Origin of the sequence: Streptomyces sp. IMTB 2501 (genome assembly GCF_001953885.1) — a bacterium.
GTDB lineage: Bacteria > Actinomycetota > Actinomycetes > Streptomycetales > Streptomycetaceae > Streptomyces.
Genome location: NZ_MQUS01000030.1, coordinates 1 through 57671, shown reverse-complemented (window position 1 = coordinate 57671; position 57671 = coordinate 1). Strand labels below are relative to the sequence as shown.

Genomic DNA, 57671 nt, shown 5'->3' with positions numbered 1-57671 from the left:
TCTGCGGGGTATGCCTGGGCGAAGGAGCTGTGCGGCAGGCGGCCCGAGCCCAGTGCGGGCTGGAGGGCGTTGTGGACGACCACCGGGCCGCGGCGGGTCTCCTTCTCCTCGGGTGTGTAGCAGCCCAGGAGAGGGTGGATACGGCCGTCCCACGCCTCTGCGTGCTGGACGGGGTGGACGCGAGTGGCCAGGGCCCACAGCAGATCGTCGTCGTCGGCCGGGTCGATGTCGTCGTCCAGGACGAAGACGTTCGAGGTCACGCGGCCCGCGCGGGAGGCGGCCAGTACCTCGCCGATCCGGTGGACGAACGCGTCCGCGTCCGTGCCCGGCAGCCGGTCGCGCCAGTCGGCGGGCACGGTCACCACGGACCAGTGGGCCGCTGCGCGCAGCGGCAGCCACACGGTGCTGACGGGCAGACCGGCGGTACGCAGGTCGGCGAGCATCTCGGCGGCCTCGCCGACGCCGGTGACGGTGTGGTACTCGTCCACCGGGCGGCCTTCGGCGACCAGGGGCCAGATGGGGTCGTCGCGGTAGGTGATGGCGTCGATGCTGTAGACGGGCTGCATCGAGGTCTCGTCGGAGGCGTATCCGGCGAACTCGCCGAACGGGCCCTCCAGTGCGTCACGGCCCACGGACAGGTGTCCCTCGATGACGATCTCGGCGCCGGCGGGGACGTCGAGGTCGTTGGTCTCGCACCGGACCACGGGCAGCGGTTCGCCGTGCAGGGCGCCGATGTAGCCGGCCTCGTCCATGCCCTTGGGCAGTGGGATGCCGCCGACGAACGGGACGGCCGGGGCGCCGCCCTGGACCAGGGCGTAGGGCATGGGCTTGCCGATCTTCGCCCATTCCCTCCAGATCAGGCCGATGTGCTGCGGCGGGACCACGAGACCGGTCATGTGCCGGCCGTCGAGCATCATGATCCGGGCGATGGACCAGTTGGTCCACCGGCCGTCGGGCGTGCGGGCGACGATGATGCCCCAGGTGTTGGTGTACCGCTCGCCGTCGGCCTGGTGCACGCGCGGTACGGGGAAGCGGTCGAGGGTGGCGGCGTCGCCGAGCAGCACGTTCTGCTTGACGGGCGCCTCCTCGCGCGAGACGCGCTTGGGGGGTACGGGGGTGGCGTGCCGGGTGCGGGCCAGGTGCTCGACCAGTTCGGCGGCCGTGGTGTCGGCGGGCAGACCGGCGGAGAGCGCCACGCGGGCCAGCGGCTTGTCCGGAAGCGAACTGAGCCCGGCGGGGGCGCCCAGCAGGCGGAAGCCGGGCTCGACACCGGCGACGTTCTCGAACAGCGGAGCCGGGGAACGGCGTTCGTAGGAGAGCCGGGTGATGGCGGCGGCCTCCAGGTCGGCGCTCACCTCCCGGTCGATGCGCCTGAGGTCGCCCAGGGCGTCCAGCGCGTCGAGGTACTCACGCAGGTCGGAGAGATGGGTCATGGTTCAACTCCCTTGCGTTGCTTACGGAAAGGGCTTCGTCGACCGGGACGAGGTCTGAACATGCGCCGTCGACGGGCGGGCCGGTGGGCCGGGTGGCGGCGGCGTGCCGCATGCCCTGCCAGCGCCGGGCCGCGCCGGATTCGATGCGGAACTGGTCCAGCACCCGGGCCACGATGTGGTCGACGATGTCGTCCACCGTGGCGGGGTGGTTGTAGAAGGCGGGCATGGGCGGGACGATCGAGGCACCCATGCGGGCCAGCGCGAGCATGTTCTCCAGGTGGATCTCGTTCAGCGGCGTTTCCCGGGGTACGAGGACGAGCCTGCGCCGTTCCTTGAGTGTGACGTCGGCGGCGCGGGCCACCAGGCCCTCGGCGTACCCGGCGCGGATCCCGGCCAGGGTCTTCATGCTGCACGGGATGATCACCATGCCGTCTGCGCGGAACGAGCCGGAGGAGATCGCGGCACCCTGGTCTTCGGGGGCGTACGTGACGTCGGCGAGCGCAGCCACTTCGCGGGCGGCGAGCCCGGTCTCCGTCTCCAGCGTGGCGCGCGCCCACCGGCTGAGCACCAGGTGGGTCTCCACGTCATCGTGGTGGCGCAGCTCGGTGAGCAGTCGTACACCGAGCACCGCGCCCGTAGCTCCGGTCATCCCCACGATCAGCCGCATGTCGACACCATCCACATTCAGTACCCTGAATATCAGGGTACTGAATATACTCTTCCTCGTGACGAACGCAAACTCCCGCAACTGGCTGCAGCTCGACGAGTCACTGCCCCATCAGCTGCGCCGGGCCACCCAGGCATGGACGATCAACTGGCAACACCGCGTACCGGACCTGACCTCCCCGCAGTTCGCGGTACTGCTGGTGCTGCGAGACCACGGCAGCATGGACCAGACAGCCCTGGGCACCCTGACCGCCGTCGACCGCACAACGATCACTCAGCTGCTCGACCGCCTGGAGGCCCGCGAGCTGGTGACCAAGGAGGCGGACCCGGCCAACCGCAGGCGCCGCATCATCACCCTCACCGAGGCGGGCCGCCGACACCTTGAGACAGCCGTTGCCGAGGCCGCGCGACTGCACGAACGACTGCAATCGATGTTCGGCGAGGAGGAACTGCAGCGGCTGGTGGACATGCTGCGCACGCTCGGCGACATGCCGCTGGAAGCCGTGGACGAGTCCTGACGGATGCTGTCGCGAGGGGGATCCAGGCGCGGGCGCCCTTCAGATCGTAGAACGATCTCCCTGTCCTCACCCGGCGGTGAGTCACCTGACGACTGCTTCGGCCACTGCCCTCGCGCTGAACGGGTTCTGGCCTGTGATCAGGCGCCCGTCCTCGACGACATACGGGGCGAACGGCTGGGCGACCGTGCTGTAGTCGGCGCCGAGCTTCTTCAGCTCTTCCTGGACGTTGCAGGGGACCGCCTCCGCCCGGTTCGCCAGTTCCTCTTCGGGCCACGAGAACCCAGTGACCCGCTTGCCCTTGACCAGAGGATCACCGTTGCTCAGGGTCACGTCGAGCAGGCCGGCCGCACCGTGGCAGACGGTCGACACCACACGGCCGGTTTCGTAGAACCGGGCGATCAGGGTTTCCAGGTCCTTGCTCTGCGGAAAGTCGAACATGACCCCGTGGCCGCCGGTGAGGTGGATGGCGTCGTAGTCGTCGATGTGCGCGTCGGAGACCTTCATGGTGTCCTTCAGGCGGTCCATGAAGGCCCGGTCCAGGTATCGCTTGCCGGTGCCCTGGTCATCCAGTATCTGCCGCGTCAGGCTCTCCGGGTCGAGCGGGATCTTGCCGAGGATCTTGTTCGTGGCTACGGGCATGCCATCCCTCTGACCGTTGATTGCCCCTGTCTGGGGAGTTTCGACGGACAACCTCGCGTCGGCGGGTACACATCACTGCGGGCCCGCCATCCGCTGGCGCGGAGCACCGGCCCGGCGCCCGTCACCGCAGGCGATGTCAGACGGTCAGGACGATCTTTCCTCGGGTGTGGCCCGCCTGGCTCAGGCGCCACGCCTGGGCCGCCTCGGCCAGCGGCAGTGCGTGCTCCACGGGCACCGTGAGCTTGCCCGCGTCGGCGAAGTCGGCGAGAGCCGCAAGGTCGGCCGCGTCCGGGCGGACCCACACATAGTGGCCGCCCTTCGCCGCTGCCTCGCCATCGGTGATGGAGGCGACCCGGTCACGCTTCTTGAGCAGCTGTTGCGACACATCCACCGCGCCGTCGCCGACGAAGTCGAGGGCCGCGTCCACGCCGTCGGGCGCCAGTTCCCGTACGCGCTCGACGAGCCCGTCCCCGTAGGTGACCGGCTCCGCGCCGAGCTCGCGGAGGAAGCCGTGGTTGCGCTCGCTCGCGGTACCGATCACCCGGGCGCCGAGGGCGACGGCGATCTGGACGCCGAGCGAGCCGACACCGCCTGCCGCGGCGTGGATCAGCACGGTCTCGCCCTTGCCAAGGCCGACCCGCTTGATGCTCTGATAGGCGGTGAGCCCCGCGAGAGGTACCCCCGCGGCCTGCTCCCAGGTGAGCGCGGCAGGCTTCCTGGCCAGGGTGCGGACGGGGGCGGAGACCAGCTCGGCGTACGCGCCGTTCTGCGCCCAGTCCTTACGGACGTAGCCGAAGACCTCGTCCCCCACGGCGAACTCGCCGGCATCGAACCCCACCCGTTCCACGACGCCCGCGACGTCCCAACCGGAGATCAGCGGAAACCGGACCTCCATGATCGGATCCAGGTACCCGGCGGCGAGTTTCCAGTCGACCGGATTGACCCCCGCCGCCTTCACCCGGACGAGGACCTCACCGGGCGCCACCTTGGGATCCGGCAGCTCGATCAGCCGCAGGTCATCGGCCGAACCGTACTGTTCAAGTGCAATCGCCTTCATGATTCACGGTCACTTTCCGAACGGTCGGCACATCCCGGCCGAGTGGGGGCTGGCGCGTGCGAGGTCGGGTGGCTGGGTGCTTTGTGCCTCGAATCTAAAACCGCCGGCGTATCCGCACCAATGGAAACAGCGGTATCAGGTATCGATGAACCGATGCCTGATGCGGGGACGGACGGCCGCTCGCTGCCACACGGATCTCGTAGTCTCGACACCACGAGCGATCAGGACTCCCATGGGTCCGGTCCGCTGAACCTCAACCTGCTGCGCACCTTCCTCGCAGTGCACCGCCTGGGCTCCTTCACCGCCGCGGCACGCCGGCTGGGACTGTCGCAGTCCACCGTCACCACGCAGATCCGGGCACTGGAGAACCGCCTGGGCCATGAACTGTTCGAAACGCCGGGCGCGGGGTGTCACCCCGCAGCCTCAGGCGGACGAGCTCGCGACGCAGCTGTCGGTTCCCATGGACCAGCTGGCCGGCATCACCGGCGCGGGGCCGAGCGACCACCCGGCACCGGTGCTCCCGATCGGATCCGCACCCCAACCGCACCAGGTCGAGCCGGGCACAAGCTGAGGGTGCTGGGCGGTGACCATGCTGATTACTCGGAGGCATCTTCAAGGTCATCGGCGCAGGCCGTGCCGTGTCTGGCGCTCTCATCAACGAAGGCGCAGAGCCGGGCGACGAACTCACGGTGGCTGTCGGGGGTGCCGTAGTCCTTGCTGGGTGGTCCGTCGATCCATTGCTGCCACAGGCCGCCCGGGGTGAGGAACCGGGCCGCCGCACGGCCGGCACCGAGCCTGGCGTCGAGCAAGAGGAGCGTGCCGAGGGCGGCTGTCTGGTCGTAGCAGAGGTCGGGGCGGAGCAGGTAGCGATCGAGGTAAGCGACCAGGAGGTCGGCGTCGGAGGGGGTACCGAAGGTGGCCAGAGCAACGCAGTACGCCTGCCCTGCGTAGGGTCCTTCGCTGGCGAGCAGGAGTTCGCCGAGCCGTTTACGGAACTCGGTTCTTCCCGCAACCGCGATGAGCCAGGCTGCCGTCTTTCGCTCGCGCCATCCCCCGTCGAGCAGAATGCCCAGTTCACGAGGGCTGATTTCACTGGCGGCCTCGCCCAACTTACGTGTGAAGTGGGCGCGTTCGTGCTCACTCATTCGGAGGAGGCTGCCACCGAGTTTGAGGTAGCGCCGGTCGGGCGTGACGTAGCGGCTGATCAACTTGAGCAGTTCGGACTCTTCGTCGGCCTGTCGCATGGCGGCATCCTGTCGGGGATGAAGCTGGTCGACCAGCGATTTGCCGGTCCGGCGACTCGCGCGGTCGGTTTGTCGCGGGATTCGCTGAGGCCTTCGACGAGGCTGGTGATGTGGTCGATCAGGCGTTGGTCCATCGGCGTGTGGGAAGCCCACGCCCCGGGGGGGCAGACGGCGCCGTGTCGACGGGCCGGTGGGCACTGCCGGCCGGGAACCACGGGCAGACCGCCTCACAGAGCCGGTCGCACCGACCGTGGCTCTCCTGCTCGACGCGGCAGGTGTGCGCTGTCAGTCGTCGCAGTCCGCCTGCGGGACGGCGCCCTCGGGAAAGCCAGGGGCTATGGTTGCTGACCATGCCGTTAGGACAGCCGCCCGGGGGCGAGCAGAACCCTCACAGCCAGAACCCCTACCAGCAGCCGAGGAGGCCGCAGCCGTCGAGTGGCGGGGGCGGCGGGAACCGGGCAAAGGTCGTCGCGATCGCTGCCGTCACGACCGTGGTCGTGGCCGTCGGCGTCACCGGCTCCCTGCTCCTGGGCGGCGGCAAGGACGACAGCGCGGACGGCCGCGGCGGGAACGCGAAGGCGTCGGCGAGTGCCTCGCCGAGCGCGTCGGCCTCGGCGTCGGCGTCCGGTCACCCGCAGGCCGGGGGGACCGAGAGGCCGGCCGTCCCGGGCTGGAAAGTCGTCGTCAACCCCGAGTGGGGCACGGCTTTCGACGTGCCGCCGGACTGGGACGTCAAGAAGCCGAGCATGCTGATCGGCTTCGACGACAGCAAGGTTGACTACAACGACCCCCACAACTGGGGCAAGGCCGTCATCGTCATGAGCGGATCGGCGATCCTCCAGGAGAACTGGTGCGTGTCCGTCGACGACAGGGACGGTCTCGCGTCCAGCACCTGGCTGGCGGGGGCGGGTACCAAGGGCGCCAAGGGGGCCAGGAGCACCGGCGATGCCGCCTTGAGCCAGGTGGAGCGGTGGGTGTACGGCGGTTACACGCAGCCGGACGAGAAGAGCATCGTCTCCGACAGGACGGCGACGCCGTACACGACCAAGTCCGGCATCAGGGGCAGCATCGCCTGGGCCCGGTCCAGGAACACACCCCAGAAGGGCAAATGCGCGAGCGACGGCAAGGCCATCACGTTCGGCTTCAAGAACTCCGCGGGTGGCCTGGTCGCATGGACCCTCTTCTGCGCCACGGGCGTGCGGGACGAGCTGCCGGACTCGACGATCATGAAGATTCTCAGCACGGTACGCCTCCACGGGAAGCCGAAGACATCCTGAGCCGGACGCCGGTAAGTACAGTGGGAGGGGCGACGACGGGGGCGGACGTACATGGCGAGGCAGACGGGCTCCGACGGCCGGCCGCACAGCACCAACATCGCGGTCGACTGCACAGCCGAGTACCTGATCCAGATCGGGATCCTGGAAGGCGATCTCAATCTGACCCTGCGTGTGGAGCCCCCGCCGCCCGATGACGACGCTCCGCTGGCCGCGGCCGAGCGGAGACTGGCACGCAGTCTCCTGTACCGGTGGCGCACCGAGGCCGACGCCTGGGACATGACCGACCCCGAACCGCTGCCCGTGCGCTGGACGCCCAGCCGGCAAGTGCGGTCAGCCGGTGAGCACGTGCCCGCGGGCTCCGGGGCCGACACCATCGCCGGGACGTTCCTCGGGCTCCCGCCCCGACGGCGGCTGGTCGTGCTGGGCACCGCCGGGTCCGGCAAGACCGTGCTCTCCGTCCTGCTCACCCTCGAACTCCTGGCCCGTCGGCTCACGCAGGGTGAGGACGGCGTGCCGGTGCCGCTCGTGCTGTCGCTGGAGTCCTGGGACACCCGGCGGCAGTCGCTCACCGAGTGGCTGGTGGACCGGCTGCGCCAGGACCACCCCGGTCTGCCGCCCGTGGACGGCGTCCACCCGGCCCGCCGGCTCGTCCTGGAGCGGCGGGTGCTGCCCGTCCTCGACGGCCTCGACGAACTGCCCGAGCACCGCCGCGCCGAGGTCCTCGACGCGCTCAACGCGGGCCTCGGCGGCGAAGGGGACGCGGTGCTGGTCTCCCGCACGGACGAATACGCCCGTCTCGACCAGGAGGGCAAGGGGCTGCGGCACGCCACGGTGATCGAGTCGCTGCCGCTGCGCCCTGACGAGGTGGCGAACTACCTTCGCAGGGCCCGGCCTCCGGCCCGGGCCGCCGCTTGGGCACGCCTGCTGGAGACGCTCCAGAAGGAGCCCTCAGCGCCGGTCGCCCGGGCCCTGAGCAGTCCGCTGATGGTGTGGCTGGTACGCCGGTCGTACGAGCGACATCCGGCCGATCCAAGGGAGTTGGTGGACCGCGAGCGGTTCCCGACCCGGGATGCCGTCGAGGCGCACCTGCTCGACAGGATCGTGCCCGCCGCGTTTCCGCCGCTGCCCGCGAACCCCGGTCGGCTGCACCCGCCCCGCACCTGGGACGCCGAACGGGCCGGCGCCTGGCTTTCGTACCTGGCTCTGCTGCTGAGCCGTCGCGAGGAGTCCGAACTGGCCTGGTGGCGGCTGCACATGGCGCCACTGCCCCGGCTGCTCGCCCTGCCCGCGCTGCTCACGACCGGCATCCTGCTCTCGTTTGTCATCAAGGCGGGCATGTCCGGCTATGCGGATGCCTCACCGTTGGGCGACATCAGCGTCACGTACGCGGTGACGGGCGGGGTCGTCTTCGCGGCCGTCGCGCGGTCCGTGACCGCCTCCTGGTTCGGTCAGCGGCTGGCCGAGCCTCGGCGCAGTGCGAATCCGCTGCTCTTCATCCAGGCCCTGCGCTCTCTCGACCGGCACGCGCGAGTGGGTCCGCAGGTCCGTCTCGCGGCGCTCACGGGCGGTCCCGTCCTTGTCGTCCTCCTCCTCGCCCTGTACGTCTTCGTGGGGCGGGACCCCGCCCTGGTGTGGTTCTCCGTCGGCGGCGTACTGCCCGTCCTGCTGATGATCGTGTACGCGGCTCCCGCCGACACCGTGGACGCCGCCACCCCCGACGAACTCCTGCGCGGCGAGCAGAGTGCGCTCATCACGACGGTGACTCTGGTGGCCCCGCTGATCGGGGCGGGCGCGGGTGCGTTCTTCTGGCTGAACGGCGGGAGCGGCGGCTGGGAGGCGGCGGTCGGCTCCTGGGCGGGTGCCTCGGCCATGCTGGTGCTGCTCAGTCCGTGGAGTCGCTGGACGCTGGCCAGGTGCTCGCTCGCGGCGACGGGCCGGGCGCCCTGGCCGCTGATGGCGTTCCTCAGGGACGCCCGCACGGCGGGCCTGCTGCAGGTGTCGGGCGGCACCTACCGCTTCCGTAACCGCAGGCTCCAGGAGCATCTGGCGGGGCAGCGGGCTGAGGAACGGGGAACGGCTGCGTCCAGCGAGCCGGCCCCCCTGCCCGCGCTCGCGGACTCCCGCCGGTTCACGGTGGAACGCACAGCGGACCACTACCGCCTGCGCGGCCGGTCGCGGCGGCTTCCGCTGGCCCACTGGACCGCGTTGGGCACGATCATGGGCTTCTTCGTCGTTCGGTTCAGCGTGTCCGGACAGTGGCAGGACCCGGCCACGTGGCTGGTTCTGCTCTTCTGGCCCTTCGTCGGCGCCCTGATCACCGTGGCCGGGTTCCTCATGCCGCGGCGACGGATGGAGCTGGAGCTGACCCGGGACGGCGTCACCTCCGTGATCGGGCGCGGCCGACGCTCCTACGAGTGGCGGCACGTCGAGGAGATCACCGTGCGCCGTGCGATCGTCCGCGGCCGGGACGCACGCTTCTACGCGCTCCAGGTCCGGCTGCTCGCCGATGCCCCGCGCCCGCCGCGCCGCTCCCGCATGGGCGAGGGCTGGTTCTTCGTCCTGCCGCTCGGCCTCTCGTCGCGCGTGGATCCCCAACTCGCAGCGGCTCTGGCCGACTTCGCCGGGCCCCGGTGGACATCGTCGTCCGGTGGCCGCTGAGGTTTCAGCAGAGCGGCTCGGCTGCCCCGGAGGCCGTGAGGAGAGCCAGGCAGCGTGCCGTCACGGTGTGGTCGTCCTCGGTGATGTCGACGGCGTAGGCGACAGGGGCGCGGCCCGTGGTTCCCTTCGGAGCCGTGATCCGCCAGCGCGCCTCGTACGTGTCGTGCGCCCCCAGTATCCGGGGCGGGCGTCCGACAGGGGTGGCGTGCCAGCCCGCGGGCAGCAGGGGCGGACGTACGGTGATGGCGAGGTCGCGTGCGGTGGCGTTCTCCACGGTGAGCCCTCCGCCCCCCGTCGGGTGCAGGCGCAGGGCGTCGGAGCTGGACCAGCGGATGTTGAACTCACGCAGGCGGAGCCGCTGTTCCTCGCGGTTGTCCTTGTCGAACACGGAGCCCAGGCCGATGCGGACGGAGTCGACGGCCTCCGGCACGGGATCGTCGAAGCCGTACTCCTTTGTGAGGTAGGTGCCCTGCTGCTTCTCGTGAGGGTGCCCGGACGGAAACGTGACGGTACGGGTGCCGACCTGGCCCTCCACATCGGCGCCCGGTGAGAAGATCGACGTGACGCTGTCCGGGTCGAAGTCCACCGACACCTCGCTCAGCGGCAGCGGCATCCCGAAGTCCACCCTCAGCCAGTTGTCCTTCCGCGGGGAACCCTTGACCGACCAGTAGCCCCCGTGGCCCGGCAGAGCGGCGGACGGCGGATGTCCCGGTGCCGAGTAACTGGCGCTGAGCTGCGGCCAGTCCCGGGTGGCGGCCGCGGTGAGGTCGACCTGGTGGACCGAACTGGTCAGCGGATGCTGCCACTTGTCGTACGCCGCCGGCAGGCCGAAGAACGCGGACGGCGGTAGCGCACCCGTCTGAAGGAGAACCAGGGCGAACGGTATGACCACGTACCCGGCGAGGTGGGCGAGCAGAAGGGTGTGGCGGGCGATGCGGTGCCGGGGAAAGCGGAACGTGGTGTTCTCCGGTGGGCCCACGGGCGGAGGCGCCATGCTCTCGCCGGAGCCCGCGGTACCGGCCGTACCGGCGAGCCACCGCACCGTCCCCGCGAGAGCCGCGGCCGGAACGCAGCGCACCGGGATGCGCGTGGCATCGAGCGCGCGCAGCAGATGGCCGCCGCCGGCCTCGTCCAGCTGCGCGCGCACGGCGGTGGCGTCGTCCCGTACGGCTTGGGTGTACAGCAGCGCGAGACGGTGCGGACGAAGGCGCGGGGGCAGGGCGGTGAGGACGTGCAGGACTCGGATGACGGCGTGCACGGCATCGCTGTGCGCGGCGGGGTCGTCCACCACCAGCAGCAATCCGTGGGCCCGGCGCAGTACGTCCAGCGCGGCCGCCGACTCCTGACTGCCGTACGCGTCACCGGGCGGGTCGTACCACAGGACGGGCGTTCCGGCCGTGCGCACGAGCGGCGGCTCGATCCCGGGCGTGGCGCCCAGCTCGGCCAGTCCCTGCCGGTGCACCCCTGCGCGCTGCGTGGCCGAGCCCCCGACGAGCACCACGACGCGCGCCTGTTCGCATCCGGCAGGCAGTGCCTTTCCGCAGTGCGGACAGCACGCGTCCAGGCGGCGCCCGCCGAGGACGGCGGGCAGGCGGGTGCCGCAGCGGCAGCGGTGGTGGAAGACGCCGTACCGGCCCGGCACCAGCTGCCGGTGCCGGGCTCGGCATGTCGGGCACAGCCTGACCGGGCGGTCGATGGTGCGCCCGCAGTCCGTGTACGGGCACGGCGCCGGCCAGCCGCGCAGCGCGCGCCCCGTCCGCGCGACCGCCGCCCCCACCGCCCACCACAGGCTCCACAGCGCACAGCTCAACGCCCATACCAGCAGTGCGAACAGCAGCGGAAGGATGCTGAGCGCCGTCGCGGTCAGCACGACGGCGACGGCGGTGAGCAGGAAAGCCGGGCGCAGGAAGACCATCAGGCAGCCCTGGCCCCTGGTCCCGCCCCGCTGCGAGCTGCGGAACGCGTCGCTCACCCGGCCCACCACGAACCGCTCGGCGTCGCCCATCAGCCGTTCGTGCTGCTCAAGTCCGTCCCACCAGGTCGCGCGCAGGTCGCGCGGGCCGGTGACGCGAAGGTAGGCGGGGATGGCCGGCTCGCCCTGCGGGTCGGGTGGGGTCTGTGCCGCCCGCCCGAAAGTCCGCCAGACGGTGTGCAGTTGGGCCCAGACCAGCCTGGGCAGGGTGACGAGGACGCCGTGGCCGACGACGAGGACGACCAGCAGTGTGATCGCCAGGAGCAGGATCACGGGGTTCGCCACGGCTCACTCCTTCTCACGGGCCGGTCCGCGTCGTCGCAGCAGCCATGGCGCCCGATCCGGCTGTCGCTTGTCGGCCGCCACCAGTTCGCGCAGGGCCTCGTAGGTCTCCGTCTCCTCCCACAGTCCCTGCCGGAACAGCCGCAGGATCCGCAGGGCGGCCGGCCGCGGCTCCCCGGGTGCCCGGCGCAGTGCGTACAGCGCGGTGGCCGGGCCGGCGGCGAGCAGGTCCGGTGCTTCCTCCACGAGGGTGGCGAGGGAGGCGCACGCCTGCGCGTCCAGGGCGGCGGTCCGCAGTTCGGCGGAGGTTTCGAGGGCGCCCAGCAGCCCGGCGAGGACGGCCCGCCGGTACGGCTCGGGCAGCGGAGCGGTCGCGGCTCGTACGTCGCCGAGCGGTGCCGTCCCGTCGGCGAGATGACGCGCTACGGCGTCCCTGAGGCGCTCGGGTGCCAGTCCCGCCTCCTGCGGCCGCAGCTCCGCCACGCCTCGCACGAAGCCCACGAGCGAGGAGCCCTCCCCGCCGAAGGCACCCGCATCGCTGTCCCCCGCGAGCAGGGCACACCCGGCCCGCAGCCGCCGTACGCCCGCCTCGACGTCGTCCGCGGGGCCCGCGTCCCACAGTTCGGCGACGGCGTCCAGGGCGTCGAGGCGCCCGCTCCCCAGCGCCCCCGCGAGGAAGCGTGCCGCCGGGCCGGGCTCCGGGCACCCGGTCACGGTCAACCGGCCGAGGTCGAACACCGGACCCGTCACCCGATCCCCGGTCTCCGGCCGCGTCCCGGTCAGATGGTGATGGTCGTCCTCCGGCCTCGCGGTGTACGTCGTGAACGTCAGCCGGGCGGCCAGGCCGGCGGGCAGGGTGTAGGAGGCGGCAGCTATCCAATCGACGACACGGTCCGGATCCGCGGAGACCAGGGTGGCAGCGGGACCCTCGCCGCCCAGCGCCCGCAGGGCGGCGGTGAGCAGCCGCTCCAGGAGGCGGACGCCGGGAACGCCGTGGCCCGCCAGCAAGCGGGCCGCACGGTCGGGTCCGACGGCGCTGCCGGGAACGAGCTGGGTGAGATCGGGCAGGCCGCCGTCGTCGCACGCCGGCGCCGGGGCCCAGTCAGGGCTGTCCCAGAGCTCGACGGGGCGCAGACCGGCCAGTTCGTCGGGGGTGGCGTACCAGGCGTGGCAGAAGTGGTTGCCCCAACGGCCGCTGTAGTCGTGGCCGGTGAAGACCGTGCGGGTCAGCACGGCCGCGTCGTCGTCCGGCCGGTCGTAGGCGAAGGCCACGGGGAAGTGGTGATGCCGGTCCGTGCGAGGAGGCCGCGCGTATCCCGTCAGCGGACGCAGGACGTCGAGTACGGGGCGTGCCGTCGGGGAGACCGCGGTGAAGCGGAAGCCCCCGTGGGGTGCGCCGGCCGAGGGCGGGGCGGAGGTGTAGTGCGCCTGTCCTGCCATACGCGTCATCCCCGTCTCCGGTCGAGGGCACCGAAGCGGTGCAGCAGCCACATCAGGGGGTCCTCGGCCCGGTGCGGGCGGACCACGCCGCCGAGTCCGAGACCGCCGCCCTGCCGTGGCGCGGTACCGAGCATGGACAGGGCGAACAGCTGGTAGTCGGTGCAGAACTGCATGAGTCGCGCGTCGAGTTGGTGTTCCTGCCAGCGCCGCAGCAGAGCCCGCAGCTCGGCGTGGACGACGGCCCGGTCGTCGGCGTCGAAGACAGGGCCGGGACGGCGGGTGCGGTGCAGCGCGGAGTTGTCCGGCAGGTGCGGCCACAGGAGGTCGGCCTTGGTGAGGGCGACCGCGACCGGCACGGTCACCTTCCCGCCACCGCCCAGGTGGCCCAGCACCCGGGCGAGTACGTCCCCTGACCGGCCCGGCACCCCGTCGCCGTCCTTCACAGGCGCTCCGGGCAGGTCCTGCGGGTCGACGAGGACGACGACGGCGTCGGCCGCGCCGAAGTAGCGCAGCTGGGTCTCCATGCGGTCCCGCGAGGCGAAGTGCTCGCCTGCGGTGTCGAGGAAGACCAGGGTCAGCACCTGCTCGCGGGTGTGTCCGAAGCGGCCCCGACGGGTGCGGCTGAGGCGGTGCACGAGGGGCCGGCCGGCGTCGTGCTCGGCGGTTTTGGGAACGGTGTGCCGGTCCTCGTAGAGGTGCCGTTCGTACTGTTCGTGGTAGTCGGCCATCGTGTCGTCGTCGCAGGGCAGCAGCGCGGCGTCGAGTTCGGCACCAAGGCGATGCAGCAGTTCGTGCACGAGGACGCCGATGTAGGTGCTCTTGCCGGAACTCACCGGTCCGGCGAGCGCGACCAGCTTGCCGGGGTTGCGCAGATAGCCCTCCGGCAGCCGCCCGGCGCAGGCGGTGCAGCGCAGCCGGGTGGTGGTGCGGCCACAGGTGCCGCACACCGCCGAACCGGCCCGGGGGTCGGCGGACGCGAGGCCGCGGTCCTCGGCGCAGGCGCCGCCGCTCGCGCAGAGGTACGCGATCTGCGCTCGGGAGATGCTCCGGAAGCAGTGCGGGCACACCCAGGTGCGGCGCCACGGCATTCTCACGTGCACTCCCTTCAGGTGACCTTGAGCGTGTGCTGCGGCGGGTCGCGCAGCACGATCGCCTCGCCGACGGCGAAGCAGCGCAGCCAGCCGCTCGGGCCACGGGCAAGGCGCGCCGACAGGCTCACGTCCTTCCCCGGGCCGAGCGTCACGTCGGCGGCTTCCGCGAGGACGTCACCGTCGGCGGGCTCCAGCGGCCAGACCGGGCCGCGGGAGCGCACCAGCAGCAGTCGCTCGGCCCGTACGACGGTGTGCGCCGTGAACACGGCGGTGGCCGTGCGGCGTCCGGGCAGACCGTGCCGCTCCAGCCGATAGTCGGCTTCGGCGCGCGGCGGCAGTACCGCCGTGCTCGGCGGGCCATGGACGGGCAGCCCGCCGAGCACGGTGATCGGCCGCACCTCGACTTCCACCCCGGCGCCGTCCACGACCGGCAGGCGTACACCCCCCTCGTGCCGGTAGGCGGCGCGGGTGACGGCCCGCCGTTGCCCGCCCGTCTCGCCGGGGGTCCGCCAGGTGACCTCGACCTCGTCGCCGCTGTCGGGCGGCCAGTCGAAGACGACGGTCACGCCCGTGCCGCCGTGCCGGGTGAGCGTGGGGGTGCCGAGCGCCGGCGGGGCGGTCGCGGCGTGCGCACCTATGACGGCACGTTCCCCGACGACCGTGACCGCCACCACCAGGGTGGGCCGGCCCGGCGGCAGGAACCTCAGGCCTTCCGGTGCGGGTTGCGCCGCGATCGGGCGCCCGGGAAGCTCGGCCGTGCGCAGCCAGGTGCCCGCCGGCCACGGGGGTAGGTCGTCGAAGCCGTACAGGCGCACCTCGCCGCCCGGCAGCGGGTCGAGGCGCGCCGAGAGGTAGCCGTCCACGAGGTGGATGTCCAGGCCGGTGACCGGCTCGGGCGGCGCGAGCGGCCTGGCGGTGCGCCGGATACCGGCCGTACGCAGGGGCGTTCCGTCGTCGGTGCGGTAGACGACGCGGATGCGGTAGCCGTACGTCGTGCCGTTGGCGAGCCCGCCGTCCGTGAAGCCGTCGCGACGGGCGGCGACGCGCACCTCCGCGCCGTCGGGGGCGGTGCGGACGACCTCGACGCACTGGGCGCGGTCCGGGCATGTCCAGTCGGCAGTGATCTGACGGTCCCCGGGGCGCAGTTGGGCGTCGGTGACCTCGGGCCAGTGCACGAGGGGTCCGCTCACCAGGAGCGGCGAGGTCGCGCTGCAGGGTTCGGCGGCCCGGCGTACGGCGACCGCGTAGTACAACGGGACGCAGGCCGGAGGCGCGCCGTCGATGTACGACGTGGCACGCGGCGAGGCCAGCGGCAGCACCGTGCCGTCGGCGGCGTCGCGTGGTGGGCGCCGCTCGGTGCGCAGCAGCACGTATTCGGGCTCGCCGGCCGTGGACGGCGAGGGCCGCCACCGGACCGTGACGCCCGCGCCGCCCGGGGCCGTGGTGAGTCCGGACACCGGGTGAACCGCGAGGCCGCGGCGCACGGCGTCGGTTCCCGGCAGATCGCGCACTGCCGCCTCCGCCTGTTCCAGCAGGTCCCAGGCCCGGTCCGCCTCCGCCGGCGGCAGCCGGCGCGCGTGATCCACCACGGCGCGCGCCTCAGCGAGTTTCCCACGGACGTGCTCGGCCAGTGCGCGTACGTCCTCGGCGAGCGAGCCCGGCGGCAACCGGTCCGCCACGGCCGCCGCCTCGGCGAGCCGCCCGTCCGCGACCAGGCGGCGCAGTCGCTCCGCCACGGGATCCCCGGCTGCCTCGTGCAGCACTGCGAACACCAGTCGCCGCGCGTCGTCCTCGGCGACGGACAACTCCCCCACTGCGTACGCGAGGAGCGTGGCCGGAGTGGCGCGGGCGGCACACCGCGTCCGCAGCGGCGTCGCCAGTTCATGCAGGAGGATCCGGGCGAGTCCCTCCGGGCCCTGCTCGGTCAGCACGCCACGGACGGCGGCGATCACGGCCTGGGCCGCTGTGTGCGCGGCGCCGTGCGGCAGCCGGCCCCAGCGGCGCGCCGCCGCCTCGACGATCGGCGCATCGACCGGGAGCGCGTGGAAGACGTGTACGGGCTGCTCGGTCCGTCCGCCGGGTGTGCCCGTCGCGAGGAAGTCACCGAGATGCCGCAGCCCCAGCACCTCCAGGTGGCCTGCGCAGCGCGCATACGCCGGGTGCGGCACGGACAAGGGCAGCGGTTCGGGTTCGACGATCCGCAGCCCGAGGGCGGGCAGCAGCTCCCGTACCTCGTCCTCGCGGACCCGGTGGGCGGCGGCGATCCGCGCGGCCGTGCTCTCGGCAAGCATGCCGAGCCCGCCTGTGGCCTCCTCCAGGGCCGCGCGCAGCCGGTCCCGCTCGGACCGGGCGCGTCGGCCGTGCGCCGCGAGTGCGGCCCGCAGTGGCCCGGGATCCCCGGCGGCGGCCGCGTCCAAGAGCGGCCGGTGGGAGAGGTATCCGGCCTCCAACTGCTCGATCACGGCGCGGTACTTGAGCCGAGCCCGGCTCCGGCGCCAGCAGGCGCGGACCGCGGTGACCGCCTCGGCGACCGCGGCCCCGTCGACGGACTGCGGCAACTGGTAACGCGTGCGCAGATCCTCGGTCACGGGCAACCCGGCGTCGAGCACCTCGCGCCGGTAGCGCGACTCGTCGAAAGCCACGAGCGTGTTCCCCCGTCCTGCCGGCGATCAGCCGATCCGCTGGCGGCTCATCGCGACCCGCGCCTCGTCGACCGCCTCCTGTGACAGCCCTCCGATCTGAATGGAGATCTCGATCTGCTCGCCGGACTCCCGTTCCGTGGCGACGACGGTGAGGAGCCCGGAGCTGTCGAGCGTGAACACGCACTGGAAGGGCCAGCGCGCGGGTTTGCCGGGTGGGATCCTCAGCGTCCCCTGCGCGACGGCGGTGTTGTGTGCCAGCTCCTCCGACTCCACCGCGCCCGCCTGTTCCATCACCTGGATCCGGACCTGCCGCTGGCCGTCGCGAATCGTGTAGAAGTCGTCGGTCACCGACGCCGGCAAGCCGTCGTTGGCGTGCACGAGGTGGGTCACGTACTCCCGGCCGGTGTCGATGTCCGTGACCCTGATCCCATAACCGCGCGAGGCGACGGTGGAGATCTCGTAGGGGCGGTGAGTGAGGCCGGTCTCGGGTACGTCCGGTGCTTGTTCGTCGGAGAGTTCGCCGCTGGAGACCATGTACGCGGCCCGGTCGAGGGCGTAGAACGCGGCGCCGCGGGCCACCGCGAGGTCGGGGTTGTGCAGCCTGGGCTCGAAGCCGAACTGGGTGCGCAGGGCGGCGGCGACGGCGGGCATCTTGGTGGCGCCGCCGACGAGCAGCACGTCGTCGAAGGACGACACTCCGCGTTCCGCGGCCAGTTCGACGGTGCGGCGGGTGATGTCGACGGTGCGGTCGAGCAGGTCGCGGGTCAGCTCCTCGATCAGCCCCCGGGTCAGCTCCACCGCTTCGACCTTGCCCTGGTGCATGACGCGGACGGTGTAGCGCTCACGGAAGGACAGCGCCTTCTTCGCCTCCTCGGCGTCCTTGCGCAGCTGTGTCTCGGACTGGGGGTCGGACAGCGGGTCGTCGGCATCCGGGAACCGCTCGCGGAACCGCTCCACCAAGTACGCCACGATGCGGTCGTCGAAGTCGCTGCCGCCCAGCTCCTTCGCACCGTCCGTGCACAGCACGGTCAGCTCGCGTCCGCGCAGGGTGAGCACGGTGGTGTCGAAGGTGCCGCCGCCCAGGTCGTACACGAGGACGGCACGGTCGCCGCGCTCCTCGTCTCCTTCCAGGGCCCCGTAGTCGAGTGCGGCCGCGATGGGCTCGGCAACGACGTCCAGGACGCGCAGGCCGGCGATCTCGCCGGCCTTGCGGGTGGCGTCCCGCTCCGCGAGCCCGAAGTAGGCGGGCACACTGATCACGACGTCGCGCGCCTCTTCGCCACCTGCGGCCTTCGCGTCCTCGACGAGTTTGCGCAGGATGCGAGCGGAGATCTCCTCGGGTGAGTAGGTGTGGCCGTGGAACTCGCGCGGCACCACATCGCCCATGTCCCGCTTGATGAGCTGTACGACGTGGTCGGGGTCGAGGACGGTGGCGTCCTTGGCGCTCTGTCCCACGACGACGCTGTCAGCGCTCTCGAAGTAGACGACGGACGGTGTGGTGTCCGCCCCTTCGAGGTTGCGCAGCACGGTCGGTCGGCCGACGTCGTCGATCCGTGCGATGCAGGAGTAGGTCGTGCCAAGGTCGATGCCGTAAACGGCCATACGGTCTCCCGCCACCGGGACGCCCGCGCCTGCGCCCGTCCCGTCTGTTGTCCGTCACATGTCCTGGTAAGTCGTGCCCTGTGGGCCCGCCGAGGAAGGAGACGTTCACGGGGCATCCGGTTCCCACCGGGAAACCACGACGTCGGCCTTGCGCACGACCCGTTCCCCCTGAACGAATCCGGCCGCCACGACGCGCGCCACCGTCCGGTCCGCCTCGGGACCTTCGGCGGCGACACGGCCCACCGGACGTTGCAACACCATGTCGAATGCCTCGCCGGGCCCGGGGACGTACCGCTCCACGCCGGTCCTGGCCACGGTGTCCGCCGCTTCGTCGGCCAGCGCGGTCAGCAGGGCACGCAGTTCCTCGACGCCGAGCGGGGCGGTGACGTGTTCGGCCTGGCGCAGGATCTGGTCGTGGAGCCGGATCAGGGAGTGGCGCACGAGATCGAGCGCTGTTTCCATCTCGCCCCGGCGCAGCCGCTCGACCTCGTCGTGCAGCCTGGTCACGATGTCCTCGCGGCGCTCGGCGAGCTCTTGCTGACGAGCGAGCGCCGCGGTGAACTCGCTTGCGAGCGCACAGGGTTCGACTCTTTCCGACACGTCGCTCACAGTAGACCACAGGGGCCCGACGCGTCAGCGGAGCCTGTCACGACCGCCTGCCGGGCCGGAACTGTCGCGTTGCCCTGCGGCGCCCTGTTCTCCCGTGCGCCACCCGAGGACGCACGACCCCGTCAGCCACCGAGGTTGATGGAACCGTGAACGTCCCGCGCCTGGATGACGGTGGTCTGGGTGCCCCCGGAGACGACGTTGCGCACATCGCCCGAGCCGGTCCGCGTGCCTTCCAGGGCTTCGGCCTCCCGTCGCCAGGCCGCGAGAGCCTGGGCGAACGCGGGGTCCTGCCGGGCGCGGCGAGCCAGTACCTCGGCCAGCTCGGTGGCGCGCTCCGCGTTGCCGGGCGCCTCGGCCAGGGCGGTCAACTCACTCTGGTCGCCCGGCTCCCCGCCCGAGTGCCGTCGTCTGACCAGATCCCGCAGGGACGTCCAGATCTGCTCCCCCGCCGCACCCGCGGTTCCTCCGGCAAGGGCCATGAGCAGTTCAGGTGCAATCTGGTCCACGAGAGCCTCCACCGCTTCCAACGCTCGGGTCGTAGGTCGAGCGTAGGCCACGGTGGGCCCGCGGAGACCCGCATCCGCGGGAGAATCCCTCCGTCACTCGGATGTGCCCGGCAGGACGTCGGGGGACAGCGCGCCCGCACGGGCCGGGGAAGCGGTCATCCGGCGGAGGTGACGGCGGCGGCACAGCACCTCGTAACCGGCCTCCTCCACCGGGCGGTTGGCGTCGCCGACGACCCCATGGGCGCCATCGACCACCAGCTCGCGTGGCGCGTGATGCCGTCGGCAGCGAGTATGCGCGCCCACTCCCGTGAGGCCCGGCCCTGCGGAGTGAGACCACCGCCCTGCGCGCACCTCATGGCCACGAACCACCGCGGGGATCAAGCGATGTCACCCCCGACAACTCAGCGGAAAGGTCAGTAGGCACGCTGATCCGTCACACCCCGTGTGGTCTTCGTCGGCCGCGGCCCACAGGCGCGTATCAGCTGGAAAGCCGGATCAGGCGGGAAGCCGGATCTTCCCCACCTCGTACACCGGCAGACCCTGCTCAGGGCTCTCCGTGTTCTCGAACAGGGCGCCCGCCGGAATGCCGGGGACGGTCCGCACGTGCCGCCGGCCCTGGTCGAGGTAGTACGCGTGGAGGCCGGCGTTGTCGGTCCAGGCGGTCAGGCGGACCACCTGGGCGCCGTCGGCGGCGGCACGGGCGCGGGCCCAGTGCTGGAGGGTCGCCCCGATGCCGTGGCCGGCGTGCGCGCGGGTGACGATCGCCTTGCGGAGGTAGCGGGCCGGCACGGCCAGTTCGTCCGTGGTCCACAGGCGCGGGTGGCCGTGCGGCACCAGGGTGAGGGTGGCCACCGGTTCGCCCTCGGGTTCGAGCATGGCCATCATGGTCGCGCCCTGCTGGATGAGGGCCAGGGTGAGCTTTGGGCGGAACGGTTTCGACCACTGGTCGGAGCCGTGCCGCGCGGCCAGCCAGCCCGCGGCCTCCCGCCGCCAGCGGCGCAGGACTTCCAGGTCCTCCGGTACGGCCCGGCGGACGTAGAGGGGCGGCCGGGTCAACTCCGCTCCTCCCCGAACGAGTAGCGATCCCGCAGGGCTTGGACGAGACGGCGGCCGTGGTCGTCACGTGCCCCTTCTTCAGCGGCACGCCGAAGCGGGCCACGGTGCGGGCGAGCCAGGCGATGGCGAGGACCGGGTCACCGAGCACGGCGTCGCTGCGGCCCTCGGCCAGCAGCTCGCCGCCGCTGGTCAACCGGGCGTCGATCGCCTTCAGGTCGAGCTCGCCGGGGGCGCGGCCCTCGCCGATGACGTATCCGGCGGAGGAGGCGTTGTCCGCGATGGTGTCGGCGATGGCGATCCGCCAGTCGCGGATCCGGCTGTCGATCAACTCCAGGGCGGGTACGACGCGTTCGGTTGCGGCCAGCACATCCGTCTCGGTGCAGCCCTCGTCCGGCAGGTCGTCGCCGAGGACGAAGCCGACCTCGACTTCGACGCGCGGGTAGCAGTACCGGGAGACGGGCGCCGGGCGGTCCGGGCTCAGCTCCATGTCGTCGAGCAGATGGCCGTAGTCCGGCTCGTCCACCCCCATCATCCGCTGCATGACGGGGGACGACAGGCCGACCTTGTGGCCGCGCACCTCGGCTCCGGCGGCGACGCGGTGCCGGATGTTGACGAGCTGGATCTCGTAGGCGTCCTCGGTGTCGATCTGCGGGAAGGTCTCGGTCAGCGGGGCGACCGGTGTCCGGCTGTGCTCGGCGGAGCGCAGGATCTCCGCGGCGCGCTGCCTCTGGGGGTCCGTGAGCATGGGGTCCTCTGCGGGGCGTTGGGCTGTCCCGGGAGGTTAGGCGGGCTGCCGTCCGAGCGGGGAGCGTGAATTCCCGCTGACCGGGAAACAGTTCCGGCCTCCGCCGTACGACGTTCGCCGACGGCCGGGCGTCCGCTGCGGGCGCCCGGCCTTCAGGCCCTCACGGTCACCGTGCCCCGTACACCGGCTGCGGGGGCTCGGAGTCGGCGAGCAGTTTCAGCGCTGTCTCGCCGGCCTCGGCCGGGGTCCAGCGCGCCCCCTTGTCGGCGGTGGGGCCTGGGCGCCAGCCCTCCATCACGGTGATCCGGCCTGCCTCGGCCTCGAAGACCCGGCCGGTCACCCCGGCACAGGCTGCCGAGCCCAGCCAGACGACGAGGGGTGAGACGTTCTCCGGGGCCATGGCGTCGAAGCCGCCCTCCTCCGGGGCGGCCATGGTGTCGGCGAAGGTCTGCTCGGTCATCCGGGTGCGGGCGGCGGGGGCGATCGCGTTGACCTGGACGCCGTACCGGGCCATTTCGGCGGCGGCGACCAGGGTCAGGCCGACGATCCCCGCCTTCGCGGCGGAGTAGTTGCCCTGGCCGACGCTGCCCAGCAGCCCGGCTCCCGAGCTGGTGTTGACGACGCGCGCCGCGGGCGTACGTCCGGCTTTCGCCTCGGAGCGCCAGTGTGCGCCGGCGTGCTTCAGCGGCAGGAAGTGGCCCTTGAGGTGGACGCGTACGACGGCGTCCCAGTCGTCCTCGTCCAGGTTGATGAGCATGCGGTCGCGCAGGAACCCGGCGTTGTTGACGAGCGTGTCGAGGCGGCCGAAGGCATCCAGGGCGGTGGCGATGAGCGAGGCCGCGCCGTCGGTGGTGGCGATGTCGCCGCCGTGGGCGACGGCATCCCCGCCGAGCGCCCGGATCTCCTCGACGACCTGCTGGGCGGGTCCGGCGGCCCCTCCGGTGCCGTCGAGGCCGACGCCGAGGTCGTTGACGACGACTTTGGCGCCCTCGGCGGCGAGAGCGAGGGCGTGCGCGCGACCGAGCCCGCGCCCGGCGCCGGTGACGACGGCGACGCGTCCGGTGCAGATTCCGGTGGTCATGGGGTTTCCTGCCTTTCAGGACGGGCTGTGGTTGGCGGTGGCGGCGTCGAGGAAGGCGGGGCGCTCCCCGCCGCCGTGGACAAGCAGGCCCGCGCCGCTGATGTACGCGGCGCGGTCGGAAGCCAGGAAGACGCAGGCGTCGCCGACGTCCGAGGGCTCTGCGAGCCTGCCGAGCGGCACGGTGCGGCCGACGGCGTCGATGCCCGCCTCGTCGCCGTAGTGCAACTGGGACAGCTCGGTGCGGACCATGCCGAGGACCACCGTGTTGACCCGTATCGCCGGCGCCCATTCCACGGCCATGGAGCGGGCGAGGTTCTCCAGGCCCGCCTTGGCCGCTCCGTACGCGGCGGTTCCCGGTGACGGGCGGGTTCCGCTGACACTGCCGATCATGGTGATGGAACCGCCCGACTCCTGAGTCCGCATCAGCTCGTACGCGGCGAGGGAGGCGTTCAGGGGAGCGAGGAGGTTCAGTTCGACCACCCGGACGTGCCGTTCGGCTCCGCCCTCGCCGAGCGGGCGGAAGGGGGTCCCCCCGGCATTGTTGACGAGGGTGTCCAACCGCCCGTGCGTATCCCGCACCCGCTCGAAGAAGGCGTGGACCGCCTCTGCGTCACGCAGGTCGACGGGATGGAACTCGGCGGTCCGCCCCGCCGCCTCGACCGTCTCGTCCGGGGGGCGGCGCGCGCAGGTCACGACCTCCGCGCCCGCGTCCAGCAGGGCCCGGGTGATCCCCGCGCCGACCCCCCGTGTTCCGCCGGTGACGACTGCCACGCGTCCGGACAGATCAATGATCGCCGCCAATGGGCACCTCCCGCAGCGGGCGAACCGCTGCTACCTTGCGACCTAACAAATGTTTGGTGGAAAGGTAGCTGATCTGCTCATGGGTGTCTCCACCTCCACCCCGGAAGAGGGCCTCGCCGTCGTCACCGTGGACTTCCCGCCGGTCAACGCCCTGCCTGTGCAGGGCTGGTACGACCTGGCCACCGCCGTACGCGCCGCCGGGGCCGACCCGAGGGTGCGCTGTGTCGTGCTCACCGCCGCGGGCCGCGGCTTCAACGCCGGCGTCGACATCAAGGAGATGCAGCGCACCGAGGGTCATGAGGCACTCATCGGCGCGAACCGCGGCTGCTTCGAGGCGTTCTCCGCGGTCTACGACTGCGAGGTCCCGGTGGTCGCGGCGGTGCAGGGATTCTGTCTGGGCGGCGGGATAGGCCTGGTGGGCAACGCGGACGCGATCGTGGCGAGCGAGGACGCGACCTTCGGGCTGCCCGAGCTGGACCGCGGCGCGCTGGGAGCGGCCACCCACCTCGCCCGGCTGGTCCCCCAGCACCTGATGCGCGCGCTGTACTACACCTCACGCACCGTCACCGCCGAGGAGCTGCACCGGCACGGCTCGGTCTGGCAGGTGGTCCCGCGTACACAACTCCTGGAAGCAGCCCTGGGGTTGGCACGGGAGATCGCCGCGAAGGACGGACATCTCATCCGCCTCGCCAAGGCCGCGATCAACGGCATCGACCCGGTCGACGTCCGCCGCAGCTACCGCTACGAGCAGGGCTTCACCTTCGAAGCCAACCTCAGCGGCATCGCCGACAAACACCGCGATGCGTTCGTATCCGCCAAGGAGGACCGGAGTTGAGGGACAAGACGATGACCCCCGAGGAGGTCGTCGGCCGTCTTCGCAGCGGCATGACGCTCGGAATCGGCGGCTGGGGTTCGCGGCGCAAGCCGATGGCACTGGTACGGGCGCTTCTCCGCTCGGACGTCACCGATCTGACCGTGGTGTCGTACGGGGGCCCGGACGTCGGGCTGCTGACGGCCGCCGGGAAGGTCCGCAAGCTGGTCGCGGCGTTCGCGACCCTCGACTCGATCCCGCTGGAACCGCACTACACCGCTGCCCGGCAGCGCGGCGCGTTCGAGCTGGTGGAGCTGGACGAGGCCATGTTCATGTGGGGGCTGACGGCCGCCGCGCACCGGCTGCCGTTCATGCCGATCCGGGCCGGCCTGGCCTCGGACGTGATGCGGGTCAACCCGCAGCTGCGGACGGTGAGATCCCCCTACGACGACGGCGAGGAGCTGGCCGCCGTCCCCGCCCTGCGCCTGGACGCCGCACTCGTCCATCTCAACCGGGCCGATGCCCAGGGCAACGGCCAGTACCTCGGCCCCGACCCATACTTCGACGACCTGTTCTGCGAAGCCGCCGACGCCGCATACGTCTCCTGCGAGCGGATCGTGGACACCGCCGACCTGCTCAAGGCGGCCGGGCCGCAGACCCTGCTGGTCAAGCGCGCGTTCGTGGACGGCGTCGTCGAGACGCCGAACGGCGCACACTTCACCTCCTGTGCCCCGGACTACGACCGCGACGAGGCGTTCCAGCGCGCCTACGCGCAGGCCGCCCGCGACCCGGAGGCCTGGCGGGCCTTCGCCGACCGGTTCCTGTCCGGCGACGAGGACGTCTACCGGGCCGCGGTGGCGGCCTTCCACAAGGAGGAAGCGTGATCACGACGAAGGCGACGCGGGCCGAGTACTGCGTCCTGGCGTGCGCCGAGGCCTGGCGGGGCGCGGGCGAGGTGCTGGCCAGCCCGATGGGCACGGTCCCGGCGATCGGGGCCCGGCTGGCGAAGCTCACCTTCTCCCCCGAGCTGCTGCTGACCGACGGCGAGGCGCTGCTCGTCGGCGACGTCCCGGCGGTCGGTGCCAAGGCGGAGGTGGTGGAGGGCTGGCTGCCGTACCGCCAGCACCTGGCGCTGGTCGCCACCGGGCGGCGCCACGTGATGATGGGTGCGAGCCAGCTCGACCGGCACGGCAATCAGAACATCTCCTGCATCGGCGACTGGGACCGGCCCGTCCGCCAGCTGCTGGGTGTGCGCGGCGCACCGGTCAACACCCTGAACAACCCGACCAGTTACTGGGTGCCGCGGCATTCACGCCGGGTGTTCGTGGAGCGCGTCGACATGGTCTGCGGCGTCGGCTACGACCGCGCCGCCGCGGCCGCGCCCTCCGCGACCCGCTACCACCGCATCGCGAACGTCATCACCGACCTGGGTGCCTTCGACTTCGAGACCCCGGACCGGACGATGCGGCTGCGCTCGCTTCACCCCGGGGTCACCGTCGAGCAGGTCGTCGCAGCCACCGGCTTCCCGCTCACGATCCCCGGCGAGGTGCCCTGCACCCGCGAGCCCACCGACGGGGAACTGCGCCTGATCCGTGAGGTCATCGACCCCAAGGGCACGCGCGAGCGCGAGGTGCCCCCGGCATGACGGACATCAGGATCGAGACCCCCCTGACCAGGCTCGTCGGAGTCCGGCACCCCGTCGTGCAGACCGGCATGGGGTGGGTGGCCGGACCCCGCCTGGTCTCGGCCGTCGCGGGCGCCGGAGCACTCGGCATCCTCGCCTCCGCCACCATGACCATCGCACAGCTCCGCTCCGCCGTCCGCGAGGTGAAGGGCCGCACGGACGCACCCTTCGGAGTCAACCTGCGGGCGGACGCCGGGGACGCGGCCGAGCGTGTACGGATCATCATCGACGAGGGGGTGAAGGTCGCCTCGTTCGCACTCGCGCCCTCCCGGGAGCTGATCGCACGGCTCAAGGACGCCGGAGTCGTCGTCATCCCCTCCATCGGCGCCCGGCGGCACGCCGAGAAGGTCGCCGCGTGGGGCGCCGACGCGGTGGTGGTGCAGGGCGCCGAGGGCGGCGGCCACACCGGCAACGTCGCCACCACCGTCCTCCTCCCCCAGATCGTGGACGCCGTGGACATCCCCGTCATCGCGGCCGGCGGCTTCCACGACGGCCGCGGCCTCGTCGCCGCACTGGCCTACGGCGCCGCCGGGATCGCCATGGGCACCCGGTTCCTGCTCACCTCCGACAGCACCGTCCCCGGCGCGGTCAAGGCCAGGTACCTGGCCGCGTCGGTCCAGGACGTCACCGTCACCACCAAGGTCGACGGCCTGCCGCACCGGATGCTGCGCACCGACCTGGTCGACGCCCTTGAGCGCTCGGCACGAACCGCCGCCCTGCTCCGGGCGATCCGCCACGCGGCGGGGTTCAAGAAGCACACCGGCATGAGCTGGGCCCGGATGGCGCGCGACGGCCTGGCCATGAAGCACGGCAAGGAACTGACCTGGAGTCAGGTGCTGCTGGCCGCCAACACACCCATGCTGCTCAAGGCATCCATGGTCGAGGGCCGCACCGACCTCGGAGTGATGGCCTCCGGCCAGGTCGCGGGGCTGATCGACGACCTGCCGTCCTGCACCGACCTCGTCGACCGCATCATGACCGAGGCCCGGGCCACCCTGCGCGCCCTGCCGCCGGGCGGCTGAATCCCCCACTCCTGGAGTTGATCCCATGCGTGCTGCCGGCATCCGCCGTGCGACCGGAGCCGTGATCTCCACTGTGGTCGTCTGCTGTCTGCCCGCTCCGGCCGCGGCCGATTCCTCTCCGGCACCGCCCGCGGCCGCCGTCACCACCACGCCCCGTGAGCACGGCGTGGACACCGTCCGCCACATCGCGCTCGACGGGGCGGTCAACGTCCGCGACCTCGGTGGCTACCACACGGTGACGGGCCGCGAGGTGCGCTACGGCCGGGTCTTCCGCGCCGACGCCCTCGGAAAGCTGACCGACACGGACATCGCGAAACTGTCCACACTGCGCCTGCACACCGTCGTGGACTTCCGCACCCCGGACGAGGTCCGGCGCGACGGCGCCGACCGCCTTCCGGACGGCCTCAAGGTGACCTCCCGGCCCGTGGACGACCTCGGGTTGTCCGCCAGGATCCTGGCGGTCATCGGCTCCAAGGACCCGGTCAGGCAGCGGGAGATGCTGGGCGACGGGAAGGCGGAGCAGCTGATGCGCTCCGTCTACCGCACCTTCGTCACCGACGTGGACGACCGCCGTCAGTTCGCCGGGACCCTGCGGGACATCGCGGACCACAAGCGGTCTCCGCTGCTGTACCACTGCACCGCCGGCAAGGACCGCACCGGCTGGATGAGCTATCTCCTGCTGCGTGCCGTCGGCGTCCCTTCCGGGACCGCCGAAAAGGACTACCTGCTCTCCAACGACTTCCGTGCGGAGGCCGACCGCAGGACCCGCGAGGGGCTGGAGAAGGCCGGCCTGATGGAGGACCCGGACCTGCTCATCCCGCTCCAGGAAGTCCGCGAGGACTACCTCGCGGCGGCCCTCGACCAGGCCGGGCACGACTACGGCAGCCTCCACGGCTATCTGACGCAAGGCCTCGGCCTGGACACGCCGACCCTGGCGAAGCTCCGCGCCGGACTGCTGAAGTGAGGGATCACCCCGCATGCTGAGACTGGGCATGATGGCGCCGTTCGGCGACGGCCTGATCACCTCGGGCGGCTTCCTGCGCGACCTTGCGGGCACGCTGGAGGAGTGCGGCGTCGAGTCGCTGTGGACGGTCGAGCACGTGGTCATCGCCGACGGCTACGAACCGCTGTATCCCTACCCCCGGGACGGGCGGATCCCGGGCAGTTCCAGGTCCGTTCCCCTGCCCGACCCGCGGGAGACCATCACGTTCCTCGCCGGCGCGTCCGGCCCCCTGCGCTTCGGCACAGCCCGGTGGTCCTGGCCAAGCGCGCCGCGACGATCGACCGGCACTCCGGCGGCTGGCTGCCGCTGGGGCTCGGCATCGGCTGGCAGAAGGAGGAGTACGCCGCCGTCGGCGTGCCCTACCGGGACCGGGGGCGCCGGCTGGGGGAGTGCGTGGGCGCGATGCGCGCGCTGTGGGCCGGCGGCCCCGCCTCGTACCAGGGGCGGCACATCTCCTTCGACGGTCTGCGCTCCCTGCCGGGACCTGAGAGCGAGGTGGTGCCCGTCGTCCTCGGTGGGGACAGCGATCCGGCCGTCCGCCGGGCGGGCCGCATCGGCGACGGCTGGTTCCCGTACACGATCGGCCCGGAGGACTTCTCCCGCCAGGCCGGCCTGCTGCGCGAGGCGGGGCGGACCGAGGACGCCGTGGAGATCACGGTGTGGACCGGCTCCTTCGACCGCGCCCGCGAGTCCGACCCGTCCTGGGTGCGCGGCTTCACCGAGGCGGGCGCGACCCGCCTTGTCATCGCCCCCCGTATCCGGGGCGCGAACGGCCTGTCGGGCCCGCGAGGGCTCGCCGCACTGCGCGACCAGGCCGACCGCTACCGTGCCACGGTCCTGGAGAAGCTGTCATGAGCGGGGTCCAGGTCATCGACACCGTCGTCCTCGCGGGCGACCAGGTCGCGCGGTGACCGCTGACGCGACGTGTACGTTCCGAAAACGTTCCTGATGCGCCATCAGGAAGCAGGTGTGCGGCGGTCGTACGTCAGAGGCGCTCGATGATGGTGACATTGGCTTGGCCGCCGCCCTCGCACATGGTCTGCAGGCCGTAGCGGCCGCCGGTGCGCTCCAGTTCGTGCAGCAGCGTGGTCATGAGCTTGGTTCCGGTGGCGCCCAGGGGGTGTCCGAGGGCGATGGCGCCGCCGTTGACGTTGACCTTCTCCGGGTCGGCGCCGGTCTCCTTCAGCCACGCCAGCACCACGGAGGCGAAGGCCTCGTTGATCTCGACCAGGTCGATGTCGTCGAGCGTCATCCCGGCCTTCTTCAGCGCGTATGCCGTGGCCGGTATCGGCGCGGACAGCATCCGGATCGGGTCTTCGCCTCGTGCGGACAGGTGGTGGATGCGGGCGCGCGGGGTGAGCCCGTGCTCGCGTACGGCCCGCTCGGAGGCGAGCAGCATCGCCGAGGCGCCGTCGGAGACCTGGGAGGAGACGGCGGCGGTGAGCCGGCCGCCGTCGATCAGCGGCTTCAGGGCCGCCATCTTCTCCAGGCCGGTGTCACGGCGGGGGCCTTCGTCGGTGGTGACGTCGCCCCAGGGCACCGTCTCGCGGTGGAAGCGGCCCTCGTCGATGGCGCGGATCGCCCGCTGGTGCGAGCGAAGGGCGAACTCCTCCATGTCGCGGCGGGATATGTGCCACTTCTCGGCGATGAGTTCGGCGCCGTGGAACTGGTTGACCGGCTGGTCGCCGTAGCGGGCGCGCCAGCCCGCGGAGCCTGCGTACGGGCCCTCGGTCAGCCCCAGCGGCTCGGCGGCCTGGCGGCTGGCGAAGGCGATGGGAATCTGCGACATGTTCTGCACACCTCCCGCAACCACCAGATCCTGGGTGCCGGAGAGGACACCTTGGGCGGCGAAGTGCAGGGCCTGCTGGGAGGAGCCGCACTGGCGGTCGACGGTCACGCCGGGGACCTCCTCGGGCAGTCCCGCGGCGAGCCAGCAGGTGCGGGCGATGTCGCCGGCCTGCGGCCCGACGGTGTCCAGGCAGCCGAGGACGACGTCCTCGACGGCGGCCGGGTCGGCACCCGAGCGCTCCATCAGCGCCTTCAGCACATGGGCGCCGAGGTCGGCCGGGTGGACGGCGGCGAGCCCGCCGTTCCGCCTGCCGACCGGGGTGCGTACGGCTTCGACGATGTATGCCTCGGGCATGCCTGCTGCTCCTTCTGTGAGGTTTCCAGTGTCATTCGCGGACGGCGATGCCCTCCAGCACCATCGACAGGTACTGGCGAGCGATCTCCTCGGGGCTGTGCTGTCCGCCCGGCCGGTACCACGACGCGGCGACCCAGACGGTGTCGCGCAGGAAGCGGTAGGTGAGCCGGATGTCCAGGTCGGCGCGGAAGACCTGGGCGGCCACCCCGCGCTCCAGCGTGCCCAGCCACGCCTTCTCGAACCTGGCTTGCGAATCCGTGAGGTAGCGGAATCGTGGCTGGTCCAGCAGGTGCTTGGACTCCTTCTGGTAGATGGCGACGGCGGCACGGTGCCGGTCGATCTCCCGGAAGGATTCCGTCACGAGCGCCTCGAGCGTCTCCCGGGGGCCGAGCCCGGAAGCGAGCACGGCGTCGTACCGGGCCCACAGCTCGTCCAGGAAGGTGGAGAGGATTTCGTCGAGCATCGACTCCTTGGAGTCGAAGTGGTAGTAGAGGCTGCCTGCAAGCATCCCGGCGGCGTCGGCGATCTTGCGGACGGTGGTCGCGTTGTATCCCTGCGCGGCGAACACCTCGGCGGCGGTCGCCAGCAGTTCTTCGCGCCGCTCGGGCGACGGGCTCACGGTGGTCTTCTCGCTGTTCTTCGGCACCCGGCCATTCTCGCCTCATGGGTGCTGGCTGCTGACCGACAGGACCTCCCCGGTCAGGTACGAGGAGTAGCCGCTGGCGAGGAAGACGATGACATTGGCCACCTCCCACGGCTCGGCGTAACGCCCGAACGCCTCACGGGCGGTCAACTCCGCCAGCAGCTCGGGGGTGGTGACCTTGGCCAGGTGCGGGTGCATGGCCAGGCTCGGCGAGACGGCATTGACGCGTACGCCGTACTCGGCGGCCTCCAGCGCGGCGCAGCGGGTCAGGGCCATGACCCCGGCCTTGGCGGCGGCGTAGTGCGCCTGGCCCTTCTGCGCGCGCCAGCCGACCACGGAGGCGTTGTTGACGATCACGCCCCCGCCACCTGCCGTCCTCATCCGGCGCAGGGCGGCGCGAGTGCAGCGGAAGGTGCCGTTCAAGGTGACGTCGAGGACCTTCCCCCACTGATCGTCGCTCATCTCGACCAGCTCGGCGGTGCCGCCGAGGCCGGCGTTGTTGACCACGATGTCGAGCCGGCCGTGGCGTTCCTCGGCGAGGTCGAACAGCGCGCCGACCTGTGCCTCGTCGGTCACGTCGCAGGGCAGCGCGGCCACCCGGTCCGTGCCGAACTCGGCGGCCAGCTCGGCCTCGGACTCCTTGAGCCTGCGGGCGTGGGCGTCGGAGACGACGACCCTGGCGCCCTCCTCCAGCAGCCGCCGGGCCGATGCCCCGCCGATGCCCGCGCCCGCGGCGGCGGTGATGACGGCGGTGCGCCCGGCGAGCAGACCGTGGCCGGGGACGTACGGCGGCCGCGTGTTCGCAACAGTCATGGGCGGGCCTCCTTGGGCAGGCCGAGGACGCGCTCGGCGATGATGTTCCGCTGGATCTCGTTCGACCCGGCGTAGAGGGTGTCGGAGCGGGAGAAGAGGAACAGCCGCTGCCAGTCGGTCAGGTCGTACGGCTCGCCGGCCGCGAGCATGCCGTCGGCACCGCAGACGTCCATGGCGAGTTCGCCCAGCTCCCGGTGCCAGGTGGCCCAGAAGATCTTCCCGATGGAGGCTTCGGGGCCGGGGGCCCCGGCCGCGACGCCCTCCAGCATGCGCAGGGCGTTGAACCGGATCGTCTCCAGGCCCGTCCAGGCCCGGGCGATACGGTCGCGGATCAGCGGGTCCGCGGCCGCGCCGTTGCGCTTCGCCAGCTCGATGACCGCTTCCAGCTCGTGGCGGAAGCCGACCTGCTGGCCCAGGGTGGACACCCCGCGTTCGAAGCCGAGGGTGGCCATGGCGACCTTCCACCCCTCCCCCGGTGCCCCGACGATGTTCGACGCCTCCGTGCGGGCCCCGTCGAAGAACACCTCGTTGAACTCGGACGTGCCGGTCAGCTGGGTGATCGGCCGGATCTCGACACCGGGCTGGTCCAGCGGCACCAGCAGGTAGGACAGCCCCTGATGCCGGGTGGAGCCGGGTTCGGTGCGGGCGAGGACGAAACACCAGTCGGACTCGTGCGCGAGCGAGGTCCAGATCTTCTGCCCCGTCACCGCCCACTGCGCCCCGTGCCGCTCGCCCCGGGTCCGTACGTTCGCCAGGTCCGACCCGGCGTCCGGCTCGCTGTAGCCCTGGCACCACAGCTCCTCGACCGCCACGATCCGCGGGAGGAACCGCTCGCGCTGCCCGGGTGTGCCGAAAGCGATCAGGGTGGGTCCGAGGAGCTGCTCGCCGATGTGGTTCACGCGGGCGGGGGCGTCCGCGAGCGCGTACTCCTCGTGCAGGGCGACCTGTTGCTCCAGGGTCGCACCCCGGCCGCCGTACTCCTTCGGCCACCCGACGCAGGTCCACCCCGCGGTCGCCAAGTGCCGCTCCCAGGCGAGGCGTTCGGCGAAGGCCTCGTGTTCCCGTCCCGGCCCGCCGCGCCCGCGCAGGTCCGCGAACTCACCGGTGAGGTTGGCCCGCAGCCAGGCGCGGATCTCCGCGCGGAACTCCTCGACGCTGCTCATGGCGGTACGTTAACCTACCAAACACTTGTTAGGGAAGGAGGGGTCGATGTCCGCTGCCCACGACGAGGCCCGGGCGACGCCCGACGGCCCGGTGCTCTACGAGAAGCGGGGCCCGGTCGCCACCGTCACCATGAACCGGCCCGACTACCACAACGCCCAGAACTCCGCGATGACCTACGCCCTGGACCGCGCCTTCTACCGCGCGGCCGACGACGACGAGGTCAAGGTCATGGTCCTCGCCGGTACGGGAAAGCACTTCTCGGCCGGGCACGACATCGGCAGCCCCGAGCGTGACGCCCACCTGCCGTTCGACCGCAAGGCCGGACTGTGGTGGGACCACTCGGACAAGGCGGGCGCCGAAGGCCGCTTCGCCCGCGAGTCCGAGGTCTATCTGGGCATGTGCCGCCGCTGGCGCGAGCTGCCCAAGCCCGTGATCGCCTCGGTGCAGGGCGCGTGCGTCGCGGGCGGGCTGATGCTCGCCTGGGTCTGCGACCTGATCGTCGCCTCCGACGACGCGTTCTTCGCCGACCCCGTGGTGCGGATGGGCATCCCCGGTGTCGAGTTCTTCGCCCACCCGTGGGTCATGCCGCCACGGATCGCCAAGGAGTTCCTCTACACCGGCGACCGGATGAGCGCCCGGCGGGCGTACGAGATCGGCATGGTCAACCGGGTGGTACCACGCGAGGAACTTGCCGGCCGGACAAGGGAGTTGGCGGAACGGATCGCCGGGATGCCGCGCATGGGCCTGGCGCTGACCAAGCGCGCGGTCAACCAGGCCGAGGATCTGCAGGGGCTGCACGCCGGGCTGGACCCCGTGTTCGGACTGCATCACCTCGCCCACGCCCACAACGCCGAGACCGCCGAGGACTCCCTCGGCGGCATGGACATCCACGCCATGAAGGCGGCCGGAACGAAGGAGACCTGATGGACCTGGACTTCTCCGCCGCGGAGGACGCTTTCCGGGCCGAGGCCCGCGCCTGGCTCGCCGCCAGCGTCCCGGACGCCCCGCTGCCCTCCCTGGAGACAGCGGAGGGCTTCGCGGCCCATCGGGAGTGGGAGCGCACGCTGTTCGCCGACCGCTGGTCGGTGGTCTCCTGGCCCGAGGAGTACGGCGGCCGTGCGGCCACCACCTTCGAGTGGCTGATCTTCGAGGAGGAGTACTACGCCGCCGGCGCGCCAGGACGCGTCAACCAGAACGGCATCAACCTCCTCGCCCCCACCCTCTTCGAGCACGGCACTGCCGAGCAGCGTGCCCGGATCCTGCCGCCCATGGCGAGCGGCGAGGTGATCTGGGCCCAGGCCTGGTCCGAACCGGAAGCCGGCTCGGACCTCGCCTCCCTGCGCTCCACCGCCGTACGGACCGACGGCGGCTGGCGCTTGAGCGGCCAGAAGACCTGGTCGTCGCGGGCCGCGTTCGCCGACCGGGCCTTCGGCCTCTTCCGCAACGACCCCGACACCCCGAAGCCCCACCAGGGACTGACGTATCTGATGTTCCCGCTGGACGCCGACGGAGTGACCGTACGGCCCATCGGGCGGCTGGACGGCAAGCCCGCCTTCGCCGAGCTGTTCCTCGACGAGGTCTTCGTGCCCGAGGAGGACGTCATCGGCGAGCCCGGACAGGGCTGGCGCGTGGCGATGAGCACAGCGGGCAACGAGCGCGGGCTCACTCTCCGCAGCCCCGGCCGGTTCACCGCCGCCGCCGACCGCCTCACCGCCCTGTGGCACGACCGGGCCGCCCCCTCCGACACCGCGCTGCGCGACCGGGTGGCCGACGCGGTGATCGGCGCCCGCGCCTACCAGCTGTTCACCTACGCGGGCGCCTCCCGACTGACCGCAGGGAGACCGATCGGCGCGGAGTCCAGCCTGAACAAGGTGTTCTGGTCGGAACTGGACATCGCGCTCCACGAGACCGCCCTCGACCTGCTCGGCCCGTACGCAGAACTCGCCGACGGCTCCCAGGAGGCCCCGGCCCACGGCAGCTGGGCCGAGGGCCACACCTTCTCCCTCGCCGGTCCCATCTACGCCGGGACCAACGAGATCCAGCGCGACATCATCGCCGAGCGGCTGCTCGGCCTGCCGAAGGGACGCCGGTGATGCGGTTCCTACTCGACGACGAGCAGCGGGAGTTCGGCCGCACCCTGGACGGCCTGCTGGAGGCGGCCGGCACCTCGGTGGTCGTACGGGCCTGGGCGGACGGGGACACCGCACCCGGCCGCACCCTGTGGGCCCGCCTGGCCGAGGCCGGCGTCTTCGCCCTCGCCGTGCCGGAGCAGCACGACGGGCTCGGCCCGCTTCCCGTCGAACTCGCCGTCGCCTTCGGCGAGCTGGGCCGCCACGCGGTGCCCGGGCCGCTGGTGGAGACGGTGGCCGCAGCCGCACTCCTCGATCGCCTGGACGACGGTGACGTGACGCGGACGTGGCTGCCGCAGATCGCCTCCGGCAAGGCAGTCGTCTCACTGTGTGTCCCGGGAACGGGCAGCCCCTACGCCCTGGACGCGGACGCGTCCGACGCGGTGTTCGTCATCGACGGCGACACGCTGCGGGTGGCCGACGGGCACGGGCCGGTCCAGCCGTCCCTCGACCCGGCTCGGCGACTCGCCCGGCCACACGGCGGAACCGTCCTGGGCCGGGGGCCCGAAGTGATCGCGGCGGCCGCGCACGCCGCCGATGTCGCGGCCCTGGCCACGGCCGCCCAGGCCCTCGGGCTGGGCCGAGCCCTCCTCACGCGCACCGTCGGCTACGTCCGGCAACGCACCCAGTTCGGGGTCGCCATCGGATCCTTCCAGGCGGTCAAGCACCGGCTCGCCGACACGCTCATCGCCCTGGAGTTCGCCGAGCCGCTTCTGCACGCCGCGGCCCTCGCGCTGGCCACGTCGGATCCGGACGCCGGCCGGGAGATCGCAGCGGCGAAAGTCTCCGCCGGCGAGGCGGCGTACGCGGCGGCCCGTACAGCCCTGCAGCTTCACGGAGCCGTCGGATATACCGAGGAGCTCGACCTCTCCCTCTGGATCCGCAAAGCGCGCCCTCTCCGGGACGCATGGGGCACTCCCTCTGCCTGCCGCGCCCGCATCCTCGCCCCCTGAGCAGGACCGGTCACAGCACCGGACCCCGCTCTGCCGCGCATCGAGTCATGCGGTCCGCGAGGTACGCGCCGCCGGGACCGTTGCTGTCCGAGATGTTCCGCGTGATCAGTGCCCTGACCGTCCGGTGCACCGTCGAGACCCGCGGTCGGGACCTGTCGGAGGTGGACTCCGCCGCACTCCCCGCCCGTCGTCGACTCCGCTGGCGGCGGGAGCCCGGATCCACGCTGCGGCACGCCGCTCGAAACCCCACGGAAAGGAGCAGCCGAGTGAGGCTGACGGAGGAACAGCAAGAGTTGCGGGCCGCCGTGCGGTCGCTGCTCGCACGTCATGACGGCGCGGCGGCCTGGCGGCCCCTGACCGAACAGATCGGCGTGGCGGCACTGGCCGTCCCGGACGAGTACGGCGGCGCGGGCTGCGGGTCACGGGAAGTCCACGTGGTCATGGAGGAGTTGGGGCGTGAGCTGTGCCGCGTGCCGTACCTCGGCTCGGCGGTGCTCACGGTGCAGGCGCTGCTTGCGTCCGGCGACCGGGCGGCGTGTGCGCGGCTGCTTCCGCCCCTCGCGGAGGGCCGCACGGTGGGCGCGCTGGCGTGGGCCGAGCAGAGTTCCTGGGACGCCTCGGCGATCCGGGCCGCCGCCGTACCCGGACCCGGCGGGACATGGCGGATCACTGGGGCGAAGCACCACGTGCTGGACGGAGCGGAGGCCGATGTGCTGCTGGTCGCGGCCCGTACGGCTGCCGGGGTCTCGCTCTTCGACGTGGCCGTGGACGGCGCGGGCGTGCGACGCGAAGCGGCCGTCTCGATGGACCAGACGCGGGCCCAGGCCCGGGTCGTCCTCGACGGCGCCGAGGGGCGGCTGATCGGTGCGGACGGCCAGGGTGACAGGGCACTGGCACACGTCCTGGACCTCGCCTGCACGGCACTGGCCGCCGAGCAGGTAGGAGCGGCCGAGCGCTGCCTCGAGCTGACGGTCGCCTACGCCCGGGAGCGCGTCCAGTTCGGCCGCCCCATCGGCTCCTTCCAAGCGGTGAAGCACCGGCTGGCGGACGCGTACGTGCTGGTGGAGTCGGCGCGTTCGGCGGCGCTCGGAGCGGCGTTCGCGGCCGCCGACGACTCACCGGCACTGCCCCGCTACGCGGCCGTCGCCAAGTCCGCCTGTTCGGAGGCGTTTTCCGCAGTCGCGGGCGAGATGATCCAGCTGCACGGCGGCATTGCCATCACCTGGGAGCACGCCGCCCACCACTACTTCAAACGTGCCCACGGCTCGGGCCAGCTCTTCGGCCCACCGGCCTGGCACCGAAGCCGGCTGGCCGCCGGGCTGGGCCTCACCCCGGCCTGACCGAACGCGGCGGTTGACGCACGAGCCCGGCCGGCACCCAATGCAGATATTCCAATTAGAAATATTTCTACTAGGTCTATGAGAGGAAGCAATGTCCATACTCACCCCCAAGGCCGTTCCCCCGCGGACCTCGCAGGTCGATGAGGCGGCGATGCGGGAGGTGCTCAGCAGCTTCTGCACCGGGGTCGCGGTGATCACCGCGACGCAGCCCGACGGACGACCCGCCGGAATGGCCGTCCAATCGTTCTCCTCGGTGTCGCTGGACCCGCCCCTGGTGTGCTTCTGCCCGGCACAGACGTCGTCCACCTGGCCGAAGATCCGCGCGGCCGGGCGCTTCGCCGTCAACGTCCTCTCGGCCGACCAGCAGCAGTTGTGCCGGCAGTTCGCCGTGACCGGCGGGGACAAGTTCGCCGGGGTCGACTGGCAGCCCGGCCTGAACGGCGCACCACTGCTCGACGGGGCGCTCGCGACAATCGAGTGCGACCTGGCGGGGACCTTCCCCGGCGGCGACCACGTGATCGCACTCGGCAGGGTCACCGCGCCGGCGTCCGCTGACCGCGTCCGGGACACCGACCCGCTCCTGTACTTCCGCAGGACCTACGGGCGCCTGCGTTCCAGCTCTTCCAGGTCCGCCAGCATCGCGTCGGCCAGGTCCCGCTCCGAGGCGTAGTACCGCTCCGCCCACTTGAGGGTGAGCACGGGGTAGGCCCACGCCTCCTCGGCACGGCCGCCCTCGGCGTCGGCCTCGGCACGCTGCCGCATGGTCTCGGCGTACTCCCGGTGCCGGGCGAGCACTTCGCGCATCTGCTCCGGTTCCAGCAGGTGGCCGAGCCACAGTCGTAGCATGACGCCGTGCTTGAGCACCGGTGGTTCCACCGGTGCCTCGCGCGCCCAGGCGCGGACCGCCTCCATCCCCTCGTCGGTGATCCGGTAGACCCGCTTGTCGCGGTTGCCGGTCTCCTGCGCGACCATCCGCGAGGTGACGTAACCGGCGTTCTCCAGGCGCTTGAGCTCACCGTAGATCTGGCTGAACGAAGGGCTCCAGTAGAAGAAGCGCAGCGACCAGTCCGCCCACTTCTTCAGGTCGTACCCGGACAGCTCCTCACCGAAGGAGAGCAGTCCGAGCACCGCCCAGCTGGTCGCCGGGAGGGCCGGGCGCTCCACATCGCCACCGCTCTTCGCACCGCTCATCCTCTGGTCAGCCACACCGGCAGTCTACGGAGCCGGTGCGCGCCGTCCCCCGCAGGTCCCGGGGACGGACGGCCGCCGCCCGGCACAGGCTGTACGGGGGCGCGTGCGACTGCGCAGCACCCGCGTGCCGCCAGAAGCGGCCCGGCTCCCGGCTGGACACTCCGCACCGTAGCCGAGAGCGAGGCATCGGCCCTTGTGCGAAAACAAACGGGGCGCGTCGCCCTCTCCGGGAAAGGGACTCCGGCCAGGCGGGCGGCCCCACCGGGTTCGGGTGGTCCGGGCGGAGCGGGTGCGCAGGAAGTTGCGACTGTGTCCTACCCGGCCACGTGCTCGTCGCCCGGCTATGCGGCCGCGAGCCGGACGGATCCTTGTCGGACCCTCGGTTGCCGACCGCGCCAGCGTTGCCACTCCCACCAGCGTCAGAGCTGACCGTACTTCCGAGGCCGAGGCAGGTGACACTTTGTCGGCTGCGCGAGGCGCTCGCAGAAAGACGCCCCTGGCCGTCTTGTGACGGCTCAGTGTTCCATCGTGCAGCAACCGCCTCCGCCGACGGTGTCCGAGACCGCGTCGAGGCGGCAGAAGCAGGACGCCCCGACCGACACGTCCGCCATCACGACGGCGATCTTCAACTTCTGCGCCACGATCTGCGCCTCTCCCGCCTTGCCCAGCCGGACCAGACATTCGTGCAGCCCGTGCAGGGCCCAGACATTGTCCGGGTGCTGCAATGCGCGTGGAAGGGTGTCGTCGAGTCCCAGGTCGGCCCGGTAGACCGCCTCCGCCTCGGCGACGCGCCCCCGCTCCAGAAGCAGGGCGCCGTATGCGTGCCGGGTGGGCTGCATCCATCCCCACGGCTCGTCGTAGGGAAGGTTGTCGTCCAATTCGATCGACCGCCTGAGCGCGGCGAAGGCGGCGTCATGGTCGCCCTTGCGGTATTCGAGTTCACCGTCGAGCATCGCTGACGCGATCGCCAGAATGTCGGCACAGGTGTTGTTGAACAGCATGCGTGTCTGCGGCACCCGGGCGACCGCCTCGCCGAACACCCGGCGTTCGGCCTCGGCCTCGGCGATATGGCCGGTGGCCGCGAACGCGACGCCTCGGGCGTAGTGCAGCATCGCCGTGCTCACGCTGCAGAGCTCCGGGTCGGCGGGCATGGGCGTCCGCAGGATGTCGCTCCAGCGGCCGAAGCGGATCAGTACATGGACCCGCATGGCGAGGAACCCCTCCAGCCAGTCGGCCATGGGCGGGCTCTGCACCCGCAGCAGTTCCTCGGGGATGGACGCCGCCAACTGGGCAGCGGCCTCCAGAGCGGTCCGGAACTGGCCGAGGAACATCGCGCCGTAGATCTTGAAATGGTAGTTGTGCGACCGGTACAGCGTGTAGAAGTTCATGGCCCCGGCCCGCGCGTGGAACTTCTCGTCGGCGACGATCGCGTCGTCGTTGTCCGACACCACGCGGCGGTAGTCGCCGCAGAGCACCTCGATGTGTGAAGGCATGTGCTGCAGATGGCCGGCGTCGGGCACCAGGCCGCGCAGCCGGTCGGCGACGGGCAGGGCAGCCTCGGGCGTCGGGGACATCTCCATCAGGTGGATGTACATGTGCAGGATGCCAGGGTGTCCCGCCCCGGCGTCTGTCGCGGCGGCCCGGTCCAGGACGGCCTTGGCCTCAAGCGTGCGGGCGCCTTCGGCCGGCTCACCGGTCCGCAGGTTCCACAACCGCCAAGGGGTGAGGTTCATCAGCGCGTCGGCGTACAGGGTGGTGATGTCGGGGTCGTCCTGGGCGAGTTCGTAGACGGCTCTCATCCTGTCGGCGTACGGCGCGTTCCACACGGCACAGTCGTCGACGGCCTCCGTCTGCGGATAGCGGGCACGCAACGCGCCGATCAGAGCTCGTTCGACGGGCGTGGCGCCGGCTTCCGCCTTCTCGTGGGCGAGTTCCACGGCGGCGTGGGTGCGTTCGACGGTGCGTACGAGGTCCCGCTCGTCGAAGAACTCCCACGGCTTGTTGTAGTTGGGGCCGAGTGCGTACGCGATGCCCCAGTGCGCCATGGCACAGCCGGGGTCGGCCGCCGCGGCGGCTTCGAAGCAGGCGACGGCTTCCTCGTGGTTGAAGGCGTATGTCCAGACCAGTCCGCGGTCGAACCAGAGTTGCGCCTCGGGCGAGGAAGTCGTCACGGGGCGGCTGTACGTGCCGAGATCGTAATAGTCCATGCATCGCCCCTCACCACCCGACCGCCGAAGCACCGGGAACCGACCGCGCTTTTTACGCAGAGCGTGTAGCGAGCAGCGTAGTGGGCCGAGTCATGACTTGGTCGGCAGTACACGACAGCCGGAGAACGGCCTGCGGCGTCTGCTCGCGGGGGTCGAGCGCCAACGCGTGGCCGCCGAGCGCTGTCTGGTGTCCGCGGTGCGGGAGCTGGAGAGCGCCGAACGCCGGGGCGGCCTGGACTCCGGCCGCAGAGCTGGAGAATCGGCTCGCCCCCCTTCGCGTGCCCGGTGCCACGCGGTCCACGCCGCCCACCGCGCACGGGCGTGCGCCGCTACGGCCCCGGCGGGCGCTCGCCACACGTGCACGATCACGACCCACCCGGTTCCTGGCCGCTGTTGCGGCTTCAGTCCAGGAGCAAGGGATTGGGCAGGTCCGCCGCAGGATGCATGCGCAGGAGCGTGTGCAGGACGCCCGCGAGGCCGGACATGAGGCTGGGCGAGAACGCCTCGCGGGCCAACCCGCCGACGGGGCCACGCTGTTCGAGACCGGTGAGGATCTCCGCGTCGAGGTGCGAGGGGTCACCGAAGCCCAAGGAGGTGAGGAACTCCCAGAGGCCGAGGTCGCCATGGCAGAGGGTATGGCTCCAGCCGAAGCCCTCGGCGGCGCAGGCGCGTGCGGCGCGGTGGGCCATGTCGAGATGGGCGGGATCACCCATGCGCCGGTGCAGGTCGAGCATGCCGATACCGATCCCCGCGCTGCCGTGGCACCAGCTGGTGAAGAAGTCCTCCTCGGCGCCGATCCGGACGTCGAGCCAATTGCCCTGTTCGGGCTGCCAGAGGGACTCCTGGAAGGCGAAGGCTTGCTGCGCGAGGCGCCTCCAGCGGCGGCGTTCGGCCACGCAGCCGGCGTCGCTGAGGGCGAGCCGGGCCAGCGCCCAGCCGATGCCGGTGGCGCCGTGGGCGAAGCCGCCGATGCCCTCGGGGTTGAGCCGGGTCGTCCAGCGGGCGCCGCTCGCGTCGAGCGTGGCCAGCCCGGTCAGCCGGCGCCCGATGTGCGCGGCGGCGCCGAGCCACCGGTCCTGCCCGGTCGCGGTGGCCAGGTCGAGCAGGGGGACGATGGCGCCGGCGACCCCGTTGAGCAGGTCCACCTCGATGTCCTCCTCGACCAGCGGAGCGCCCTCGGCGAGCAGCTGCGCCCGCTCTGCGGCCCGCTCCAGCAGCGAGTCCTCACCGAGCACCCGGTGCAGCGCCAGCCACGTCCACACCTGGGAAGCGGCACCGCTGAACGCCCCGGCCGACGGCGTCGGCGTGAGGTCCTCGGTGCCGAGCAGCACGCGCAGGGCGCCCTCGAACGTCTCGGCCACGCCGGGCATGTCGTCGGCCCGGCCGGCCCGTACCTCGGTCAGGTACTCCGCGAGCGTCAGCGCGACCCCGCCCTGTCCGGTGTAGAGGTCGGCGGGCAGCACCCGGATGGACCAACCGGCGGGAGTGAAGACGGGGCTGATCCAGGTGACCGTACCGTCCGCGCCGCGCACCGCACCGTCGCACAGCCGCCGTACCATCTGCGCGGCCAGGTCCCGGCGGCGCCGCTCCCGGTCGCGGGCGTGCGGGTCACGGGAGGCGGCCTGCACCCGGGCGGGCAGCGAACGCTCGTTGAGGTAGGCACCCACCAGCGCGTCCTGGATCACCGCCTCCTCCAGCGCCAGATCGGCGGTGCGCCAGTCCTCGACCGTGTCGCGTACAGCGGTCGTGTCCACCACGAAAGTGAACATCGGTACGTCACCGGCCAGCAGGTCCGCGATCTCGCTGTCGATGGTCGCGCGGTCGGTGGGCGCGCCGGGCAGCACCTCGGCGTTGCGCAGCAGGATGTCCCGGGCCCGCTCGACGGCTGCCGCCTCGTCGTGCAACGACCCCGGATGCCACAGCATCCGCCCGATGTCGACGTACGCTTGCGTCGGCCGCCGGATACGCCGCGCCCGGGTGCCCTCGAAGCGGCGCAGCAGCCGGTACGGGTCCTGACCGGGCCGGTGCAGATGCGCGGTCATCTCGCGGAAGCCGGCCAGGATCCGGTCCCAGTACGTGCTCAGGACCGGAGTGGGGCTGGGGTGGTTGCCCGTGACGGGCATCGCCACCAGGTCCACCTGGAAGCGGGCCGCCGCAGTGCCGCCGTCCGCGATCACCGGGTTCGGGATCAGTGGCTGCTGACCGGGCAGCGCCCCGACTCCGGAGATGTCCACTCCGCCGAGCGCGAACCCGGTGCCGCGTACGGGCAGCAGTCCGGTCCGCAGCACCGTACGGCGGATCGCCGCCGCGGCCACGTCCACCGCGTCGCCCCGGCCGCTGGGCGGGAACGGCGCCGGGGCGTCGAAGAGTGTCTCCGCATCCACGATCACCGGCAGCGGACCCGCGGCGATCATGTTCTCGGCGTGCATGTCGGTGCCGCCGATGAGCCGGAGGACGGCCAGCCAGTGTCCGACACCGCGGTAGAACGCGGCGAGTTCGGCGTCGTCCACGCAGTACCGGTGGGGGACGAACTCGGCCCAGCCGTAGCCCTCGCGCGCCAGAGTTCGCGGGACACGGATCTGCTCGTCCGCCGCCGGGGCACCGGGGAAGTCCATGAACAGCTCATCGAGCAGGGCGCCCAGTGCCACGTCGATCCCGGACGGCCGGGGCTTGTACATGACACTTCCGCCCGCGAAGTCGACCCGGCTGACGGTCAGTCCGCCCCGGTGGCTGTCGCCCGCGCCGAAGCCGACGGCGCGCATCTCCCCCGGCGATCGGCCCAGCAACGGCGCCAGCAGCGCGCGGTCCGCGGCGAGCCGTGTCGCGAACGCCGCCGTCGCCTCCACCGACGGCCGCGCCACGGACGCGATCCGCCGGCCGAGGCTCGGGTACCGGCCGGCCAGCCGGTCGAGGTAGCCCGGCTCGCTGGCCTGCTCGATGAACGCGGACCACGTCTCCCTGTCGGTGACGGCCGCCCCGCCACCCGCTGTTCCCCCCTCACCTGCCGCCAGACGCAGCGCGTGCAACTCGATCAGGAGCAGGCGGGAGAGCTTGGCGTGCAAGGACCTGAGCAAGGCGGTGTGCCCGGCCTCCAGCACCACGTCCCGCTCTTCCCGGCCGAGTGCGTCCACGTCGGCCAGCCGCCGGGCCAGCTCGTCCCGCCAGGGCCGGGCGATGCCTCGTACGGGTTGGGTGAACCATTCCGCCTGGTCTCGCGTCTCCAGCCCCGAACCGCCCACCGTCCACCTTCCCCGTCCCACCGCGTCGCGCCGTCGAAGGCGCCCGGACGGAGCGTAGGGAATCGTTTCACCGGGCCCGGGTGGTGCTAGCGCCTCACGGGTTCGGTGCAGTGCGGCGGCGCGGCGGCCTGGCACACGATTCCCCACACTCCTGCTCGCAACACTCCTGCTCGTAGAACCTCACTCCGCGAAAGCTCTCCGCAATCGACGGCCCTCTCACAGGCCGCCACATGCCTCAAAGGGCGAGGCAGACCTGTCAGCAGCACCAACTGCCGTGCGAACCGCTCGGGCTGGAACAGAAGCCGTAGAGGGAGTCGCTCGGGTCCGTGAGTGCGGCCTCGGCAGCCGTGCCGCCGACGTACAGGGGCCCGGCGGGGTTGGACTGGCCGTACGCGCTCTCGGCGCCCGACAGCCAGGCTTCGATCACGGCGGTGTGGGACACACGGGTCTGGGGCATGGGTGGCCTCCGGACGTAGGAATGGGGCGGATTGCCCAGCCCTGAGTATGGCCGTGTCCGAACAGACGTCAGATGGCCGATTCGGCCACACTCAGGTGGTGCCGGTGCGGCGCTGCGCCATCCCCGGGGCCGACGAGCCGGTACGACGGGTACACCGTGCCACGTTCTGGGCAAGGGTAGGTCTCGGCGCACGACGCGGTGCGGTTGTGGAAGGTGGCGGAAAGAGGTCTCGACGTTCATGCGGGGTGCGTACAAAGGGGGAGCGACGGTGATGGTTCGGCCAGCGTCATGGTCCCACTCGGTGTTGAGGCCGGCCCCTTCGAGGGCCACGACGACGATCTTGTGGCCGATGGCTGCCGTGGTCTCGGGCGAGCCGTCGAAGCCACCGTAGAGACCGCAGGTTCTGCCCCCACGTGGCCGTGCGAAAGCCACCTGCGGGGACCGGATCCGGCGCGGCCCGGGTGCCCACGGCAACCCTCCGGAAGGTGAACACACGAGATGGATGGGCCCCCGACAGCCAACGGCTGTTTGACGGGTCTTCATTGCCAGTGACCTGAAGGCCCTGCCTGCGCCGCCCTAGTCTCCTACCGCCTGATCAGAAAGGACCTGATCAGTGGACAACCTCCCCGCTTCCCGCTCACACAGGAGGTCCACCGTGTCCTTGCTGTCCCGCATCAAGCGCTCGCGCCGGGCGCTCTCCCTCGTCACCGCCCTCCCCGCCGCCCTGGTCGGGGTGTGGGTCGCCGCGCCCGCCGCGCAGGCCGCCGCTCTTCCCGCCCCCGACCACGTGGTCGTAGTGGTGTTCGAGAACCACTCCTACGAGCAGGTCATCGGCAGCACGAGCGCCCCGTACCTCAACAACACGCTGGTGGCCGGCGGCGGCAACCTCACCCAGTCGTACGCCATCACCCACCCCAGCCAGCCGAACTACCTGGACCTGTTCTCCGGCAACAACCAGGGCATCACCAACGACAACTGCTACACGCCGCAGTTCAGCAGCGCCGCGAATATCGGCTCCGAGCTCATCGCCGCCGGAAAGACGTGGGGCAGCTACAACGAGGGCCTGCCCTCCCAGGGCTCCACGGTGTGCACCAACTCCGCCACCAAGTACGCCCGGAAGCACAACCCGTGGTTCGCCTTCAGCAACGTTCCGCTGAGCACGGCGCACACGTTCGCACAGTTCCCGACGGACTACACGACCCTGCCGAAGGTCTCCTTCGTCACCCCGAACCTGTGCAACGACATGCACGACTGCTCCATCGCGACGGGCGACACCTGGCTGAAGAACAACCTCAGCGCCTACGCGACCTGGGCACAGACGCACAACAGCATCCTGGCCGTCACCTTCGACGAGGACGACAGCTCGCACGGCAACCACATCGCCACCGTGTTCTACGGTGCGCACGTCGCGCCGGGCAGCACCACCTCGACGCACTACAACCACTACGACACGCTGCGCACCCTTGAGGACCTGGCCGGGCTGACGACCCACGCCGGGGCCGCGGCCGGCGCCTCCGACATCACCGGCATCTGGAACTGACCCTGGGGCAGGCTTCGCACAAAGCCGACCCGCAGCGGTGAAACAGGATCAAGGCCGCCGACTCCCACGAGGCGGCGGTCCTGCCGTACCCGGCCGCCAACCTCCCGGAGGCCGCCCGTGGCCTGTGGTACGCCGTGGCCGTGAGACATGCGCAGGCTGGTGGTCCCACTCAGCAGGGCCAGGCCTCGCGGGAGCAGGTGCGCATACCGGCCGCCGACGGCTGTGCGCGGAGTGAGAACGACGCCTTCCTGACGGGGGGAAGGCGACAGGCACTGCGCCCTTCAGCAGTGATGCTCGGGGCGGCTGATCTCTGAGGACGAAGCCGCCGTCTCGATGACGTCGCACCGCTCACGCGCCCGGGCACCGAAAGACGGTATGGCCCTGGCTCGGTCCAACGGCCGGCAGGACATGGGCTGTACGGCCGGCGCACTGGTCGCTGACCTCCCCGCCGGGAGCTGGTCGACTTGTCGGGGTCAAAGTTCGAAGAGCTCCGCCGCGTTGTCGTGGCATACGGCCCGCAGCCACTCCTGTCCGAGGCCCAGCCTTTCCACCGCGTGGAGTTGGTGCAGGTAGGGGTAAGGGATGTTGGGGAAGTCGGAACCGAGCAGGATGCGGTCGCCCAGTGCGGCGAGCCGTGGCAGGGCCCGGCGGGGGAACGGCATGAATCTTTCGGTGAAGTCGGTGAACACCATCGTCGTGTCCAGCCGTACCTGGTCGTACCGTTCGGCGAGGTCGAGAAACTCCTCGTACTCGGGCATGCCCATGTGCGCGATGATCAGCCGCAGTTGCGGGTGGCGTGCCAGCACTCGCGCTATGGGCTCGGGGCCGGTGTGCTTGCCGGACGCGGGCCCGGAGCCGCAGTGCATCACCACGGGAATCCGGGCCTCGGCCAGCATCCCCCAAGCCTGCTGGAGTTGTTCGTCGGCCGGGTCGTACGCTCCCACCTGTACATGAGCCTTGAACACGCGTGCCCCCGCTTCGACAGCCTCGCGGACGTTTGTCTCGACGTCCGGCTCGGGATACAGCGTGGCGGTGTGCAGGCAGTCGGGGGTGCGGCGGGCGAAGTCGGCGGCCCACCCGTTCAGCCACCTGGCCATGCCGGGCTTGTGGGGGTAGAGCATCGCGGTGAAGGACCGGACCCCGAACTCCCGGAGCAGAGCCGTCCGCTCCTCCTCCTGCTTCCGGTAGGTGATCGGCCACTTCGGCCCACCGATCAGCGGCCCGTTGGCGTCGAAGTAGTCCCAGACCTTGTGCAGGACACGCTCGGGCATGAAGTGGGTGTGGACGTCGATCAGCCCGGGAAGGCCGAGCCCGCCCCAGAATCGGCGGACCTCACCGGCTTCCTCGCCCAAAGCGATGCGGGTGGGACTCAACTGGTACCGCCTCTCTCGAACGACCTGCGGCTGTCACAAGGCCGGGAATTGCCGGAATTCCTCGATGAGTTCATCCTGCCTTGGTGTCAGAGCACCTGGTGCAGACACCGCCGGCGAAGCTGTCCTGGACGCGCTTGCGGAGCGCGGGGCTCGCCCGATTCTGGGGCGGCTGGTCTTTCACGTGAATGTTCCCCCTTCGTGTGAAAGCTCCGATCACGATCATCAAGGTGCCCTCCGAGGGCCGGGTCTTGAGGACGGCGCGCGCGGCGAACCGACGGCGAGGTAGATCAGAGCGCAGGCCGCCATGTGCTGCGTGCCCAACAGTGCGGTCCACACGGACTCCCCCCAGAGCCGCGGACAAGCCCTCCGCAACCACCCCATGTTCAGGGTCCCGCCGTTACGGCATCACGTGGCCAGGGACGTGACCAACGCGGGCATGGCCGATCACGCCGAACAGCCCTTGATCGAACGGCAGGGCGGGGCCGAAATCCCAGGCGTCGACGTGCTGTTGGTGCCCAGCCGGTTGCCGGACCTGCCGTTCGTGGGAGCCGGGACCGAGGTGGCACGTCGGCTGCGCCTGAATCCGGGCGGCCCAGGTGTCAGAGGTACGGCGGTCGGGGCTGCGGTCGCCGGGCCCCGACAGCGCCGCCCGTGGCTGCGCCGACCCCCGTCCGTCAGCGAGATCCGCGGGCAGCCTTGCCGGAGGCAGTGCTGGTCGCCGCGCCGGCCGCGACCGGGCGGGCGGAACTGCGGCCGCCCGCCGCCACCGCACCCCCTGTGGCTCCGCCGGATCCCGCGCGACGGGCAGAACCGCGCCCGCCGGCTGCGGAGGTGCCACCAGACGCTGTCGCCCCGGCCGCGGCCCGCCGGTCGGAGCCCCGGCTCCCCGTCCTGGTGGCCGCGCCTGTCGCCGCTTTGACTCCGCCGTCGTTTCGGCGTCGGCGGCCGGATCGCCTGCCGGGCTGGGTGCCGGCCTTTCGGTCCGGACGGGACGCCGTCGACGTCGCGGGCTGGGCGACCTCGATGGTGACGGCCACGCCGGAAGGCTCACGGGCGCCGGTAATGGTGGCCAGCGCGGGGTCGCTCGACGTGACGCGGGCCGTCCGGGGGCGGATGCCCGCGTCCGACATGAGCCGGGTGACGTCCCGTTTCTGGTCGGGCAGGACCAACGTGACGACGCTGCCGGAGCCGCCGGCGCGGGCCGTGCGGCCGCCCCGGTGGAGGTAGTCCTTGTGGTCGTTGGGGGGATCCACGTTCACGACGAGGTCGAGGTCGTCGATGTGTATGCCCCGGGCTGCGACGTTCGTCGCCACCAGGGCGGTGACCTGGCCGTTCTTGAACTGTTCCAGGGTGCGATTCCGCTGCGGCTGGGAGCGGCCTCCGTGCAGTGCCGCCGCGCGGACCCCGACGGCCAGGAGCCGCTTGGCGAGCCGGTCGGCGGACCTCTTCGTGTCGAGGAAGAGAATGACCCGGCCGTCACGGGCCGCGATGCGCGTGGTGACGGCCTTCTTGTCGGTCTCGTCCTGGACGTGGAGCACATGGTGCTCCATGGTGGTCACCGCTCCCGCGGACGGGTCCACGGAATGCACCACGGGGTCGGTAAGGAACCGCTGCACCAAGCGGTCGATGTTGCGGTCCAGGGTGGCCGAGAACAGCATGCGCTGTCCGTCGGGCCGCACTTGCTGGATCAGCTTGGTGATCTGCGGCAGGAAGCCCATGTCGGTCATCTGGTCGGCTTCGTCCAGCACCGTGATGCGTACATGGCCGAGCACGCAGTCCCCGCGTTCTACGAGGTCGTTGAGCCTGCCGGGCGTCGCCACCAGCACCTCGGCACCGCGCCGGAGCGCTGCGGCCTGCTTGGTGATGGACAGCCCGCCGACCACGGTGGCCAGCCGGAGGTTCACCGCCGTCGCATAGGGGGTCAGTGCGTCCGCCACCTGCTGTGCGAGTTCGCGGGTGGGCACCAGCACGAGGGCGAGGGGCGCCTTGGGCTCCGCGCGCAGTCCGGCCGTGCGGGCCAGGAGCGCCAGCCCGAACGCGAGGGTCTTGCCGGAGCCGGTGCGTCCCCGTCCCAGCAGGTCGCGGCCGGCGAGCGAGTTGGGCAGGGTGGCGGCCTGAATGGGGAAGGGGCTGGTCACGCCCTGCGTGGTGAGGGTCTTCAGCAACCCCGGGGGCATGTCCAGAGCGGCGAAGTCCTCGATGGCGGGAAGTGCGGGTGTCGCGCTTTCCGGCAGCCGGAATTCCCGCGGCGACGACGCGGACGGCGGGGGCGACGAGGCGCGCCGGTTCGGCTTCTGGGGCCTGCGGGACATGCGGTTATCTGCCTTCCTGGAAACAGCACAAACCGGGGTCCGCACCATGACGGTGCGGACCCCGGTGAGGGGATACGCGTCCGGGTATCAGGCGGGGACGATGTTCTCCGCCTGCGGGCCCTTCTGGCCCTGCGTGACGTCGAAGGAGACCCGCTGGCCCTCCTGGAGCTCACGGAAGCCCTGGGTCGCAATGTTCGAGTAGTGGGCGAAGACGTCGGGACCGCCGCCGTCCTGCTGGATGAAGCCGAAACCCTTTTCGGCGTTGAACCACTTCACGGTTCCCTGTGCCATGACTTTCTCCTTCTGTAGGCAGAGGCCCCATCCGGAGATGCCGGAAAACAAATAATGCGCCTGAAGGAGGAACATTCCCGTCAGGCGCACATAGGTTCATGGGTACCACAACTGCAACTCCGAAACCGTAGCACAGCTCGGCGGCCCGTGGTGGATCAACCAGGCGCTCGCCGGGGTTCCTCAGCGCCTTTCGGTGATCGTCACATGCGCATGGCCACCGCCTCCGCACACGACCTGCAGCCCGAACCGGCCGTCGGCGACGCGCCGTACTCGGCGTCGGTCCGTGACCGCACACACGCGAACCGGCAGCTCATGAGCTACAAGAGGGCTTGATCCGAAGGGCTCTGACAGCGACTGGAAACTGTCCGTCAGCTCCTCAGAGGCCGCGCGGGGAGTGTGCCTCGCGCGCCCGGGTGCACGCCGGTTGCCACCACCGGTGCGCGGGCGGACGCTGGGTGACTCCCTTTGCGAGTCGTTCTGATGTGGAGGCCGCCTGTGCTCAGTGGCGTGGTGAAGTGGTTCGACCGCAAACGGGGTTGCGGCCCGGCTGTTCGCGGCGACGCGGACCGAGGAATCGTCGCCGACGAGAAGGGGTGCTTCGACATCACCAGCGACACCGCCGGTGACCGGGCGGAGAACATCAGCCGTACGACCAGGGGATACCGCGAACCGGCCGAGAGCCCGGGAGCGGACCGGGGAGTGCGCGAACGGCCCGAGTGGCCGGTACAGACCGTCCTCGGCGGTGACGCAGTGGACACGTGCCCATGGTGCGTCCACATGCGGGAGGCCGACGCACGCAGCGCTACGGCGACGATGCCCTCAGGCGCGGCGTCGGGCGCCGAGGCGGCGAGCCCGCCCCGGTAGACGACCAGCACGGAGCCGAGCGAGACGAGCCGACCGTGCCGGGCCGTGCAGAAGCGGCGTCTCGTCCTCCTTCCCCGCGGGCTTTGCCGCGACCGCGGCGGCCGAAGCCGGCGCACGAAGCGTAGGCGCTGGTGTCCGTCCAGCCGAAGACCTCTTCGCTGCGGGACACACCGGTGACTGCCACGCCTGCCGCTCCAGTGGCCTCGACTCCCAGGATCGCGGAAGCCTCGGGGACAGCGAGTCGCCGCCGGGGACTGCATCGCAGGCATCGGCTTGTGCCGCGCCCCGCCGCACGCCCAGCGCACAGCGCGACCACCGTCGGCTCGCGGAAGGAGCAGGGGCTGCCGGTTCGCGTGGGTTCACCTGTGCGAGTTGGCAGCGGGGCACGACGGACGCACAGCGTGGGAGGCAGCAGGATGCGGGGGGCGTACCACGAGGAACTGACCTCGGCCGGTGGCGGACTGGTGGAAATGGCCCGGCTCGTCGGCTCCGCGATCGGCCGTGCCGCCTCCGCCCTCCTCCGCCCTGCTGGCCCGCCGGCGACCGGTCGCCACGGACCTGCCCACCCACTGCGGATGAGCGCCGATCTGAATCGCTCCGGCCACCTCGCCGCGCACGTGGCCAAGCTCGCCCGGCTGCGCCACCCCGGGCGAGCCGTGCCGGGCGACCTGCACCGCACGATCCTGGAGATGGGACAGCTCGCGCAGCGGCTTATGACCCACGCCGCCGAAGTGCTCGTCGCCCAGGACGTCGAGGCCGCGCTGAAGCCGAAGCAGGACGGCGACCGCGTGGCCGGGCTGCACCGCATGATCTTCCCGCACCTGATGGACGACCGGTGGGAACACGGGGTGGAGACCACTGTCGACGGCACACTGGTCGGCATCTGACGTGTCCCCGCAGCGGCGGCGGCAGCGACGGCCCGGCGCCGGCAGGCTCTCCCTGGGGTGGCGAGACGCATCGAAATCCCCGATGCATTCCCATGCGTATCCCTCTTGGAGGGATGCTCACGGCGGGCACGGACCGTGCCCGCCCGCTCACGGACAGACCCGAAAGGGATGAGCCGCATGACAATTCCGGCACATGTGACGCATGGCACGAGGAGGGCTACGACACTCCCTGCCACGGCGGTGGCCTTCGCCGCCGCTCTCGCCCTGGCCGCCTGCTCCAGCGGGGGCGGTCACGCGAGCGGCTCGGCAGGTTCCGGCGCCGCCAAGGTCAACTCCGGGACGCGAGTGACGGTCACCGAGACCGAGTACGGATTGAAGCTGTCCCGGTCGTCCTTCGCACCGGGCACCTACACCTTTGTCGCGCAGGACGCCGGCAAGGTCGCGCACGCCCTGTCGATCGACGGGCCCGGTGTGGAGGACGCAAGGACTCACGACATCCAGAGCGGCCAGAAGGCAACACTGACGGTGGCTCTCAAGAAGGGCACGTACGACGTGTACTGCCCGATCGACAGTCACAAGCAGCTCGGGATGGACCAGCACATCCAGGTCCGCTGAGCCTACGTGGTCGGGGGCGCCGAACGCGGCATTCGCCGGGCTCAGGGGCGAGGACGGCCCGGAGTCCATTGATCTTGAGGCCGTCGAGTCGGCTGCCGAGGAGGGCGTGCTTCATGTCGCACACCAGGTCGGGTGCCTTTGCGGCCAGCGGGTGGAAGGGGCTGTTGTGCAGCCGCAGTTGGGGCTGCCCCAGGAGTTCGCGCCTGTCGGGGATGCGCGCCCGCAGCAGGCCTGCCGGCTTGCACGAGATGCCCCGTTCGCGGTCATACGGGACCGCGCGCTTGAGTCGCCCGTCGAGCTGTTTCACCAACGATTGCCGGTCGGCACGGGACCTGCATATGCATACGCGGCGATTCCGTGAAGAATTAAATGCCGAGCACGTTCGAATTCACCCGACCTCCATTTCCTTCACGGAATGCAATGCACGGATTAGGGCAGGAAGGTCCGTTCTCACAGCCGACCAGTGGTCGGATATGAGGCAATGAAACGCCCGATTAACTGGCGCGTAGCGGCCGGGAATCCCCCTCTCGGTGCACTCCTGGGCACTGCCTTTCACGCACAGCGTCAGGAGGGGCCATGTCCTTGTTCGCCAGGGCGTCCTGGCCGGGAGATCATCGCGACGAGATAGTGGCCGGTGCGCTGGTCGCCGGGGTCGTCATCGTGCTCGGGTACGCCTCAGGTATCGGCGCACCGGCACCGACGTCCCTGGACACCGCCGCACCGCCCGCAGTCCCGGCCCCGTCCGCCTCCGGCGGTCCGTCGCAGGGGTCGAGTTCAGGGGATCCCGGCAGCGCCGACGCCGATACGGGCACCGGCTCGTCGGGGGATTCCTGGGCGGGTAATGCCGGAGGCGGAATTCCCGTGGCGAGCGGCGCATCGTCCGGCGGCGGGCACGGAGGCGACAATGCGGGCGGTGGAGACGGTGGCCCGATGCCGATGCCCGGCCCGTCCGGTTCGGCGTCCGCCTCTCCCCCACCGGCCCCCTCCCCAAGCCCCTCACCGTCACCGTCGGACGGCTGCCAGAAGGGCGAGGTCCACCTGACGCAGCCGCTGCTGAGCGGCGCGCTCAGCTCCGTCACCGGCCTGCTCGACGGCCTGCTCGGGCCGGACGGCTCCGGAACCACGGCAGCCCCGGCTCCTTCGCCATCACCGTCGGGCACCGGGGTCCCCACAGTGTGCTTGGGCATCGCGCCGTCCCCCTCGGTCCTGCCGGAGGTGCTCCCGTGAGACCCCGTGTCCGGTCCCTGTGCGCCGCGGCCCTGACCGCCCTCGTGGCCCTGCTGCTGTTCGCCCCCGCGGCATCGGCCCACACCGAGCTGGAGTCCTCCTCCCCCAAGGCCGGCACCCGGCTCGCACACACGCCGGCCACGGTACGGCTGACCTTCAGCGAACCCGTCGACCTCCCCGATGTCCGCATCACCTCGGACGGCAGGCAGCTTGCGGTGTCCCGGCCCGAGGGCGGTGACCACCAAGGCAATGCGGTGGACGTCGCCGTTCCGGAAGCGGCGGGTCAGACCCGGCTCTCCCTGGTTTGGCAGGTACGCGACATGGAGGACGGTCATCCGACCTCCGGCACCCTCTCGTTCCCCCTCGCCACAAAGGCGAAGGACGCACCGGGGACCGGCACCACCGTGGCCCCCACGCCCTCCGCCGGCGTGCGCACGGCATGGGCCGCCGTCCGCTGGGCCGGCTACCTCGCCCTCGCCCTGTACGTCGGTGGACTCGCCTTTCTCGCACTGCTGTGGCCACAGGGCGCCCACGACCGGCGTACCCGGCGCATCCTCACGCTCGCCTGGGCCGGCGGGCTCGCGGCAAGCGTGGTCGCACCGGGGCTTCAGGGCGCGTATGGAGCGATGGGCGGCCTCGGCGACGCCTTCCGTGTCGCCACGTACCGCGATCTGCTGGGCACGGAGGTCGGCATCGTGGCTGCCTGCCGGGTGCTGATGTGGGTGCTCGCCGCCGTCGTGATCGCTGCCCTGCTCCAGGGTGGTGAGCGGGCCGCGCGCTCGCCGGGGTGGCGGGTCGGTACTCTCGCCGTCGCGCTCGGGCTGACCCGCACGACCGGCATGGCGGGTCACAACTCCGAGGGAACGCACCCCGGTTGGGGTGAGGTGGCCGATCTGGTGCATTTGCTCGGCGTGTCCCTGTGGCTGGGCGGGCTCACCCTGCTGCTGCTCGGTGTCCTGCCGCGGCGGGTGCCGGAAGAGCTGTCGGCGGCCGTGTCCGGCTACTCCACGCTGGCTTTCGTGTCCGTCACGGCGATCGCGGTGGCCGGGACGGTGCTGGCCTGGCAGATCGTCGGCTCGGTCGGGGCCCTGTTCCACACCGGCTACGGCCGTCTGCTGCTGCTCAAACTCGCCGTCCTGGCAGCCGTGTTGCTGATCGCACAGGGCAGCCGGAGCTGGGTGCGCACCCGGCTCGACATCGCCGTACTGCTGCGCGGTGACCGCGCCACCGTACGGCCCTTCGTCTACTCGGTCACGGCCGAGACGGGGCTCGTCCTCGTCGTTCTCGCCGCGACGAGTCTGCTGGTCACCTCGGCCCCCGGCCGTTGACCGGCACCCCACCCCTGTCATCTCACAAGGGAGACGCATCACCATGCGCACCGACGACACCACCGCGCCACCGCTCCGCGACCGGCACTCCCGGGTGGGCAACCGGGTGCTGCTGGCCACCGGCATCGGCACCGGCATCGCGGCCGCCGCCTGTCTGGGCCTGCTCCAGGCAGCCGGCGGTGCCGCCGCACCGGCGATCGCCGCACCGGCCGCCGAGGCACACTCCATGGCCCAGGCGCAGCCCGCCGCCGCCCAGACCAGGGCCGCCGATCACACCATCGAGATCAAGGACTACAAGTTCGCCCAGCCGGCCCTGACCGTGAAGGTCGGCGAGACCGTGAAGTGGGTCAACGAGGACACCGCTCCGCACACGGTCACCACCACCAGCGGCCCGGCGAAGTTCGACTCCGGCACACTGCACAAGGGCGACAGCTGGTCGTACACCTTCACCAAGCCCGGCACGTACAAGTACTACTGTGCTGTCCACCCCGACATGACAGCCTCCATCACCGTCGTCGCCGATGACGGCGGCGGTACCGGTGGCACGGGCGGATCCGGCGGCTCCGGCGGCTCGACGGGCGGCTCGGGCTCCGGCGGCTCGACCGGAGGATCCACCGGCGGCAGCACGGGCGGCTCAGGCACCGGCGGGTCCACCGGTGGGCACAGCGGCGGTTCGACCGGGGGCGGCAGCGGTTCCGGTGGCACGAGCGGCGGCGGCAATGGCGGCGGCGAGCAGTGCGTCAGCGTCCAGCAGGTCCTGCTGCCGATCCTCCAGCACCTCGACAAGGCCCACCTGGAGGAATCCCCGGGCCAGCAGGTCCAGGACGCGCTGAAGCTCGACAGCTACATCAAGATGCACACCGTGTGGCTGGAGTCGATCCTCAACCCGGCCGTGAACGGCGGCGGCTCGGTCACCGACGGCACCCTCACCGTCATCCTCCAGCACGTGAACTCCGCGCACCTGGAGGAGCCGCTGAGCCAGCAGATCGCGGACATCCTCAACCCCGACCAGTACGTCAAGACGCACACCGTATGGGCCGAGCACCTGCTCGCGCCCACCGTGAACTACCTCACCACGTCCTGCTGACAGGGCTGTACGAACAGGCGGGGCGGGCCGGCCGAATCGCAGTCGGCCGGCCCGCCACCACCGCCATTGTCCCCTCTCCCGCCAGGCGTCCGCCATGAGCCCGAGGTACCGCCATGACCACCGAACCCCCGCCCACCGGGCCGCTCCCGACACACACCTCATCCACCGCCACACTGCCTCCTCGGACCCACCTCGACTGCCTGCCCCGGCCCGGCGCGTACGCGGCCGCCGCCGACCGTTGCATCGTCGAACTCGCCTACAGGATCGGCCCGTTGGTGACCCTGCGCCGACGCCCCGACGTCGCGGAAGCGGCGCTGGCCATCGCCCCGCGGCCCGAGGACTGCGTCCTGAGTCTCGTACTCGGCGGCGACGCGCTCGGCGGCGAGCTTCTCGCCTTCACCGGTACCGGGATCGAACCGGTGGCGCGCGGGGCGCGGCTGCGCATGCCCGGAAGCCTCGGCACGGGCGACGCCACGCTGGAGCCCCTGCCCGCAACGCTGCTGCTGCGCGTCGTCGAGCGCACCGACGACCGCCTCCTCGTCGTCGGCACCACCCGCGTCCCCTACGGCGTGCTGCGCCGCACGACCGGTTTCGCCCTGTCCCGCATACGCCCCGCACGCCACCTCGACCTGCTCCTCGCCGCGGAGTTCACATGGACCGCCTGACCACCCGGCGCCGGCCCGCCCGCACTGCGCGCCTTCTGCCGGCCGCGCTGCTCCTGGCGGGCCCGGCCACGTTCCTCGCCCCAGACCCGGCGCACGCCGCCGCCTCGTATCGCGTGGTGATGTCCGGTTACGCCTTCAGCCCGCGCGCCCTCACCATCACGGCCGGCGACACGGTCACCTGGGTCAACCAGGACCAGGCCCCCCACGACGTGAAGACCACCTCCGGCCCGGAGTCGATCCACTCCCCGCTGCTGGGCAAGGGCGGTACCTGGAGCCACACCTTCACCGCCCCCGGCACCTATGGCTACGTCTGCACCGTGCACCCGGGCATGACCGCCCAGCTCGTCGTGGAGGCAACCGCCGCACCGACTCCCACCACGCACCCGACTGTCCAGCAGCGCTCCGGTTCCGCCTCCACGGCGGCACATCCCGCTCAGTCCGCCGCCGCGCACACCGGCCACAGCAAGGCGGCCGCGGCGCCCAGGGCAGGCAGCCCGTCCGCCTCCCCGGCAGCGGCAGTGCCCACCCAGCCGGCGGCCGCGCCGACCGAGAGCACCGCCTCCGCCTCCTCCGCCCGCCCGCTCGACCCACTGCTCCTCCTCGCCGGGGTCGTCGCCGGAGTCGCCGTACTCTGCCTGCTCCTGGTCGGCTCCCGCTCGGCCGGTGCGGGCAGCCGCGACAGCGGCACTGCTTCTTCGAGCTGACTTCACACTGGCGCCCCGGCAACGACTCGGGCAGGAACGGCCGGACGAACTCCCACTCCGCATCGGATCGGCGGGGCCGGGACGGTGAGGGGCGCCAAGATCGTAGGAGGCGGTCACAAGCCGGCGAAGGCGGACCACGGGCGCGGCAAGGGCCGCTGAACCGTCCGGTCGTCAGCGCGGACGCACAGGGCCAATGCCGACCCGCGGCGGACGGCGTCCCGGCCAACCCGCCGAACCGCCGGGCGGCCCTCTGTGGGGAGGGCCGCCCGGACCACTTTGTTGCCGCTGGTGCGTTTTCCACCTGCGTCCGAGGGGCGGGCCACGCATGCAGGGCCCGCTCTTCGGATGTCCAGGTCAGCGGACGAAGGAGATCTCCGGGTATTTCTTGTCGGGCCCGTCGAGCAGGGTGCTGTGCTGATGACGCAGCTCTTTGTCGAAGAAGGCGGCGAGGTAGACGCGTTGGATCTCGATCGCGCGGTTGGGGTCGATCGTGCCGTACACCTGCTGGAGCTGGGCCGGGGAGATCCTGAGCAGGTTCGCCTCCTGGGGCGCCATCGCCTCGTCGTCGATGAACGACACGTGCGCCGCGCCGTGGAGCTGGATGTCGACCCGGTATCCCTTCAGATGCGACCACAGCGTGCGCCACGACCCGTCGTTGTT

Annotated in this window: 50 protein-coding genes and 5 pseudogenes (1 of these 55 running past the window's edge); 26 read left to right on the top strand and 29 right to left on the bottom strand. The window is 71.5% G+C overall.

What is annotated here, in order from left to right:
• Window positions 1-1433, bottom strand: partial view of a UbiD family decarboxylase gene (locus AV521_RS36745; RefSeq protein WP_076094877.1) — the 5' portion only. The gene continues 37 nt to the left of window position 1, outside the view; the window shows 1433 of its 1470 coding nt (coding positions 1-1433); the start codon lies at window positions 1431-1433; the stop codon falls past the left edge of the window.
• A complete protein-coding gene (locus AV521_RS36740) occupies window positions 1408-2100 on the bottom strand; it encodes a non-oxidative hydroxyarylic acid decarboxylases subunit B (RefSeq protein ID WP_076094875.1) in 693 nt (230 codons plus the stop codon). Before AV521_RS36740 ends, AV521_RS36745 begins: the two co-directional genes overlap by 26 nt.
• A gap of 58 nt (window positions 2101-2158) precedes the next feature.
• Here AV521_RS36740 and AV521_RS36735 point away from each other — a divergent pair, with 58 nt between their 5' ends.
• Complete coding sequence (locus AV521_RS36735; RefSeq protein ID WP_179023663.1) at window positions 2159-2617, top strand: MarR family transcriptional regulator; 459 nt, start codon at window positions 2159-2161, stop codon at window positions 2615-2617.
• 81 nt (window positions 2618-2698) lie between these two features.
• Here AV521_RS36735 and AV521_RS36730 read toward each other — a convergent pair whose 3' ends face one another.
• Both AV521_RS36730 and AV521_RS36725 read right to left on the bottom strand, forming a co-directional pair.
• Entirely contained in the window at window positions 2699-3256 is a 558-nt protein-coding gene (locus AV521_RS36730; protein WP_079249585.1) for a type 1 glutamine amidotransferase domain-containing protein, read from the bottom strand.
• A 136-nt stretch (window positions 3257-3392) separates the two neighbouring features.
• Window positions 3393-4313: an NADP-dependent oxidoreductase gene (locus tag AV521_RS36725; RefSeq protein WP_076094873.1), complete on the bottom strand. Its 921-nt coding sequence runs from the start codon at window positions 4311-4313 to the stop codon at window positions 3393-3395.
• A gap of 153 nt (window positions 4314-4466) precedes the next feature.
• Between AV521_RS36725 and AV521_RS51550 the strand changes: the two are divergent.
• Window positions 4467-4809: pseudogene (locus tag AV521_RS51550) on the top strand (LysR family transcriptional regulator); the annotation flags it as partial.
• Between the two features lie 100 nt (window positions 4810-4909).
• Here the strand turns inward: AV521_RS51550 and AV521_RS36715 are convergent.
• Window positions 4910-5557, bottom strand: a complete 648-nt coding sequence (locus AV521_RS36715) for a DUF6000 family protein (protein ID WP_076094869.1) — start codon at window positions 5555-5557, stop codon at window positions 4910-4912.
• A 350-nt stretch (window positions 5558-5907) separates the two neighbouring features.
• Between AV521_RS36715 and AV521_RS36710 the strand changes: the two genes are divergently transcribed.
• Window positions 5908-6834: a hypothetical protein gene (locus tag AV521_RS36710; RefSeq protein WP_076094868.1), complete on the top strand. Its 927-nt coding sequence runs from the start codon at window positions 5908-5910 to the stop codon at window positions 6832-6834.
• A gap of 51 nt (window positions 6835-6885) precedes the next feature.
• On the top strand, window positions 6886-9492 hold the full coding sequence (locus tag AV521_RS36705) for an NACHT domain-containing protein (RefSeq protein WP_076094866.1): 2607 nt from the start codon (window positions 6886-6888) through the stop codon (window positions 9490-9492).
• 4 nt (window positions 9493-9496) lie between these two features.
• On the opposite strand, the gene AV521_RS36700 is transcribed toward AV521_RS36705, so the two are convergent.
• The 9 genes and pseudogenes from AV521_RS36700 to AV521_RS49685 form a co-directional block, all read right to left on the bottom strand.
• Window positions 9497-11749, bottom strand: coding sequence for a hypothetical protein (locus AV521_RS36700; protein WP_076094865.1), 2253 nt, complete (start codon window positions 11747-11749; stop codon window positions 9497-9499).
• A 3-nt stretch (window positions 11750-11752) separates the two neighbouring features.
• Window positions 11753-13195: a hypothetical protein gene (locus tag AV521_RS36695; protein WP_179023661.1), complete on the bottom strand. Its 1443-nt coding sequence runs from the start codon at window positions 13193-13195 to the stop codon at window positions 11753-11755.
• Window positions 13192-14274, bottom strand: coding sequence for a hypothetical protein (locus AV521_RS36690; RefSeq protein WP_076094861.1), 1083 nt, complete (start codon window positions 14272-14274; stop codon window positions 13192-13194). The genes AV521_RS36695 and AV521_RS36690 overlap by 4 nt, the downstream gene beginning before the upstream one ends.
• A gap of 17 nt (window positions 14275-14291) precedes the next feature.
• Complete coding sequence (locus tag AV521_RS36685) at window positions 14292-16919, bottom strand: hypothetical protein (RefSeq protein WP_076094859.1); 2628 nt, start codon at window positions 16917-16919, stop codon at window positions 14292-14294.
• 27 nt (window positions 16920-16946) lie between these two features.
• Complete coding sequence (locus AV521_RS36680; protein ID WP_076094857.1) at window positions 16947-18521, bottom strand: Hsp70 family protein; 1575 nt, start codon at window positions 18519-18521, stop codon at window positions 16947-16949.
• 105 nt (window positions 18522-18626) lie between these two features.
• Complete coding sequence (locus AV521_RS36675) at window positions 18627-19121, bottom strand: nucleotide exchange factor GrpE (RefSeq protein WP_256725829.1); 495 nt, start codon at window positions 19119-19121, stop codon at window positions 18627-18629.
• Between the two features lie 131 nt (window positions 19122-19252).
• Window positions 19253-19636, bottom strand: coding sequence for a hypothetical protein (locus AV521_RS36670; protein WP_076094853.1), 384 nt, complete (start codon window positions 19634-19636; stop codon window positions 19253-19255).
• 93 nt (window positions 19637-19729) lie between these two features.
• Window positions 19730-19897: pseudogene (locus tag AV521_RS36665) on the bottom strand (thymidine kinase); the annotation flags it as partial.
• Window positions 19898-20131: 234 nt separating this feature from the next.
• The gene (locus tag AV521_RS49685; RefSeq protein ID WP_179023659.1) at window positions 20132-20692 is read right to left on the bottom strand and encodes a GNAT family N-acetyltransferase; all 561 of its coding nucleotides are present in this window, start codon (window positions 20690-20692) and stop codon (window positions 20132-20134) included.
• Window positions 20693-20759: 67 nt separating this feature from the next.
• Between AV521_RS49685 and AV521_RS49680 the strand changes: the two genes are divergently transcribed.
• Window positions 20760-21506, top strand: a complete 747-nt coding sequence (locus AV521_RS49680) for a hypothetical protein (RefSeq protein WP_179023657.1) — start codon at window positions 20760-20762, stop codon at window positions 21504-21506.
• A gap of 97 nt (window positions 21507-21603) precedes the next feature.
• Here AV521_RS49680 and AV521_RS36655 read toward each other — a convergent pair whose 3' ends face one another.
• Both AV521_RS36655 and AV521_RS36650 read right to left on the bottom strand, forming a co-directional pair.
• Window positions 21604-22518, bottom strand: a complete 915-nt coding sequence (locus AV521_RS36655) for an SDR family oxidoreductase (protein WP_076094850.1) — start codon at window positions 22516-22518, stop codon at window positions 21604-21606.
• Between the two features lie 15 nt (window positions 22519-22533).
• The gene (locus AV521_RS36650; RefSeq protein ID WP_076094848.1) at window positions 22534-23319 is read right to left on the bottom strand and encodes an SDR family oxidoreductase; all 786 of its coding nucleotides are present in this window, start codon (window positions 23317-23319) and stop codon (window positions 22534-22536) included.
• Between the two features lie 79 nt (window positions 23320-23398).
• Here AV521_RS36650 and AV521_RS36645 point away from each other — a divergent pair, with 79 nt between their 5' ends.
• The 6 genes from AV521_RS36645 (at window position 23399) to AV521_RS36620 (ending at window position 28694) form a co-directional block, all read left to right on the top strand.
• Complete coding sequence (locus tag AV521_RS36645; RefSeq protein WP_076094846.1) at window positions 23399-24154, top strand: enoyl-CoA hydratase family protein; 756 nt, start codon at window positions 23399-23401, stop codon at window positions 24152-24154.
• A complete protein-coding gene (locus AV521_RS36640) occupies window positions 24151-25014 on the top strand; it encodes a CoA transferase subunit A (RefSeq protein WP_256725828.1) in 864 nt (287 codons plus the stop codon). Before AV521_RS36645 ends, AV521_RS36640 begins: the two co-directional genes overlap by 4 nt.
• On the top strand, window positions 25014-25775 hold the full coding sequence (locus tag AV521_RS36635; RefSeq protein ID WP_076094961.1) for a CoA-transferase subunit beta: 762 nt from the start codon (window positions 25014-25016) through the stop codon (window positions 25773-25775). Before AV521_RS36640 ends, AV521_RS36635 begins: the two co-directional genes overlap by 1 nt.
• Window positions 25776-25786: 11 nt before the next feature.
• Window positions 25787-26836, top strand: a complete 1050-nt coding sequence (locus AV521_RS36630; protein ID WP_076094960.1) for a nitronate monooxygenase family protein — start codon at window positions 25787-25789, stop codon at window positions 26834-26836.
• Window positions 26837-26861: 25 nt separating this feature from the next.
• Entirely contained in the window at window positions 26862-27800 is a 939-nt protein-coding gene (locus AV521_RS36625; protein WP_079249584.1) for a tyrosine-protein phosphatase, read from the top strand.
• Window positions 27801-27902: 102 nt separating this feature from the next.
• Window positions 27903-28694, top strand: a complete 792-nt coding sequence (locus tag AV521_RS36620; protein WP_305965210.1) for an LLM class flavin-dependent oxidoreductase — start codon at window positions 27903-27905, stop codon at window positions 28692-28694.
• 130 nt (window positions 28695-28824) lie between these two features.
• On the opposite strand, the gene AV521_RS36615 is transcribed toward AV521_RS36620, so the two are convergent.
• From AV521_RS36615 to AV521_RS36600, 4 genes are read right to left on the bottom strand one after another with little or no spacing between them, the layout of a single operon-like run.
• A complete protein-coding gene (locus tag AV521_RS36615) occupies window positions 28825-29982 on the bottom strand; it encodes an acetyl-CoA C-acetyltransferase (protein ID WP_076094840.1) in 1158 nt (385 codons plus the stop codon).
• Window positions 29983-30013: 31 nt separating this feature from the next.
• Complete coding sequence (locus AV521_RS36610; RefSeq protein ID WP_023544296.1) at window positions 30014-30628, bottom strand: TetR/AcrR family transcriptional regulator; 615 nt, start codon at window positions 30626-30628, stop codon at window positions 30014-30016.
• A gap of 15 nt (window positions 30629-30643) precedes the next feature.
• Entirely contained in the window at window positions 30644-31438 is a 795-nt protein-coding gene (locus tag AV521_RS36605) for an SDR family oxidoreductase (RefSeq protein WP_076094838.1), read from the bottom strand.
• On the bottom strand, window positions 31435-32601 hold the full coding sequence (locus tag AV521_RS36600) for an acyl-CoA dehydrogenase family protein (RefSeq protein WP_076094836.1): 1167 nt from the start codon (window positions 32599-32601) through the stop codon (window positions 31435-31437). Before AV521_RS36600 ends, AV521_RS36605 begins: the two co-directional genes overlap by 4 nt.
• 46 nt (window positions 32602-32647) lie before the next feature.
• On the opposite strand from AV521_RS36600, the gene AV521_RS36595 reads away from it, so the two are divergent.
• From AV521_RS36595 to AV521_RS36575, 5 genes are all read left to right on the top strand, one after another.
• Entirely contained in the window at window positions 32648-33526 is an 879-nt protein-coding gene (locus tag AV521_RS36595; RefSeq protein ID WP_076094834.1) for an enoyl-CoA hydratase, read from the top strand.
• Entirely contained in the window at window positions 33526-34695 is a 1170-nt protein-coding gene (locus AV521_RS36590; protein WP_076094833.1) for an acyl-CoA dehydrogenase family protein, read from the top strand. The genes AV521_RS36595 and AV521_RS36590 overlap by 1 nt, the downstream gene beginning before the upstream one ends.
• Complete coding sequence (locus tag AV521_RS36585) at window positions 34695-35684, top strand: acyl-CoA dehydrogenase family protein (protein ID WP_076094831.1); 990 nt, start codon at window positions 34695-34697, stop codon at window positions 35682-35684. The genes AV521_RS36590 and AV521_RS36585 overlap by 1 nt, the downstream gene beginning before the upstream one ends.
• Window positions 35685-35950: 266 nt before the next feature.
• Window positions 35951-37024 carry an acyl-CoA dehydrogenase family protein gene (locus AV521_RS36580; protein ID WP_079249582.1) on the top strand — a complete coding sequence of 358 codons (1074 nt, stop codon included), beginning with the start codon at window positions 35951-35953 and terminating at the stop codon, window positions 37022-37024.
• A 91-nt stretch (window positions 37025-37115) separates the two neighbouring features.
• Window positions 37116-37694, top strand: a complete 579-nt coding sequence (locus AV521_RS36575) for a flavin reductase family protein (RefSeq protein ID WP_076094830.1) — start codon at window positions 37116-37118, stop codon at window positions 37692-37694.
• Here the strand turns inward: AV521_RS36575 and AV521_RS36570 are convergent.
• From AV521_RS36570 to AV521_RS52975, 5 genes and pseudogenes are all read right to left on the bottom strand, one after another.
• Window positions 37622-38215, bottom strand: coding sequence for a PadR family transcriptional regulator (locus tag AV521_RS36570; protein ID WP_076094828.1), 594 nt, complete (start codon window positions 38213-38215; stop codon window positions 37622-37624). The two genes, AV521_RS36575 and AV521_RS36570, sit on opposite strands and share 73 nt — an antisense overlap.
• 515 nt (window positions 38216-38730) lie before the next feature.
• A complete protein-coding gene (locus AV521_RS36565) occupies window positions 38731-40422 on the bottom strand; it encodes a tetratricopeptide repeat protein (RefSeq protein ID WP_076094826.1) in 1692 nt (563 codons plus the stop codon).
• 401 nt (window positions 40423-40823) lie between these two features.
• Complete coding sequence (locus AV521_RS36560; RefSeq protein ID WP_218639397.1) at window positions 40824-43661, bottom strand: type 2 lanthipeptide synthetase LanM family protein; 2838 nt, start codon at window positions 43659-43661, stop codon at window positions 40824-40826.
• A 256-nt stretch (window positions 43662-43917) separates the two neighbouring features.
• A complete protein-coding gene (locus tag AV521_RS36555; RefSeq protein WP_031163102.1) occupies window positions 43918-44118 on the bottom strand; it encodes a DUF6229 family protein in 201 nt (66 codons plus the stop codon).
• A gap of 273 nt (window positions 44119-44391) precedes the next feature.
• A pseudogene (locus AV521_RS52975) lies at window positions 44392-44661 on the bottom strand (hypothetical protein); the annotation flags it as partial.
• 112 nt (window positions 44662-44773) lie between these two features.
• On the opposite strand from AV521_RS52975, the gene AV521_RS36550 reads away from it, so the two are divergent.
• On the top strand, window positions 44774-45658 hold the full coding sequence (locus tag AV521_RS36550) for an alkaline phosphatase family protein (protein WP_076094825.1): 885 nt from the start codon (window positions 44774-44776) through the stop codon (window positions 45656-45658).
• A 473-nt stretch (window positions 45659-46131) separates the two neighbouring features.
• Here the strand turns inward: AV521_RS36550 and AV521_RS36545 are convergent, their stop codons facing one another.
• The 3 genes from AV521_RS36545 to AV521_RS36535 all read right to left on the bottom strand — a co-directional run bounded on the left by AV521_RS36545 (window position 46132) and on the right by AV521_RS36535 (window position 49634).
• Window positions 46132-47031 carry an amidohydrolase family protein gene (locus AV521_RS36545; RefSeq protein WP_076094822.1) on the bottom strand — a complete coding sequence of 300 codons (900 nt, stop codon included), beginning with the start codon at window positions 47029-47031 and terminating at the stop codon, window positions 46132-46134.
• 674 nt (window positions 47032-47705) lie between these two features.
• On the bottom strand, window positions 47706-49343 hold the full coding sequence (locus AV521_RS36540; RefSeq protein WP_076094820.1) for a DEAD/DEAH box helicase: 1638 nt from the start codon (window positions 49341-49343) through the stop codon (window positions 47706-47708).
• A gap of 87 nt (window positions 49344-49430) precedes the next feature.
• On the bottom strand, window positions 49431-49634 hold the full coding sequence (locus AV521_RS36535; protein WP_023544341.1) for a cold-shock protein: 204 nt from the start codon (window positions 49632-49634) through the stop codon (window positions 49431-49433).
• A 204-nt stretch (window positions 49635-49838) separates the two neighbouring features.
• Here AV521_RS36535 and AV521_RS51545 point away from each other — a divergent pair, with 204 nt between their 5' ends.
• The 9 genes and pseudogenes from AV521_RS51545 to AV521_RS36490 all read left to right on the top strand — a co-directional run bounded on the left by AV521_RS51545 (window position 49839) and on the right by AV521_RS36490 (window position 57011).
• Window positions 49839-49967 carry a hypothetical protein gene (locus tag AV521_RS51545; protein ID WP_256725826.1) on the top strand — a complete coding sequence of 43 codons (129 nt, stop codon included), beginning with the start codon at window positions 49839-49841 and terminating at the stop codon, window positions 49965-49967.
• A 162-nt stretch (window positions 49968-50129) separates the two neighbouring features.
• Window positions 50130-50498: a hypothetical protein gene (locus AV521_RS36530; protein WP_076094819.1), complete on the top strand. Its 369-nt coding sequence runs from the start codon at window positions 50130-50132 to the stop codon at window positions 50496-50498.
• 416 nt (window positions 50499-50914) lie between these two features.
• Window positions 50915-51379 (top strand): annotated as a pseudogene (locus AV521_RS36525) (phosphate transport system regulatory protein PhoU); the annotation flags it as partial.
• A gap of 183 nt (window positions 51380-51562) precedes the next feature.
• Window positions 51563-52000, top strand: coding sequence for a hypothetical protein (locus AV521_RS48850; protein ID WP_143658717.1), 438 nt, complete (start codon window positions 51563-51565; stop codon window positions 51998-52000).
• Between the two features lie 576 nt (window positions 52001-52576).
• Window positions 52577-53227: a hypothetical protein gene (locus AV521_RS36510; protein ID WP_076094814.1), complete on the top strand. Its 651-nt coding sequence runs from the start codon at window positions 52577-52579 to the stop codon at window positions 53225-53227.
• Complete coding sequence (locus tag AV521_RS36505; protein WP_076094812.1) at window positions 53224-54555, top strand: CopD family protein; 1332 nt, start codon at window positions 53224-53226, stop codon at window positions 54553-54555. The genes AV521_RS36510 and AV521_RS36505 overlap by 4 nt, the downstream gene beginning before the upstream one ends.
• 43 nt (window positions 54556-54598) lie before the next feature.
• Window positions 54599-55642 carry a cupredoxin family copper-binding protein gene (locus AV521_RS36500; RefSeq protein WP_076094810.1) on the top strand — a complete coding sequence of 348 codons (1044 nt, stop codon included), beginning with the start codon at window positions 54599-54601 and terminating at the stop codon, window positions 55640-55642.
• Window positions 55643-55755: 113 nt separating this feature from the next.
• A complete protein-coding gene (locus AV521_RS36495; RefSeq protein ID WP_076094808.1) occupies window positions 55756-56307 on the top strand; it encodes a hypothetical protein in 552 nt (183 codons plus the stop codon).
• Window positions 56295-57011: a plastocyanin/azurin family copper-binding protein gene (locus AV521_RS36490; protein WP_076094806.1), complete on the top strand. Its 717-nt coding sequence runs from the start codon at window positions 56295-56297 to the stop codon at window positions 57009-57011. The genes AV521_RS36495 and AV521_RS36490 overlap by 13 nt, the downstream gene beginning before the upstream one ends.
• Window positions 57012-57365: 354 nt before the next feature.
• On the opposite strand, the pseudogene AV521_RS36485 reads toward AV521_RS36490, so the two are convergent.
• Window positions 57366-57671: pseudogene (locus tag AV521_RS36485) on the bottom strand (hydrolase); the annotation flags it as partial.

Bases quoted from the DNA above. Each gene is read 5' to 3' on its own strand.
- AV521_RS36740 (WP_076094875.1), bottom strand. From the start codon at position 2,100: ATGCGGCTGATCGTGGGGATGACCGGAGCTACGGGCGCGGTGCTCGGT.
- AV521_RS36730 (WP_079249585.1), bottom strand. From the start codon at position 3,256: ATGCCCGTAGCCACGAACAAGATCCTCGGCAAGATCCCGCTCGACCCG.
- AV521_RS36725 (WP_076094873.1), bottom strand. From the start codon at position 4,313: ATGAAGGCGATTGCACTTGAACAGTACGGTTCGGCCGATGACCTGCGG.
- AV521_RS36715 (WP_076094869.1), bottom strand. From the start codon at position 5,557: ATGCGACAGGCCGACGAAGAGTCCGAACTGCTCAAGTTGATCAGCCGC.
- AV521_RS36710 (WP_076094868.1), top strand. From the start codon at position 5,908: ATGCCGTTAGGACAGCCGCCCGGGGGCGAGCAGAACCCTCACAGCCAG.
- AV521_RS36705 (WP_076094866.1), top strand. From the start codon at position 6,886: ATGGCGAGGCAGACGGGCTCCGACGGCCGGCCGCACAGCACCAACATC.
- AV521_RS36695 (WP_179023661.1), bottom strand. From the start codon at position 13,195: ATGACGCGTATGGCAGGACAGGCGCACTACACCTCCGCCCCGCCCTCG.
- AV521_RS36690 (WP_076094861.1), bottom strand. From the start codon at position 14,274: ATGCCGTGGCGCCGCACCTGGGTGTGCCCGCACTGCTTCCGGAGCATC.
- AV521_RS36680 (WP_076094857.1), bottom strand. From the start codon at position 18,521: ATGGCCGTTTACGGCATCGACCTTGGCACGACCTACTCCTGCATCGCA.
- AV521_RS36655 (WP_076094850.1), bottom strand. From the start codon at position 22,518: ATGACCACCGGAATCTGCACCGGACGCGTCGCCGTCGTCACCGGCGCC.
- AV521_RS36645 (WP_076094846.1), top strand. From the start codon at position 23,399: ATGGGTGTCTCCACCTCCACCCCGGAAGAGGGCCTCGCCGTCGTCACC.
- AV521_RS36625 (WP_079249584.1), top strand. From the start codon at position 26,862: ATGCGTGCTGCCGGCATCCGCCGTGCGACCGGAGCCGTGATCTCCACT.
- AV521_RS36615 (WP_076094840.1), bottom strand. From the start codon at position 29,982: ATGCCCGAGGCATACATCGTCGAAGCCGTACGCACCCCGGTCGGCAGG.
- AV521_RS36605 (WP_076094838.1), bottom strand. From the start codon at position 31,438: ATGACTGTTGCGAACACGCGGCCGCCGTACGTCCCCGGCCACGGTCTG.
- AV521_RS36600 (WP_076094836.1), bottom strand. From the start codon at position 32,601: ATGAGCAGCGTCGAGGAGTTCCGCGCGGAGATCCGCGCCTGGCTGCGG.
- AV521_RS36595 (WP_076094834.1), top strand. From the start codon at position 32,648: ATGTCCGCTGCCCACGACGAGGCCCGGGCGACGCCCGACGGCCCGGTG.
- AV521_RS36590 (WP_076094833.1), top strand. From the start codon at position 33,526: ATGGACCTGGACTTCTCCGCCGCGGAGGACGCTTTCCGGGCCGAGGCC.
- AV521_RS36585 (WP_076094831.1), top strand. From the start codon at position 34,695: ATGCGGTTCCTACTCGACGACGAGCAGCGGGAGTTCGGCCGCACCCTG.
- AV521_RS36575 (WP_076094830.1), top strand. From the start codon at position 37,116: ATGTCCATACTCACCCCCAAGGCCGTTCCCCCGCGGACCTCGCAGGTC.
- AV521_RS36570 (WP_076094828.1), bottom strand. From the start codon at position 38,215: ATGAGCGGTGCGAAGAGCGGTGGCGATGTGGAGCGCCCGGCCCTCCCG.
- AV521_RS36565 (WP_076094826.1), bottom strand. From the start codon at position 40,422: ATGGACTATTACGATCTCGGCACGTACAGCCGCCCCGTGACGACTTCC.
- AV521_RS36555 (WP_031163102.1), bottom strand. From the start codon at position 44,118: ATGCCCCAGACCCGTGTGTCCCACACCGCCGTGATCGAAGCCTGGCTG.
- AV521_RS36540 (WP_076094820.1), bottom strand. From the start codon at position 49,343: ATGTCCCGCAGGCCCCAGAAGCCGAACCGGCGCGCCTCGTCGCCCCCG.
- AV521_RS36535 (WP_023544341.1), bottom strand. From the start codon at position 49,634: ATGGCACAGGGAACCGTGAAGTGGTTCAACGCCGAAAAGGGTTTCGGC.
- AV521_RS51545 (WP_256725826.1), top strand. From the start codon at position 49,839: ATGCGCATGGCCACCGCCTCCGCACACGACCTGCAGCCCGAACCGGCC.
- AV521_RS48850 (WP_143658717.1), top strand. From the start codon at position 51,563: ATGACAATTCCGGCACATGTGACGCATGGCACGAGGAGGGCTACGACA.
- AV521_RS36510 (WP_076094814.1), top strand. From the start codon at position 52,577: ATGTCCTTGTTCGCCAGGGCGTCCTGGCCGGGAGATCATCGCGACGAG.
- AV521_RS36500 (WP_076094810.1), top strand. From the start codon at position 54,599: ATGCGCACCGACGACACCACCGCGCCACCGCTCCGCGACCGGCACTCC.
- AV521_RS36495 (WP_076094808.1), top strand. From the start codon at position 55,756: ATGACCACCGAACCCCCGCCCACCGGGCCGCTCCCGACACACACCTCA.
- AV521_RS36490 (WP_076094806.1), top strand. From the start codon at position 56,295: ATGGACCGCCTGACCACCCGGCGCCGGCCCGCCCGCACTGCGCGCCTT.